Origin of the sequence: Lentibacillus sediminis (assembly GCF_002763455.1) — a bacterium.
GTDB lineage: Bacteria > Bacillota > Bacilli > Bacillales > Amphibacillaceae > Lentibacillus_D > Lentibacillus_D sediminis_A.
In genome coordinates, this window is the sequence record NZ_NIXK01000001.1 from 692,060 (window position 1) to 749,730 (window position 57,671).

Genomic DNA, 57,671 nt, shown 5'->3' on the forward strand with positions numbered 1-57,671 from the left:
GCTGGAAGAAAGCGGTTGAGGCTACGCGTGTGTTTAAATAATTGACTGGAAGGGGAGACCGGCTTTGGATGGAATGAGGCGGGTCTCTCTTTTGATTGTGGTGGATGGTTCGTGCCGGGGGTGGGAACTTCCGCCCGAGAGCGGAGACTTCCGGTCGAGAGGGAAGACTTCCGGCCGAGAACAGAAACTTCAGGCCGAGAGCGAAAACTTCCGGTCGAGAACGGAAACTTCCCGTCGAAAGTGAAAACTTCCGGCCGAGAGAAAAAAACATCACCCAATCAAAACAAGACATCAACCCGAATAAGGAGGAAACCAAATTGAAAAAAATAATCAATAACCCAGACAATACCGTACAGGAGATGGTACAGGGAATCGCCGCAGCTTACCCTGAGCATGTAAAGCAACTGCCTGATACGACAGTAATTACTAGATCCGACGCACCAGTGCAAAATAAAGTAGGAATCGTGAGCGGCGGCGGAAGCGGACACGAGCCGGCGCATGCAGGCTATGTTGGAAAAGGAATGCTTGATGCAGCCGTGGCCGGAGAAGTTTTCACATCGCCCGCACCTGACCAAATCCTGGAAGCAATCAAGGTTGCAGATGGCGGAGCAGGCGTACTTTTGGTCATCAAAAATTATTCAGGGGATGTATTGAATTTTGAAATGGCCGCAGAACTAGCCGAAGCAGAGGGCATCCAGACAGCACAAGTCATCGTCAATGATGATGTGTCTGTCGAAAACGTGCCAGCCAGAAGAGGCATCGCCGGCACCATTTTCGTTCATAAGATTGCCGGTGCAATGGCGGACACGGGAGCGACCCTTGAGGAGGTGCAAACCGCAGCAAAAGAGGTAGTGGAAAATGTCCGCTCTCTTGGTATGGCGCTGACTCCGTGTATTGTTCCGGCTTCCGGCAAACCGAGCTTCGAACTTGGGGAAAACGAAATGGAAATAGGCATTGGAATCCATGGTGAGCCTGGAATTGAACGCAAAGAACTCGCTTCAGCAGATGAGATCGCTCAGGAGCTCATGGAGAAAGTCCTAGCCGATGCTGATTTTCCAAGCGGCAGCTCACTCGCGGTAATGATCAATGGGCTCGGTTCCACACCGGAAATGGAGCTACACCTCGTCAACCGTCGCGTGCAGCAGCTCCTGCGGGAAAAAGAACTCCAGGTTTATAAAACTTTTGTCGGGGAATATATGACTTCCCTGGAAATGGCAGGCTGCTCTGTTACCTTACTGAAACTCAATGATGAACGGAAAAAACTATTGGATGCCCCATCGGAAGCACCGGCATTTCGCCAATAGGAAAGGAGATTAATCATGGAATTAAACGCAGCAGCAATCAAGCAATGGATGCATCATACCAATGAAACCATTCAAGAGAATAAAGAATATCTCACCGACCTTGACCAAAAAATCGGGGACGGCGACCATGGCATCAACATGGCACGCGGATTTCAGGCGGTCGCGGATAAGCTGAACGAACAGGATTATGACACGGTTTCGGATGTGCTTAAAGATACGGCAATGACGCTGATGTCCAAGGTGGGAGGCGCTTCAGGTCCATTATTCGGCACGGCGTTTCTGAGATTTTCCACCGCAGTTAAAGGGCAGGAAACGATCAACGCTACAGATTTCGCAAAAGGCATCCGGGAAGCGGCACAGGGAATCATGGACCGCGGCAAAGTCCAGCCGGAGGAAAAAACATTGGTGGATGTCTGGCTTCCAACCGCACAATACCTGGAAGATGCTTCGGAATTTGATGCAGAAGCGATGAAACAAACCGCAAAAGAAGCAATGGAGAAAACGAAGGATATGGTAGCTGCCAAAGGCCGGGCCGCTTATTTTAAAGAAAAATCAGCCGGGCATATTGATCCGGGAGCTGCCTCCTCCTATTACCTGTTTGCTGCACTTGCGGAAATTTTGGGAGAGGAGGGGTAAAATGTCCTATGTTGGTATTGTGCTGATTTCTCATAGTGCGAAAATCGCTGAGGGACTGCAGGAGCTGATTCAGCAGGTGATGACCGATGTGCCGGTGGAGACAGCCGGCGGAACAGACGATAACGAAATTGGTACGAGCATCGAGAAAATCCAGCAGGCAATGGAGCGAGCCGACAAAGGGAAAGGCGTCCTGCTTTTCTACGACATTGGCAGTGCTAAGATGAATGCAGAGATGGCGATGGAAATGGCAGAATCAACAGAGATTAAACTGATGGAAGCCCCTCTTGTTGAAGCGGCTTATGTTGCTGCTGTGGAATCCGGCATGGGGAAAAGCCTGCAGGAAGTAGCCGATGCTGTGGAAAAGGCATTTTAATAAGGTATTTTTATGGAGACCAGTGCTGCCCTTTGGATGAGTGGCACTGGTTTTTCTATTAAAAAATCGATTGATTAGAAGGAAATCGGCCATGAGTGTAGAATGTATGTAAGAGAACCGATTAGAACAGGGAGGATCTGCTCCCTCAAAAGGAGTGAGAACATGATAAAATTGAACGATATTCAAACAGCACGCGAGCAAATTGCCGATGTCATAAACAAAACCCCCATCCTCAGTTCTGCCACGCTTTCCTCTATCTGTGGCAATCAGATGCTTTTCAAGGGAGAGCATTTCCAGAAAACCGGCTCCTTCAAAATCCGCGGAGCAACCAACAAGGTAAAGCATGCCGTACAGGAAGGGGCGACGTTTATCACGGCCGCGTCCTCGGGGAATCATGGACAGGCTGTTTCTTATATAGCGAACAAACTCAGGACGCCCGCGACCATTGTTGTGCCGGAAGATGCCAACCGAAGCAAGCTGGGCGCGATTCATGCCTATAATGGAGAAATAGAAAAATGCGGCACGACTTCTGCCGAGCGGCTGCCGCGGGCGGAAGAGCTGGCCAGGGAAAATAATGGGATGGTGATTCCACCATATGATGATCCGTATATTATCGCCGGACAGGGCACCGTAGGATTGGAGATCCTCGACCAGGTGCATGATGTCGATTTGGTGGTTGTCCCGGTTGGCGGCGGCGGACTGATTTCCGGCATTTTGACCGCCATAAAAGAAATCAACCCTTCCGTGAAAGTGATCGGAGTCGAGCCGGAGAGCGCCAATGATACGTATTTGTCGCTGGAAAAGGGAAAGATCACTTCGATTCCAGGAACTCGGACCATGGCTGACGGGCTGCGCACAAGCCAACCGGGAGATGTGACTTTTCCTATTGTCCAGAAATACGTGGATGATCTGGTGCTCGTCAGTGAGGACGAAATCCTCCAGGCGCAGGTGTTTGTGCTGGAACGAATGAAACAGCTGATAGAACCGTCCAGCGCAGTAACGGTAGCCGCTGCGATGTTTGATAAATTGGGGGCGAGGGATAAGCGCATCGTCTGCGTGCTCTCAGGCGGCAATGTGGATGTCGGGAATCTCGGGGAAGTTTTGTCTATGTTTGGGGAGTAGGGGTGAATTGTCTGGGGGCCCCCTCAGCAATCCGACTTCAATCGAGCGACTGGCCCCCGATTTTGAGCAGGTGCAACCAGTTCGAGCGATTGGACTGGTAAATCGCGCTCCGTCCAAAGTCGAGCGAGCCGCACCCAAAGTCGAGCGAGCAACACCCGAAGTCGAGCGAGCCACACCTCAATCGCGTGGCGCCATCACCAAATCGCGCATCCACACCGCTAAATTGCGCACTCCGCATACCAAATCGCGCGACTCACATCTGACTAATCCCGCACTGACCTTAAAGCTTATACCCATTCCGACTCTTAAACCGCTTCAAAATCACCGAGCTTTCCACCCGCGTAATCCCTTCCACAGCATAAAGCTCATTATTAATAAACACTTCCAGCATTTGAAAGTCCTCGACCAGCACATGCATATGCAGGGTGCTTGGCCCGGTCATCTGGTAGATGCTTGCGACATTCGGATTGTCGGCCAGATTTTGGGCGACTTCCTGCAGCTGTTTGGGCTCCACATCTACTTCAAAGAACGCGGAAACTTTTTTACCGGCCTTTTCCGAATTGATCACAACGGAAAACTTTTCAATAATGCCTTTTTCTTTCAGGCTCTGGATGCGGTCCTTCACCGCGACACGTGACAAACCGACTTTTTCAGCTAGTTCCACATACGATATTCGCCCATCGTCGGAGAGAACTTCCAGTAATTTTTTATCAATCTCATCATATTTCATTGGTTTAACTCCTACTCTCATTTCCGTCTAGTATAACACAAATTGAAAGCTTATATAAGGAAATCCATGTAAAATGTAAGTAAATATAAAAATAAGCTTTAAAAATGATTGACAAATCGCGGTTTATCTCTTACCATATTATATAATTCGAAAAATTATCTCTCAAGTAAGGAGCGTTTTTCATGAAGGCTTTTGCTAACCCGGCATACCCGTATGCCGTTACCAGAAACGCCGCCTATGCGAAAAATGGCATGGTGGCAACCTCTCAGCCGCTGGCATCCCAGGCTGGTATGGAAATTTTGAAAAAAGGCGGCAATGCGATTGATGCCGCTATTGCAACAGCGGCGTGTCTAACCGTGGTGGAGCCGACGTCGAATGGGATTGGCAGTGACGCATTTGCGCTCGTTTGGACAAAAGGAAAGCTGCACGGACTGAATGGAAGCGGCCGCTCGCCGAAGTCCATTTCGATTGATAAAGTCCGTGAGCAAGGGAATGAAGAGATCCCGACACATGGATGGACACCAGTGACCGTGCCGGGAACACCAGCTGCCTGGGCGGAACTGTCCCGGAAATTTGGCCGGCTGCCGCTCACCGAAGTATTGGAGCCTGCCATCACTTATGCTTCAGAAGGGTTTCCGCTCACCCCAACATTAGCTAAATTTTGGAAAAAGGCATATGCTAACTTCAAGGAAAATTTGACCGATGATGTGTTCAAGCCCTGGTTCGAGACATTTGCACCAAACGGCCGGGCGCCAAAGATCGGTGAAATCTGGTCCTCTCCGGGTCATGCAAAAACACTTAAAGAGATTGCTGAGACCAATGCGGAATCGTTTTACCGAGGAGAGCTGGCAGAAAAAATTGCTGCCTTTTCCAAGGAGAACGGCGGATTTTTAACCGCAGAAGATCTTGCAGAACACCAGGCGGAGTGGGTGGAGCCGATCAAGGCAAACTACCGCGGCTATGATGTCTGGGAAATCCCGCCAAACGGGCAGGGGATTGTTGCGCTGCAGGCGTTGAACATTTTGAAAGGCTTTGATTTTCCGGAAAAAGAATCAGTAGAAACATACCATAAACAGATTGATGCGATTAAATTGGCGTTTGCTGATGCCGCCATGCATGTGACAGAAGATAAACATATGCGCTATACGGCAGAGCAAATTTTGAGTGAAGCCTATGCCGAACAGCGACGTTCGCTGATTGGCGAGGAAGCGCTGGTCCCCGAAGCGGGCGAGCCAACTTCCGGGGGTACCGTTTATTTGGCGGCAGCCGACGGGGAAGGCAATATGGTGTCGTTTATCCAGAGCAATTACATGGGCTTTGGCTCCGGGGTTGTCGTGCCGGGAACGGGAATAGCTCTGCAAAACCGCGGGCATAATTTTTCCATGGATCCGGATCATGTCAATGCACTTGCCGGCGGAAAGCGCACCTATCATACGATCATTCCCGGTTTTATGACAAAAGGCGAGACTCCGGTCGGACCGTTTGGCGTGATGGGCGGATTTATGCAGCCACAGGGCCATGTGCAGGTAGTGATGAACACGGTGGACTTTGGGCTTAATCCGCAGGCCGCACTGGATGCGCCGCGCTGGCAATGGATGAAGGATAAAATCGTGGAAGTGGAAAACCGCTTTCCGCATCATCTCGCCCAGGAACTAGCCGATAAGGGGCATCAGATTAAAATTCAGCTGGAGCCGAACAGCTTTGGCCGCGGCCAGATTATTTGGCGCGACCCCGAGACGGGCGTGCTGATCGGCGGGACGGAATCCCGCACGGACGGGACCGTAGCTGCCTGGTAATTAATTCATAAAGGATTCGTGATGTATGCAGACACAATGGAATATTTTTATTGCGTTTTTTCGCGTCGGAATGCTTGGTTTCGGCGGCGGGCCGGCCTCGATCCCGCTGATTGAAAAAGAAGTTGTCGGTAAATACAAATGGATGAATGGTGAAGAATTGGGTGATCTGATCGCACTTAGCAATGCTTTGCCCGGACCGATTGCCACGAAATTGGCGGGTTATATCGGTTACCGGGTTTCCGGCTGGGTCGGACTGATTAATGCGGTGCTGGCTACAATTGTGCCAACGATCATTTTAATGATTCTGCTGCTCACCTCCATTTCCTCCATCAGTGAATTTGATTGGGTGCAGGGGATGACAGCCGCGGTTGTTCCCGTCGTCGCGATGATGCTGGCAGTGTTGACTTGGCAATTTATCCGGAAAGCGGGCAAAGGATTGGGATGGACACGGGCAGTTGTGCTGGGTGCCGTCATTTTCTTATTTCTCCAGCTGCTGAATGTGCATCCGGGCATCATTATCGGTGTATTGCTGGCGGCCGCACTGCTCATCCGCGATAAAGAGAGGACACCTGTCAAAGAAAGAGAAAGGCACCAGTCATGATATACTGGCAGATTTTCCTCGCTTTCTTCATTCCGGGAATTTTGGGATACGGCGGCGGTCCCGCATCGATTCCGCTGGTTGAGAATGAAGTGGTTAAACGCTATGAATGGATGACAGTACAGGAATTCAGTGAGGTGTTGGCACTGGGAAATTCCCTCCCTGGACCAATCGCCACGAAATTGGCTGGCTACATTGGCTATGAAGTCGGCGGCGTACTCGGCTCGGTGATCGGAATTTTCGCCACAGTGGCCCCGTCCCTGATTCTCATGATCGTATTATTGGGCTTTTTATTAAGATACAAAGATTCGCCGAAAGTGAAACGGCTGACGTTGTTTGTTCAGCCGGTGATTGCCATCCTGCTCGGCCTGATGGCATGGCGCTTTTTCGCTAATTCCCATGCCAGTGTCGGCTTCTGGCACACCGCAATTATTGCCGGAGTCAGCTTCTGGCTGATCGAGCGGCGTAAATTGCATCCCGCGTTTGTGATTTTGGGGGCGTTTGTTTATGGTGGATTGCTGTTGTAGGGGAACATGAGAGAAAAGCTCTCACGTGCAAAACTAGCTGGATGACCGCACGAAATGCATGAGAGAAGGACTCTCTCCATAAAAATGGGCTAAAAGAAGGATACTACAGCAATCTCTTAAATTGGTACAAATTATATTTAAAAAGCTAAGCTCAAGGGCTTAGCTTTTATTTATAGAAGGTCGTGTCTCGCCGAATCAGTTGAAATCCCAGCTATTCCACCAACCCCAACTCCTTCAGCCCCTCATAAATCCCATCCTTTTCCACCGTCGTCGTCTTGCGTTTAGCATAAGCAAATAAATCAGGATGCGCGTTTTCCATCGCAAACCCTTCTCCGACAGCCTGCAGCATTTCCTTGTCGTTCATGCCGTCGCCAAAAGCGATTGCCTGCTTTTTGGGTATGTCAAGCCGCTCGAGCACTTTTTTGACCGCTTCCCCTTTGTTGACACTTTTACGGATAATATCAAACGACTGCTCGACCCCGTCCACATTAACCGCGGAAAGATGGAGGTCGTCTCCCTGCTGTTCATAAAGCGGTGCGTCAGAAGCGGGAATGTTGAGGATCGTGGCACTGATCACTTCATCGATGACATCCTCGGTGAACAGCGCATTCTTCTTCAGCTGGAAAATTTCATTGAAACGCTGGACAAACGGATGCTCCAGGGAGGTGAAATAATTTTTCTCCTTTGTGTATAGTACCATTTCATGCCCGTGTTCTCTGGCAACATCGAGAAATTTGCGGACCAGTGCTGTGGTCATCGGTTCTTCCACAATGGTTTCCTGCTGGTAGGTGGCATAGGAGCCGTTATAACCGATAAACGATTCGACATGGAGTGATTCGGCGAGGTCATCCACTTCATGCAGCGGGCGGCCTGTTGCTATAAAAACCTCCACCCCTTTGCCGTTCAGCTGGGCAATCGCCTGAGCCGTGGATTCGGCATAGGTATGGTCCGGTTTTAAAATGGTTCCGTCAATATCAAGAAAAACTGCTTTGTAGTTCATGGGATTCTCCTTTTCAACAGATGATCTAACCTATTTTAGCACAATAGAATGGAAAAGAAGAAGCAGCCCGCAAATCCTGCGAGCTGCCACTATATTTACAATGTTTGATCATCCACCGAATCAAGATACGCCTCCACCGAACGCACCACGTCATCCATGGTCTGTTCCTCAAAAGGTGACTTGAGATTCGCTGCCGCTACGAGGTTCAGGAAGGATTTTGTACCGCCGAGCTTACAAAGGTTTAAATAATCCTCCCATGCTTCTGCACGGTTTTCCCGCGAACGTTGCCAGAATTGAAACGCACAGAACTGGGCCAGGGTGTAATCAATGTAATAAAACGGAACTTCGTAAATGTGCCCTTGGCGCTGCCAGAAGCCACCTGCCTCTAAATAGGACATCCCGTCATAATCGCGGTGCGGCAGATATGTTTCCTCCAGCTTCCGCCATGCATCTTTGCGTTCAGCCGGTGTCCATTCCGGATGTTCGTACACAAGATGCTGGAATTCATCCACCGCAGCACCGTACGGCAGAAACTGCAGTCCGCCGGCAAGATGAGCATACTTGTATTTTTCCGTATCTTCCTGGAAGAACTTTTCCATCCAAGGCCAGGTGAAAAATTCCATGCTCATCGAGTGGATCTCCGCAGCATCAGAGGTTGGGATCAAGTATTCCGGGACCTCAATATGGCGGCTGGAATAAAACTGAAATGCGTGGCCGGCTTCATGGGTCAGCACATCAATGTCATCGGAGGTACCGTTAAAATTGGAAAAGATGAACGGCGACTGGTAATTCTCGATGAATGTACAATAACCGCCCGCCTCTTTGCCTTTTTTCGCCTCAAGATCCATCAGTTTGCGGTCCAGCATGAAGTGAAAGAATTCATCCGTTTCCGCTGACAGTTCTTCATACATCGTTTTGCCGTTTTCAATAATCCACTCCGGATTCCCTTTTGGCACAGGATTCCCTGTCTGGAATGCAAAGTTCTCATCATAAAATTTAACCGCATCCAGCCCGATGCGTGCAGCCTGCTTTTCATATAATTTGCTGACAAGCGGTACGACTTTTTCGCGGATTTGTTTGCGGAAAGAAGCAACCATTTCGGCATTATAGTCAAACCGCTGCATCCGTAAATACCCCAGTTCGATAAAATTCCGGAAGCCCAGTTTCGTGGCGATCTCATGCCGGACTTTTATCAGCTTGTCGTAAATCTCGTCCAATTCGGAAGCATTTTCTTCAAAAAAGTGAGTGCTTGCTGTGACGGCTTCCTTGCGTGTCTTTCTTTCCGGATCCTGAGTGAACGGCGACAGCTGGGCAAGAGTATAGGTTTTCCCTTGAAATTCCATTTCCGCCGATGCAATCAGCTTGTTATAGCGGGTAGCAAGCCGGTTTTCCTCCTGCAAGAGCCCAATCACTTCCGGTGAAAAGGAACGAATGCTGAAGTCGGCGATATTAAATAACTGCTCACCCAGGTTTTCCTCAAGGTCTTTCCGGTATGGCGACTCGATTAGTGCCTGATAATAGATGGTATCCAACTCCTGCATCTCCGGCTCTGCGTTGTCCATGAATTCTTCTTCTTTCTGGTAGAACGCATCTTTCGTGTTGATCGAGGCGCGGATGTAGACGATATTTTCCATCGTAGAGAAATGATTGCTTAAGGCATTGATTTCCCGGGTGGTCGCCATCGCTTCCTCTGCTGAATCGGCTTGTTTGAACTGCTCGACCAGTTCTTTGAATGCCGCTTTTGTTTCATCGAGATTCGGGCGTTCGTAGGTGTAATCTTCAAATGTTTGCATAGTGCTTCCCCCTTCCCTGTTTTATTCGACATGGGAGGTGAGGAACCCTTTTTTTTATAGAAAAATGAGAGGTGGGGCAAACTTTGCCTGATGGTGCCATCGTTTTATTGACTTTCTCCGCATTCGATTTTATACTGAAGAAAGCGATATATTTCATTTGAGGTGAAGACATGATACATAGCGTAATCACGATTGGAGTTATTTTGACAGCGGTAATTGCTGTACTCAGCTTATTTTTAGCGAAGGCCATGTCCAAGGATTCGCGTATTGGCTATTATCCGAGCCTGTATGTAGGATTTGTCGGTATCTTATTGATCTTGACCGGGTCGATCGTCGGGAAAGTGGATATTATGGGAGCTGGTCTTGGCGGATGGGGCATCGCCTGCATGTTCGCAGCAGCTGTCGGCATGATTATCACGTCGATTTTTGATGCGTATGCCAATTCTGAAGCGTAAAAAAGAGCGAAATTGATCGCTCTTTTTTTATGTAATAAATGAATCAGATATAGGTATCTCTAAAGCTTTGGTGTGAAATTAATCCCGCCTTGTTCCCTTGAACAAGGCGGGCAATAGATTAACTTTTTTCTTCGTTCTCATCAACAACTCTAAACGGCCGCATCATATCATAATCCTCATGCTCGAGGATGTGGCAATGCCAGACATAATCTCCTGTGTATGGAGCAAAATGAGCAATAACACGTGTTATCTGAGCGGAAGGGGCTGTAATGGTGTCCTTCCATCCCCGCTCATTCAAATTGGGTGCTGTCGTGGGGCCAGTAAATATAATACTTCCGTCCTTATTATATTGATCCAGATCAAATGGCTGGCGGTCCAGCACCTGGAATTGCACCAGATGAATGTGGATCGGGTGGGCAAAACCGGTTATATTAGTGAAAGACCAGATTTCCGTTGTTCCTAAACGGGGTTTCTCGGAAACAGGGTCTACCCATTTTTTGTTATCCAGTAAAAGTAATGGACGCCCATATTCGTCTTCAGATCCTGCCAGTTTTAAATTCCGTATTGCATGAATATTGTTCTGCTTTAGAGAAGGTATATGGGACAAATTTTTCGGAAGGGTGCTGCTGTCCTTTTCTGAAGCGTCTGCACTTACCCTGAATTGCATAATCTCATCTGTTTCGTCATCCGGATCCGCATCTGGTCCGAGGTCATTCTTCAGAATCAGATTCTCCCCCGGATGCCCCTGGAAGTCAATGATGACATCCGCCCTTTCTGCCGGTTCCAGTGACAGCTGATTTAATTTTACAGTCTTCCTCAACAATCCACCGTCTGATCCAATCTGGTAAAATGGCTCCTTTGACTCAAGGGATAGCTGATACCCTCTGGTGTTTGATGCATTCAAAATCCGAAAACGGTATTTGCGCGGCTCCACTTCGAAATAGGGCCACACCTTTCCGTTTACAAGAATGGTATCTCCGTTAAAAGCTGGAACAATGGAAGGATGAGGCAGATTATCCCCTGCGTCATCCGGTCCCTGCGGATAAAAAAGGGAACCGTCTTCGTTGAAAGATCTGTCCTGGATCATAAGCGGGACCTCATACTTCCCCTCTGGCAGGTTTCGTCTTTTCTCCTGTTCGTTTCGAATAATATACATACCGGAAAGCCCGGAGTATACATTTAATCTTGTAATCCCCATGGCATGATCATGGTACCAAAGCGTTGCAGGCCGCTGCCTATTGGGGTATTCATATATTTCTTTTTTGAAGACCGGTCCCGTCTCTTTAAAATTCCTGGTGTACCATGCTTCCGGATAGCCATCACTTTCTGGTTTTGTTTCGCTCCCATGTAAATGAACAACTGTCCGTACTTCCGGAAGATGTGCTAAATGATGGAACGATTTATCAACGGGAAGAATATGCTTTTCCGGCAAATGATTCATCCATTTCACCTGTATTTGTTCACCCTGGTTGACATCAAAAGTCGGACCTGGAAATTGGCGGTTATATCCCCACACTCTGGTCGGCCTCAAGTCCCGGTGCAGTTTTTGCCTGAATTCCTCCATCGACACTTCATAATACGATCCATGTATGTCTCTTTCCAATGGTTGCAACGTATTCATTATCGGCAGCTGATCAACAAACTTGTTGAGTTTCATGACATTCATCCTCTGTAATTGAGTTATCATACAATATATGTGGCAGATACCCAAATGGAAAGGGCACTTTAACCAGATTTTTCTACATTCCAATCATCCATGTTTTCTTGTATTGATAATCAAGAACAGAGTAAAATATCTCCAGAACATATTAGTTTTCATATAAAAAACCAGCGGCTGCACAAAGCAATGCCGCTGGTTTTACTCATTTCAAAAAAGTCTGCCCGTCTCGCTGCTCAATCTTTCCTTCCTTCATCAGCCGGCCGAGTGCGCGTTTGAATGCTGCCTTGCTGATCTGAAAGGTGCCGCGGATATCTTCCGGATCGCTCTTGTCATTAAACGGCATTTGTCCGCCGCTTTCCTGCAGGTGCTCCAAGATAGCATCCGCATCCTCGCCCAGACTCTCGTGTTTACGCGGCCTCAAAGATACATTAAGGGTGCCATCTTCCTTCACATCGATGACTCTTCCTGAGACATATTCGCCGAGACGCGGTTCTCTTTTGCGTTCGGTATGGTGGATGAATCCTCGGTACTGATCGTCCGTCAGAATGGCGGCACCTTCCTGGCTCGTGTGATACACCGTTCCGCTGACCGGCTGGTTATGCAGGGATTCAGGTGCAAGTTCCATTTCACGGGCAATTCGTCCTTCTGTTGCCGGAATGGCTAAGAGGCGGCCTTTCCTGTCTGTCCCGAGTGCCACAAACAGCTTATCCTGGATTTGCGGCCACGCAGATTCAAACAGCGGCAGGTCATCAGCAGACACGAGCACTTCTTTGGTCGTGCCGATATCGACGAACGCACCCAACCCTTGGATCACCTCCACCACATTTGCCCAGCTGAATTCATCCCTGGAGATGCTTGGAAGCTGGGTGCTTGCTGTCAGTTTTCCTTTTTTATCGGTATAAAGAAAAACGTCCACGGCATCTCCTTCCTCCAGCGCATTTTCTGTTTCATTGTGGTGCAACAGGGACTGTGTTCCGTCTTTTTCTAATACATATCCTGTTTCAATGGTTCGCAGTACGGTCATGGTCTGTATCGTTCCAACTTGCAATTCGCTCATTTTTTCCCTTCTTTCGAGACTATGTAATGGATTGGAAAAGGGGCACCCTAGATTTAAGGTACCCCTCCTGTTTCAAAGTAACACATAAGTTCAATTTTTTATGTCCCGATTATCTCGGAAGAATTTTTTGTTTACAAAACCGCGGTAAACTTCCACTGAATAATTTAGTCACATTATGGTTTGTGACGATTACTTAAGCAACGTAAGCCCTAACCTGCTCTTACGTCCTTGCGACCCCTTAGTCGCGCCAGTGTGAATAAGCATTTCTCATCATTTGCAGAATGCCAGCATCACTTAGCTGTTACTTATGTTGCAACTTTATAATGATAGCAGGAAAAGATTCCTGTGTCAAGTTCGATTCGATATATTCGCTGACTTCCTTCGTCGGTTGGGGAAAACCTGCTGCCTGTGCTATGATAAAAGCTTAGAAAGACGAAAGGAGTGGCGATAAATTGAGTGAACAATTAAAATTACGAGCTTTTGAAAAAGAAGATCTGGAGTTTATGCATAAGCTGTACAATATTCCGGAAGTGATGCGTTTTTGGTTTGCAGAACCGTATCAAACTATGGCCAAAATAAAGGATTCATTTGAGAAAAACCTGGAAAAGGAGAATTTGCGGTTATTCATTTTGGAAAAAAACAATGAGCGGCTCGGACTGGTGGGCTTGGTCCGGATCGACAATCTGCACAGGAAAGCAGAGTTCGCGATTATGATCGACCCGGACCATCAGGGGCATGGTTATGCTGACAAAGCAACACAGCTCGCGGTAGATTATGCGTTTTCCCACTTAAATTTGCACAAGCTGTTTCTGGTCGTGGATAAACAAAATGAAAAAGCGATATATATTTATCAAAAAGTTGGCTTTCAGCGGGAAGCGGAATTAAAAGAGGAATATTTCGTGGATGGTGCATATCGGGATGTCGTTTATATGTGCATATTTGCTCGGGACTACTGGGCAACTCGACGATAAGATGGGGTTTTTCGCATGAGTCTGTTTCTTCAAGTTATTTTGCCAATCATCGCCGTATTTGCCTCCGGTTATATTTTGCAACGGATACGTGTTTCCGATGTGCGCACACTGTCGACGGTGACGATTTATATTCTGACACCTGCTTTAGTTTTCATCAATTTATCTGAAGCCGATTTTGACAGCAGCTATATGATTATCGTTGTTTTTATGCTTGTTCTGTTTTTTATAATGGTCCTATTCAGTAAACTTCTTGCCCGGATTTTTAAATGGTCTGTGTCTGTAGAAAGTGCGACCATCCTAACTTCCGGGTTCATGAATTCCGGAAATTACGGGCTGCCGGTCGTGCTGTTCACTGTTGGGGAGGCGGCCTTGCCCTATGCGGTATTTATTATGGTCGTGCAATCGATGATGAATAACTTTTTTGGTGTCTATTATGCTTCCCGCAGCACAAGCGGTATCAAGCGGGCTCTCGGGAATATCATGAAAATGCCGGCTACTTATGCTGCTGTTTTGGCATTTATGTATCAGGGATTTTCCTGGCCGCCGTTCCCTGAGTCGATTCATTCTACACTTTCCATGGTAGGGGACGCGGCGATTCCGGTAATGATGGTGATGCTTGGCATGCAACTGGCCTCAATTACTTCATTGAAATTGAACTGGCAGGTGGTTACGTCGGCGGTCGTCCTGAAAATGGTCGCCTCACCGGTGATTGCCTTTATCTTTGTCGCCCTGATTGATGTGGATCCAATGGTGGCAGCGGTGCTGGTGATTATTTCCGCCATGCCGACTGCCGCGACAACGACGATGTATGCCATTGAGTTCGATACCGAGCCGGATCTGGTTTCCGGCATCACCCTTGTCGGCACGTTAATTAGTGTGGGCACCTTGACCATTCTTTTGAATATCATATCTTGAACGCAATGTTTTTATCTCGCCTGCCTGGGGAATGGTAGAGTATGAACAAAATATGAGTGAACTCGAGTCAGGGAGGCTAAAAACATGTTACGTACAATATTAATGATTATTGGTTTAGTTGTGGTGATTGGGTTTATTCTTTCCCTGCTGTAAACAGTAAATTTATCTAGTGACGGAAAAATCCGGGGTCTGCTCTTCTTACTGGAGAGCGGGTCCCGGATTTTTTTGCAGAATCATAAAAGATTAAACACACCAATTGTAATAAGAAGCACAGGCGGCACGAAGGTCATCTTTTTCAGCTTTTTGTTTTTTGATAAAAAAACTCCTGTTCGGATGCCGCTGTAAACAAACAGTCCGCTCATCAGGGCGACAAGCACAGCAGTCAAGGCTGGAGCATAGCCAAGCATAGATGCAGCAATCCCTGCCCCAAACGCATCCAGTGCGAGCGCCACGCCAAGCAGACATGCCTCCATCGGAGAAATTTGCCCTGAATTATCCAGATCGGCTTTATCAGGAGAGGCAAGAACGGTCTTCAACTTATGCTGCTCACCACTCGCAGCTTTCTCCGGCTGGATCAATGAATAAAGAGAGAAGAGACCGAGGGAAATCAAGATGCCGCTGCCGAGCATTTTCGTCATATCAGGGGAGATAAATCCGCTCAGCAAGTGGCCAATTGTCATGGAGGCAAGCACTATCATCCCGGAACAAAGCATTATAATCACCAGAGCGCTGAGTGGCACACGAATCTTTCGCATGCCATAGGTGATTCCGACCCCGAATCCATCCAGACTAACCGCAGTAACTAACAGAATTAATCCCATATATGCAAGCATTCTCATCAAGTCCTTTGTACTGTGTCTGGATTATTGTATGAAGGAGCGGCGGGGGAGTGTGCGGTGGATGAGAGTATCATGGTTCACTCCACCTCCAATTTCCGCTATACTAAAAGAAGCACAACTATAACAAACGAATAGTTTCACAGATAAATGCTTCAAAGAAAGGATTTTTACATGAGTAAAACTGTAGTACTTGCAGAAAAACCTTCCGTCGGCCGGGATATTGCCCGTGTGCTGAATTGCAGCAAAAAGGGCAATGGTTTTATGGAAGGGTCTAAATACATCGTCACCTGGGCACTCGGCCATCTGGTGACACTTGCTGATCCGGAAGTTTATGACGACAAATACAAGACGTGGAAGCTGGATGAACTGCCGATGCTGCCGAATCAGCTTAAATTGGTCGTGATCAAAAAAACCGGGAAGCAGTTTAATACGGTGAAAACCCAGCTGAACCGCGGAGACGTGAAAGAAGTGGTGATTGCGACAGACGCAGGACGTGAAGGAGAACTGGTGGCACGCTGGATTTTGGAAAAAGCTCGCGTGAAAAAGCCGGTGAAACGTCTGTGGATTTCTTCTGTCACCGATAAAGCGATCCGTGATGGGTTTAACCAATTGAAGCCGGGGAGCAAGTATGAGAATTTATATGCTTCTGCGGTGGCACGCTCAGAGGCGGACTGGTATGTCGGGCTCAATGCCACCCGCGCGCTGACAACGAAATTCAATGCCCAGCTGTCAAGCGGCAGGGTGCAGACCCCGACACTGGCGATGATTGCCCATCGCGAGGAGGAAATCAGGAAATTTCAGCCAAAAACCTTTTACGGACTGCAAGCGAAGACCGACAAAGGCTTTACCCTCACGTGGCAGGATGAGAAAAATAACAGCCGGACATTTTCCAAGGAAAAAGCCGAGCAACTGCTTGATCAGCTAAAAGGCAAGCCGGCAAAAGTAGTCGGTGTTGACAAGAAATACAAGAAAAAGTTTGCCCCGCAGCTGTATGATCTGACAGAGCTGCAGCGTGATGCCAACCGGATCTTCGGTTTTTCCGGCAAACAGACCCTGTCCCTGATGCAAAAATTATATGAACAGCATAAGGTGCTGACCTATCCAAGGACCGATTCTCGCGTGCTTTCCTCTGACATTGTGCCGACACTGAAGGACCGGGTGAAAGCGGCTGGGGTGGATCAGTATGCGAAGGCGGCTGGGAAAGTTTTGCGTAAGGAGCTTAAGCTTTCCAAATCCGTGGTGGATAATGCGAAAGTTTCCGACCACCATGCGATTATTCCGACCGAGCAGCATGTAGTTCTGGGAGACCTGCAGGATCAGGAGCGGAAAATTTATGATCTTGTAGTCAAGCGGTTCCTCGCCGTGCTGTCCGATCCGTATGAATTTGAACAAACAACCATCACAGCTGAAATTGCGGGTGAGCGTTTTACCGCCAAAGGGAAAATCGTCAAGAAGCAGGGCTGGAAAGAAATTTATGATAACCGGACAGATGATGAAGACGATGAAGGCGATCAGCAGCTGCCTGCAGTGGAAAAAGGTGATACATTTACCGGGCTGCGCATGAAACAAACCAGCGGGGAAACCAAGCCACCGGAGCGTTTCAATGAAGGAAGCCTCCTGCAGGCGATGGAAAATCCTACTCGCTACATGCGTGCAGATGAAAAACATCTCGCCGGGACCATCAGCAAAACAGGCGGGCTCGGCACGGTGGCGACCCGCGCAGATATTATTGAAAAACTGTTCAATGGAATGTACATGGAAATGAAAGGCAAGCATATCTTCCTTACTTCCAAAGGCCGCCAGCTTCTGGACCTCGTGCCCGAGGATCTGCGATCACCAGCGCTGACTGCCGAATGGGAGAAAAAGCTCACCCTGATTGCGGAAGGAAAACTGAAAAAAGATCAGTTCATCGGGGAGATGAAAGGCTACACAAAAGAAGTCGTGCAGGAAATCAAATCCAGTGAGGAAAAATTCAAGCATGACAACATGACTGGCACCAAATGTCCGGAGTGCGGCAAATTGATGCTGGAGATCAAGAACAAAAAAGGCCGTATGCTTGTCTGTCAGGACCGCTCCTGCGGCAACAAGAAAAATATTGCCAAAGAGACAAACGCCCGCTGCCCGAATTGCCATAAACGCCTGGAGCTTCGAGGTGAAGGGGAAGGGCAAATGTTCATGTGTAAATGCGGGCACCGCGAGAAGCTGTCTGCGTTTAATGCCCGGAAACAAAAGGAGAAAAAGCACAACGTCTCCAAGAAAGAAGTGAACAAGTATTTGAAGAAGCAGGATGACGGGTTTAGTAATAATGCGCTGGCGGAGCAGCTGGCGAAGTTGAAGAAATAAATAGGGTAGGGCGCGCGTAACTATCCAAAAAAACAAAAGCTGAAGCGGGTGTGTTTACCCTGCTTCAGCTTTTGTTTATATTGCGCTTCTCTATTTATTGATGATGGACAGGGTCGTCCTCTACATGATGGTCTGATTCATTTTTATCCGAGGACTTCATCTCACCTTTCAGATCCTGTCCCGCTTCCTTGAAATCTTCCTTGGCATCCTTCGCGGTGGAAGCAATTGTTTTGGTTTCCTTTGCGATATCTTTCGTTTGATCCACGGCGTCCTTGGTGGTTTCTTTTATTTCCTGTCCCTGATTATCAAGGATCTGCTGGATTTTTTGCACCGTGTCTTTGGTGATCGCAGTGGTGCGCTTCACTTTGTCGATGATCGCATTCTTAGTTCCCTGGGGATCCTCTTTCACTGTGGTTGCATAATTGCTAACCTTGTCTTTCATTTGCACGGAGGAATCCTTAATCTTTGTACGTGTGCCGGTGTTCAGTAAAAGCAGCGAAACACCTGCTGCGATGGCGCCGGCACCGACAAGAACTCCGACTTTATTGTTTTTTCTTTCTGCCATGTGAATTTCCCCTTTCTCATGTTGCCAACTATTTACTGGGAATTAATACCGTTTTTCTTCTACTATATTGTGATCTTTATCCAGGATTTCCACTTTGCTTGGGCTGTTTTCCTGGGCCATCTTTGTTGCTGCCGCGATGGCATCGTCTTTCGCAGCATATTCTTCTTCGGGCGCAACATCTTCCAATTTTACAAACCAGCCCGTCACATCGGCATTTGGTGCTACACTATATTTCTTCACTTCTGCAAAACTCCTTTTTCAATTGCTTATACCAGTTCATACCCGGGAGAAACAGAAATCAAACATGAATATTTGATGGTGCCTGTCACTTCCCGAAATTTGTCGAATGTTACCGTATGAAATAATACCACCTCAAATTTATTCATGCGATGCAGTCAATTTTCCAGCCACGATCATATATATGTAGTAACAAAGGATATTTCATGTTGGGGGGGGGGGGGGGCGTATTAATGGCAGTTACAGTAATAAAATGGGTTACTGGTGGGCTGGAGGCACTTTGGGGATTTCCTGTTCTTGGGGGGGGATGCTTGTAATTAGTTTACTTTGGATACCTCTTGTTTTTATGCTGGCATTACACATCGTGGGTCTTGTGTTAGCAAGTAAAAATGGACAGAAAGACGACTGGTCATATTCTTGGAATAATCACTTCTCGTGTTGCTTGGATTCCTATCGTTGGAATGGTAATGCATATATTAACAGCAGTATTCTTAATGACTGAAGCACAGGGAAAAAAGAATAGTAAATAAAAAGGAGATCATACCAATCATTCCAGATCATAAAAAAAGAAGACATACACCATCTACTTCTGGTAATGCCTCCAGCGAAATAATTATTTTTCTATCGTAATACTCCCATTACTTGTTCGCAGTTTTATTTCATGATCCCCATCTCCGGTTACTGTATCCCAGTCAGAATCCCCAAAGACGGTTACTCTTCCATTATCTGTCCGGGCATCAATGACAGCATTTGCCTGTTCTTCTTCCGTTTGGATGGTAATACTTCCATTATCCGTTTCCAGATCCATCGACCGATCCAAATCCGGAGTATCAAAAGAAATCGATCCGTTATTTGTCTTGCCGGTAATCTTCCCTTCCACATCAGCCAGCACGATTTTGCCATTGGCTGTGTTCAAATCTACCGTTTCAGCGGTGATGCTATCCAGCGTGATTTTTCCGTTGTCTGTCAATGCCTGGATTTCCTTCACCGCTAATTCTTCTGCTTGAAAGGTGCCATTGTCCGTGTCCACGATTAAAGAATCATAATCTTTTGGCGGAAGGTACAGATTGAGTGTGGCAGACCCTGTAAAAGTAATAAACTGAAACAGCTTTCTTTCCTTAGCTACTTCAATAATTAATGTATCCCCTTCTGTCTCTACCGAAAAATTTGGCTTATCCCTTTCCGAGACGCTTCCTTCCAGTTCAATTTTTGCCTGACTTGTATCGGTCCGGAAAACATTTACTCGCCCGTTATCCATTCGGATGTTAATGTTTGCTATCTCCGTCATGTCTACATCTCGTTCTGCTGCCACAGATGATTCAACAGAGGGAAAGGTAAAAACACTCCCGAGCACACCCGCGACGATTAACAAAGAAGCGATGACGGCAATTTTACGCATGGTTTAGTCCTCCCTTCACAAGTTTTGTATTAAAGTGCAAATACCGGACGAATCCTTTGGAAATCAGCCTGGTGGCATACAACATACCGATGGCGAGCAGCAACCCAACACCCAGAAGTGCAATGGAAAGAAAGAAATCGAACCATAGAAATAATTCCGGGTAGATGACCGCTTCAATGAGTACCAGCGGCAGGGATGCCATAAATGCTACAGCAGCAACCCACCCGGCAAAGACAACGGAGATCAGCGCAATAAAAGGCCCCAGCACGATAACCAAATTAAAGAAACCCAATCCGACTGTGGCCCATGCTGCCCGGAAAATATTCCCTGCTGAAGAAGATTGATCGGCTTGTTCCAGGTAATAGGCAGCGGTCATTTCTTTGGCAATTTGCTGCGGGGAACCCAGAGCCTCCGCAATTTCTTCCTCGGTTTTTCCTTCTTCCCCGGTTCCAACTTGAAAATGTTCCTCGAAATCCAGCAAAATATCTTTCTGTTCTTTTTCCGGCAGCTTGTTTAGTGCTGCTTGAAGTTTGTGTAAAAATTGCCGTTTATTCATCATGAACGCCCTCCTTGATCAATTGATTCACGCCAGTGGAAAATTGCTGCCATTCATCCAGCAGCTGCTTCAGGTAATTCCTTCCTTGATCTGTCAGACAATAATATTTCCGGGAAGGACCTTCTCTGGATTCCTGAAGATAGGTGGTAAGATATTCTTCCTTTTTCAGGCGCCTGAGTAATGGATAGACAGAGCCTTCCGATATGGCAATCTGTTCGGAGATTTTTTGTACAAGCTCATAACCATAGCGGTCATTTTTCTGCAGCAGCACCAATACACATAGTTCCAGAACACCTTTCTTAAACTGTATATTCATTTAGAGTGCTTCCTTTCATCATTTCACTACTGTTTTATGAACAGTAGTGTTACTTTCATTATACATAAACTATTGTACATTACAAGGTACTTTGTAATATTTTTTTTGAGTTGGAAATTTTGTACAGGTAGATTCACTATACATGGGTTTCATAATTCGATATAATGATAGTCATAAAAATTTCCGAGTTACATAGTGGGGATTAATGAAGGGCTGGCAGTCTGACGCGAAGGGGGATACATATGAAAAAAATTATCGAATCCAATGTGAAACAGATAGAAAACGAGATCATCGAGAACCGCCGGCACCTGCACCGGCATCCGGAATTGAGCAATCAGGAGAAAGAAACATCCGTTTTTATTCAGGAAAAATTAACTGAATACGGTGTAAAATATGAGACTGGATTCGCAAAATACGGTGTGCTCGGCATCATTGAAGGTACCAAACCGGGGAAAACCGTGGCATTAAGGGCGGACATGGATGCCTTGCCGATCCAAGAGCAAAACGACCACGAATTTGTTTCCGAGCAGCCAAATGTCATGCATGCATGCGGCCATGATGCCCATACGTCGATGCTGCTTGGGGCGGGAAAAGTCCTGCAGCAGTTGAAAGAGGAATTGCAAGGGACCGTGCTTTTAGTATTTCAGCCGGCGGAAGAGGACGCTCCCATTGGCGGTGCCGGCGTGATGATGAAGGATGGCGTATTTGACACCTATACACCGGATGTCATTTACGGGCAGCATGTATGGCCGTATATTCCATCAGGCATGGTGGGGATCCATGACAAAGAGATCATGGGAGCATCCGACCGTTTTAAAATTACACTGAAAGGGAGCGGCGGACATGCCAGTATGCCTCAGCAAACCAGGGATCCTGTCGTTGCCGCCGGTCAGCTGATTACGAGTCTGCAGACGATTGTCTCAAGAAATCTCGATCCGCTCGAAGCTTCTGTTGTGACGATCAGCATGCTTGAGGCAGGTAGTACGCCAAATATCATCCCGAGTGAAGTAACGTTGCAGGGCTCGATCCGCACGTACAATCCGGAAATCCGTGAGCGGCTCAAGGAGCGTTTTTTCACGATCACCAATCAGGTGGCTGCCGCTTTTGAGACAGAGGCGGAAATTGACTATTTCGACGGGTATCCCGCGACAATCAATACACCTAAATGGGCCCAAACTGCCAGGGAGTCCGCCCGTAAAGTGCTGGGGGAAGAGGCGACACCTGACTTTAACCCCTCCTTGGCCGGCGAAGATTTTGGCCGCTATTTGCAAAAATACCCTGGTGCTTTCATCTGGCTCGGCACACAAATAGAAGATAAGGAAAACCAGGCACCGCTCCATGACGCAAAATTTAAAATCAATGAGAAGATGTTGGCTAGTGGTGCGACACTGCTCGCTCAGGTGGCTGTCGATGCATTGAATCAACTAGAAGAGGAGGGAGCAGATGAGTGAATTTGTAAAAGAGCTGACTCCCCAGCTGATAAAATGGCGCCGGGAGTTCCATCAGTATCCCGAACTTGGCTTTATGGAATATGTTACTACTTATAAATTAGCAAAAGAATTGCAACAGCTCGGTTTTCAAATTCATATCGGCAGGGAGGCGATGGACGGTGTTTCTCGTCTTGGCATGCCGGATGAGGCCCAGCTGGCAGAGCAGGAGAAAAAAGCACTGGAAGCCGGAGTGCCAGAGGATTGGCTGGCGCATATGCAAGGCGGTTTTACCGGTGTCGTGGCTGAATGGGATACAGGCAAGTCCGGGGATCATTTTGGGTTTCGTTTTGATATCGACGCACTGCCGATTCAGGAAGCAGCGGAGGAAACTCACCTGCCATCCCAGGAGAATTTTTCCTCTGATAATGCCCAGACGATGCACGCTTGCGGGCATGACGGCCATATGACGATCGGGCTCGGGGTCGCTTCCTATATTGCGGCACACCACGAGCAGCTGGAAGGCAAGTTTACCCTCTTGTTTCAGCCTGCAGAGGAAGGAGGACGCGGTGCGAAAGCGATGGTGGAAAAAGGCTGGCTGGATGACGTGGACTATTTCTATTCCGGTCATATTGGCATCAAGCCGCTCCCGGTTGGTCATGTGGCGGCGACGGTGAACGGATTTCTCGCTTCTGCCAAATTCAATGTCTCGTTTCATGGCGCTTCTTCCCATGCCGGTATGCACCCGGAACTCGGGAAAAATGCACTCCTCGCAGCAGCAGCTGCGGCAACCAACCTGTATGCCATTCCCCGCCACAGTGATGGGGTGACTAGGATAAATGTAGGGAAAATGACGGCAGGGAGCGGGCGCAACATTATCCCGGAAGATGCGGTCCTGGAAGTGGAGACGCGCGGTGAAACACAGAAGATCAACAGCTACATGCTGACAGAGGCAAAGCGTGTCGTGCAGGCGGCCGCGCTGATGCATGATGTGGCCTGTGAAATTGACGAGGTTGGTGTTACTGAAGGGATTACCTGTGATCCGGAATTGATTGATAGCATTCAATCGGCTTGCACATCAGCGGGATTTGTGAAAAAAGTGCTGCCGGCAGCAGATGTATCTGGATCCGAGGATGCGAGTTTTATGATCAATCGTGTTCAGCAGCATGGCGGAAAAGCCACTTATATGCTGTTTGGCACGGAACTTGGCCATCCGCATCATCATCCTGCTTTTGATTTTCAGGAAGAAGTGCTGCCTGTGGCGGTGGAAACTTTTATCCGGATCATTGAAGGAGGCGCTTCGATTGAGTGATCGGAAAGCATGGCTGTTGGAAACACTGCATATCCTGAATGGGACAGATACGATGGACGCTTCTGATGGGTTTACACGGCTTAGCTTTACCGAAGCGGAAAAAGCGGTCCATAGGCAATTTGCTGTCACCGCAGAAGAATTGGGCTTGAGTGTACGCAGTGATGAGGCTGGTAATCAATGGGCGCTGTGGGAGGCAGATGCGTCCGCTCCAATGATAACGCTTGGTTCCCATTTAGATACCGTGGACAATGGAGGCGGATATGACGGTGTGGCTGGGGTGCTCACGGCACTGGCTGCTGTTAAACAATTAAAGGATAGCGGATATCAGCCGAAGAAAACGATTGCCGTGATTTGTTTTGTTTTCGAGGAATCGGCCCGTTTTGGCGTTTCCACGATTGGTTCTAAAGCAATCACCGGCAAACTCGATAAGCAAGCGATTGCCGATGTGGAAGACCGTGACGGCGTGACGATCAGAGAAGCTGCAAAGGGTTTTGGTTTAGATTGGGGCGCGATAGATGAAGCAGCAGTCCCGTCAAACCGAATCGAAAGTTTTCTCGAGCTGCATATTGAGCAGGGAACCGTCTTGCCAGATTCCGGTTGCGAAATCGGCATCGTTCATGGCATTGCCTGTCCCGTCAGGCTAAAAGTAACTGCTTCCGGCATGGCCAATCATACGGGAACCACCCCGATGGATAAGCGCCAGGACGCATTTGCCGCTGTTGCTCCTCTGGTGCAAGCTGTACAGCAGGAGGCTTTTAAGCGGAATCAGGAAGCTGATCAGCAACTGGTCGCTACCGTCAGCACCGTTAATCTAAAACCAAATGCGATGAATGTCATTCCAGGGGAAGTCGAGCTGGGGATCGACATTCGCAGTGTCGATGATGCGGCAAAACGGAATTTTGCCGCTTGGGTAAAAGAGCATTGTGCCGAACTAGAGAGCGAAACTGGTGTTAACATCGACGTTTCTACTCTCGTCAACAATGATTCGGTGATGCTCGATGATCCCATCAGGGAGAAGCTGCTGAACGTGAGCCGCGATCTTGGCTACCGAACATTGGAAATGAATAGCGGCGCCGGGCACGACGTTATGAACATGCAGGCAAAATGGCCGTCCGGACTCGTTTTTATTCCGTGCAAGGATGGAATTAGCCATCATCCGGCAGAGTTTGCCTCAATGGAAGATATTGATAGAGGAGTACAGGTGCTGGCAGCATTTTTAAAGAGCGAAGCCGGCGGAGAGAACTAAACACAGCGGGATTTGAACAAGGATCTTTTCGTAACTTTTTTATTTATTTCGTAGTTGATGGAAACTGGGACATAAGTTATCGGTGAGAAAATTTCTGTTACAAAGTGCTCGTTGATTTCCGCTGCGGGCAGTCGCTTTCCGCAGCGATAGCTAAGTTATGTCACAGTTTATAGATATTGTGATATGAAAAAACAGAGAAACATACGAAAAAACATAGGGAGAGGATGTACATATGGCTGCCAAAAAAAGGCCGTCCATGATGAACCGCGCATTGAATGGGATTGAGACAGTCGGAAACCGGCTTCCCGATCCATTTATGCTGTTCGTCATTTTGGCGGGACTCGTTATTGTCTTATCATGGGTTATTTCCTTATTTGACGTGACATTTACCATACCGGGAGAGGAAGAAGAGCTGGCAATCCGCAGCATTGTGTCAGCGGAAGGACTGCAGTTCATTCTCACTTCCATGCTGGAAAACTTTGTCACGTTTACCCCATTGGGTGTCGTCCTGGCAATGATGCTCGGGATAGGACTTGCTGACAAGGTGGGACTCTTGGAAACAGCGATCAAAAGCACGATCCTGAAAGCACCAAAATTCATTGTTACCTATGCGGTTGTTTTTACCGGTATTTTGGGAAACCTGGCATCAGATGCGGCGTTTGTTATTGTGCCACCGCTTGCCGCTATGGTATTTTACAACATCGGCCGCCATCCGCTGGCAGGACTTGCCGCCGGTTTTGCGGGTGTGGGAGCCGGCTTCACAGCGAATATCATGATTACCGGTACCGACGCCCTGCTTTCCGGGATTTCTACAGAAGTTATTCAGACAGTGGATCAAAGTTTGACGGTCACGCCGGTGGATAACTGGTTTTTCATGATTGCTTCTGTGTTTATTTTAACGGCAGTGGGCGGACTGGTCACCGAGAAACTGGTGGAGCCACGTCTGGGCCAATATGAAGGAAATGTAGGGAAGGAGATTACCCAGTCAACCGGGCAAGAAACCAAAGGGCTGCGCAATGCTGCGATTTCGGCACTTATTTATGTAGCTGTAGTTGTCGGTGTTATCCTCCTGCCGAATTCCCCGCTTACCAATGAACAGGGCGGGATTGTTCCATCACCATTCCTGGACGGTATCGTGCCGATTATTTTGTTCGGGTTTATCACGGTTGGTGTGACATATGGAGTGACGGTCAAGAAAATTAAAAGCTCCCGCGACATTGGTTCTTTTATGGGTCAAGCGATGAAGGATATGTCCGGGTTTATCGTATTAGTGTTTGCGGCATCGCAGTTTATCGCTTATTTTGAATGGTCGAATATGGGGTCCTGGATTGCGGTCAGCGGCGCGAATGCTCTGGAGTCAATTGGACTGACTGGAATCGCTGTGATTATCGGCTTTATCCTGTTAACTGCTGTCCTGAACCTGTTTATTTTCAGCGGTTCGGCGCAGTGGGCATTGGAGGCGCCGATTTTCATCCCGCTGTTCTATTATCTGGGCTATCATCCGGCATTCATTCAAGCGGCATTCCGGATTGCCGATTCATCGACCAATATTATTACACCGATGAATCCGTATCTGATTATTGTGCTTGGATTTATGCAGGATTATGATAAGAAAGCAGGGATTGGTACATTGATCGCTCTGATGCTGCCGTACAGTATTTGTTTCTTGCTTACATTTATCACGATCTTTCTGCTGTTCTACTTCCTGGGGATTCCGTATGGACCGGGAATCGATGCGTTTCTGTAAATGAAAGGATGCTGACTAATGGAGATTTTTGGCAAAGAAATTCGCGGTGCTGTGGATAAAGAAACACGGTGTCGGCATTATCAGCAGACAAATGACCGGATCGCTATTAAGTTTTACTGCTGCGGGGAGTATTTTCCCTGTTATCAGTGCCATCAGGAGTATGGCTGCGGCAAGCCAAAGGTGTGGCCGCGCCGGTTGTTCGGTGAGCAGGCGGTGTTATGCGGATCCTGCGGCGAGGAGCTTGCAATCAACAGTTATTTAAACAGCGGCAATCGCTGTCCGGCATGTGAGGCTTCCTTTAATCCCGGCTGCGCTCTACATTATCATCTCTATTTTGCTAAAGAGTAATTTGCTATAGGCTGTTTACTTGCAGAAGAGAAAGCTTTATCATTAAATAGAGAAAGGTAATTTTTAGCGAAATAAGGAGGTTGCCATTCATGGCGTTTGTCATTTTGGATCCATGCAGACAGGAAAAATCGGCCGAATGCGTGAGCGTATGCCCGGTGGACTGCATTGAAGAAGGTCCGGATCAATTCTACATCGACCCAGATGTTTGTATAGATTGTGCTGCATGCAAGGCGGTATGTCCGGTAGATGCGATAGAGGAAGAATATGATTTGGAACCGCAACAAGAAGTGTTCCTGGAAAAGGCAGAAGAATTTTTTGCCAATAGATAACATAGGAGGAAGGCTGTTTTCCCGTGTGGGGAGGCAGTCTTTTTTATTTTTGAAAAATTAACTTGAAGTTGACGTTAACGTTAATGGTAAACTATAAGAAGAGGATGGTCAGAAATTTTAAATTTCTCGACATTCCCACTAGAGGTGATGATGGTGAGCAAAGAAAAAACCTATTCGATTTCGGATCTGGCATTGCAGTTTGATATTTCCACCCGGACGATTCGCTATTATGAGGAAATTGGCCTCTTGGCGCCAAAGCGCAGTAATAATGGCAGGCGAATTTTCACCAGGAAGGAAAAAACCCGGCTGCAGCTGATTTTTCGCGGGAAAAAGTACGGGTTCAATCTGGAGGAAATCCGGGAGATGATTCAGCTGTTTGACCAGGATCCTACAGGTAAGAGACAGCTGGAGAAGACCATCGAATATGGACAGGAGAAAGTAGAGGAGGTGACGCAGCGCATTGACGAACTCGTTTTAATCCGTACCGAGATGGAGCGACTGTTAGATGATTTTCAGGAACAATTAATAACATGGGAGGATGAGGAAGAATGAATCTGCCAAATCTGTTGGCACATCAGTCCAGGAAATTTCCAAATAAGGAGGGAATTGTTACACCAAATGAGCGAATTACTTACTTGGAATGGCATCTTGCTGTCAACCAGCTGGCTGACAGTCTCCGGAGAAGGGGTGTCGGCAAAGGGGATAAAGTGGTGCTGCATTTGCCAAATACAAAGGAATTTCTTTTCACGTATCTGGCGGTGCAGCGGATTGGCGGGCTAAGTGTGCCAATCAATGCCAGGCTCACACAACAGGAAATCTCCTATATCCTGAACCACAGTGATGCGAAGGTATTTGTTACCCATGAAGCGCTGTTTGCTCAAGTGAAGGGGCTGCCCGATGAGTCTGAATGCCTGTGGGTGAAAACCGGAGAGGAAGAGGGAGCGTGGCTTTCACTCGATGCGTTGATTGCAGAAGGATCGACGGAGGAAATTCCATGTGACCTGCTGGAGGATGAGGAAGCATCGATTCTGTATACATCCGGCACCACCGGCACACCAAAAGGGGTTGTGTTCACATACCGGAATATTTTAACCGTGGCAACCATGATTTGCATTGAAATGTCGATGAAACCGGAAAGCCGCGTGCTCCATATGATGCCGCTCAGTCATTCGGCTCCGCTGCATTTGTTTATGGCGGCAGGACTTTATGTCGGTGCTGCGCATGTAACTGTACCAACATTTACCCCGGAGCTTTTGCTGGGAACTGTGCAGAAGGAGAAAATCACCCATTTCTTCGGTGCGCCGGTTGCTTATCTCGGCAGTGCCAGCCATCCGGACATTAGCAATTATGACCTGTCATCTATGGAGTATTGGGTCTACGGAGGTGCGCCGCTTGGGGAGCAGGAAGTGCGGTTGGTGAAGGATAAATTTTCCACTAATCGGCTGATGTGCGTGTATGGGCTGACAGAAGCCGGACCGAGTGGGACGCTGCTTGGATTTGCTGATCACGCGGAAAAAGCGGGAAGCATTGGCAGGCGGGCTGCCTTGAATTGCGAAATTCGCCTGGTGGATGACAGAGGAGAAAACGTCGTCCAGGGTGAAGTCGGCGAAATCGTCCTTAAAGGAGAAGGAAACATGAAGGGCTATTACAAGAATGAAGCTCAAACAAGGGAAACACTGCATGACGGCTGGCTGTACACAGGAGATATGGCCAAGCAGGATGAAGAAGGCTTTTACTGGATCGTCGACCGGAAAAAAGACATCATCATATCCGGCGGGGTGAATATTTTTCCGAAAGAAATCGAGCACGCCCTGATGAGCCATCCAAAAATAGCAGATGCGGCGGTTGTTGGCACACCTAATCCGGATTGGGGCGAAACGGTTAAAGCGTTTGTGGTGGTTGAAGAAGAAATGGAAGATGTTGCAGCTGTCTGCAAAGAGTTTCTGCGTGAAAGATTAGCAAGTTACAAAATACCAAGAGTATATGAAACTTTGGAAGTGCTTCCCAGAAATGCAACAGGCAAGCTGCAGAAAAATCAGCTTCGCGACCGGGTGGAGGAAGGCGGCAAACAATGAGAAATTTTTACCGGGAAGATGTAAATTTACTGGAGTTGCTGAAATCCCGGCTGCCCAAAGATTTTTTCCAATGGGCGGACGGTGAGCTGGAGAAGCTTGGCGCATTCACTGCCGGGACCATGGATGAACGCGCCGTCCACACCGACAGGGAAGGACAGCCGCGCCTGATCCGTTATGACAAAATGGGCAAGGAAGTCTCCCATGTCTGGCTGAATGAGGGCTACAGACAGACGGTGGAAGAAACCTATAACACGGGGATTGTCGGCTATATCCATAAGGAAATCCCAGAGCTCAGGGTTAAAGGAAACTATGTCTATGCATTTGCCCAAGGCTATCTGGTGTCCCATGCCGAGCCTGGCTTTTACTGCCCGATCACGCTCACCAAAGCAACAGCGTATTTGCTGGATCATTATGGCTCGGACGAACTGAAAGAGGCGTTTTTGCCGCATGTCCTGTCCACCGGAGAAACCAAGCTCTATGAAGGGGCAACCTTTTTGACGGAACGGCAGGGAGGCTCCGATGTTGGGGCAAATGAAACAACAGCGGTGAAGGAAGGGGATCATTACCGCATTTCCGGAGAAAAATATTTCGCCAGCAATGCCGGTGCCTGCGGGGTGGCCATGGTTCTTGCCCGAATGGAAAATGCGCCAGAAGGGACGAAAGGGCTTAGTTTGTTTCTGGTGCCATGGGAGGAAAATCGGCTGGAGGGCAGGCTCCGCATCCGCCGGCTGAAGGACAAACTGGGTGTGCGAGCCGTGCCTTCAGCGGAAGTGGAGTTCGAAGGTGCCAAAGCATATCTGGTCGGGGATCCGGCAAAAGGATTTTCCTATATGATGGAGGCGCTGAATCTGTCACGTGTCTCAAATGCTGTTGCTTCTCTTGGCATCATGCGCCGTTCATTTCTCGAAGCGAAAGACTATGCGTCAGAAAGGGAAGCATTTGGCAGCAAGCTAACCAGCTATCCCATGGTCCAATCCACCTTGAGCAGAATGGCGGCAAAGCAGGAAATGGAGCTTAAAGCAATGTTTGAGGTCATCGCCCGGATGGATAAGGTGATGGGCAAAGAAACCAAGCATGCTGTCACGGTTGAAGAAGAGGCTCTGTTTCGTCTGTATGTCGCCATCCTGAAAAAAGAAACGGCAGAGCAGGCGGTTGAATTTACCCATGAGGCGATTGAAATGCATGGAGGCAATGGTTATATTGAAGATTTCGTTACTCCAAGGCTGCTCCGCGACGCGCAAGTGCTGACCGTCTGGGAAGGGACAGCCAACATTCTCGGATTGGAAGTACTAAGGCTGATTGGGAAATATCAAGTGGATGAATTATTCGTACATGAAATGAAAGAGCGGTTGCATGAAGTGAAGGATGAGACCTGGGTGACCGTGATTAAGGAAGAACTGGGAAAACTCAAGGATAAAATCAGCAAGATGAAGACACTTTCTCCGGATCTGCAAACCTATTACAGCAAGACCGTAGCCAAAGATTTTTGTGCTATTTTTGAAAGTGTTGTAGCGGTGGAAAGTTTAGAAGAAGGCAGCAGCAGAGACAGGGCTGTCGCGCTGGCGTATTTGAATAACGTATGGAATAGCGATGAAATTAGTAGTGAACCTGCCGATTTGCAGTTGTTTTCTGAGATGTTTTAAAGGATCTGTAGCACTATTGAGAAGACAAAAAAAATCCCGGCATATGTTGAGCGGCCAATTTAGTGGCGGACATGTACCGGGGTTTGCTATTTCAACAGGTCACTATTTATCTTCTGCCTTTTCAGCAATTTTACTTGCAATCCAGCGTTCGGCGGTCGTTTCGTCAATTTCATAGATTTTTCCTGCCCGCAGCAAATCTCCGTGATAGGCCGTTTGCACATTCATCTTCACTTTTACCATTGGTCTCGCCCCTTTTGATACAAGTATAACATGGAATGATGTTTCGTCGTATGTCCGTGCCCGTAAAAAGGACGCTCCACCCATAGAGCCCCCTTGTTTACTGCTGTCCTTTTATCATCTGCGAAAAGTCGGACTCGGTTCAAGCGGTAACTAAAAACCTATTGAATTTATCGTTTCCATTTGATACCATTTGTAACAGCATTGTAATAATCAGAAAGTTACTGAATTCATTGGTTTCATATCGATAGAAAAGACGATGGCTTAATAGAATAGTTGATATATATTTGGAAAGGGCTGGAAGCAAATGGGTAACTTATTGAAGAATATTGCGATTTGGGGTATTTGGATTATAGTGGGCGTTGGTGCAATTGCTTCGTTAATTTTTGCGTATTTGGTTTTCTCTTCTTGGCAAAGCACAAACGAGGAAGACAAAGCAGAATATACAAGCGAAGTTGAAATGGCGCAATCAGGGCAGGGCGAAGGAGAAAGCGAAGAAAGTGAAGCGGCAGGAAACTACCCTTCTGAAACAGCATTCCGAAACGATTTGCATAAAATGACTCATCAGAAAGTAACTGCTTCGGAAAAATGGGGTCACTTGGAGATTACGGAGGAAAGAATTGATAATATGCTTCAAATCCTGGAAGAGTACGGGGTAGACAATTATTCTTCAGGGCACTTTTTTGAAGAAGTATTGAACGAATGGAAAAATGGCGACTTCAGCAATGCGGTTGAAGTTCATAACACAATATGGAGTGAAGAGAACGGAACGGTCGGAAGGGCAACAGGTCTAATGACCGAAAGCGAAGAACAATCGTATATTGAAAAACATTTCGAATAGACAGGGCTGATTTTTGCAGTAAACAAACCGTGTGAAGATTTACTCCTGACAAGCAAGTGACACGAAGCAAAAACTAAAGCAAGGCTGGTGAGCCTTCACGTAATATCGTGCTACGGGTCCTCACCAGCTTCTTGTTTTTACTGCTATCCCTTTATCATCTGCAGCGCCTGAGAGGTATCTGTGGTCGGCTGCTGACAGGCAAAATTCTCACAAACATAGATGGTTGTTTGTCCTTCGATTTGCTTGTACTCTGAGGTGAATGGCGCCACAGCAACAAGCATCTCAGCAGATTCCCCGGCAAGAATTGCTACTCCTGGCAAATAATCCTGCTGCAGTTGGCTCAGCAACTCCTTCCTCTCCTGATCATCTTCGGCTCCAAGAACAACCACTTCTTTCGTAGGATTTTCCGTAAGCTGCAGGCTTTGCAGGAAGAACGGACTGGCAGCGGCTATTTGTTCGATCTCCTCATAAAAGGTATAGTACATTTCATCGACTTCATCCAAATAGGCAGTTTCCCCAGTAAGGAAGCCGAGACGAGTTAGCATCACGGCAGCGACACTGTTGCCGGATGGGATGGCCCCATCGTAAATCTCTTTGTCTCGTGCAATCAGCTTCTCTCCGTCGGTGCCACTGAAATAAAATCCGCCATTTTGCTCATCCCCAAACAGGCGAATCATCTCATTAGCCAGATGTTTCGCTGTCTGCAAATATTCCGGCGAAAATGTGGCTTCATACAGTTCCAAATAACCCCATAACAGAAAGGCGTAATCGTCAATAAATGCCTTGTTTTTTGTTTCTCCTTCACGGTAGCGCGCCATCAGCCTGCCTTCCTGAAACAAATGCTCCTCAATAAAGACAATAGCCGATTTCGCCATTTCAGTATACTGCGGATTGTCAAAAACCTTCCCAGCCTTGGCAAGCGCTGCAATCATTAGGCCGTTCCACCCTGTCAGGATTTTGTCATCGACATGGGGATAAACCCTTTTTTCCCGCGCCTCCAACAAGCGTTTTCTCGCGTGTTCCAGCCGCTCATCCAGATCAGCCCGAGACAGATCATGCCTCCTTGCCTCCTTATCCAGCACCCTGCCGATCAGGTTTGGGATATTTTTTTCTTCAAAATTTCCCGCGGGGGTGATGTCATAGACCGAGGCATACAACTGACCAAGCTCCTCGCCCAGGACATGGACGACCTCATCGTAATCCCACACATAATATTTACCTTCCACCCCTTCTGAATCGGCGTCAATAGCCGAATAAAAAGCGCCGTCTTTATGGGTCATTTCCCGCTCGATAAAGCGAATGATCTGCTCGCTTACCCGCTGGTAAAATGGATCCCCTGTCACTTGAAAACATTCCGTATAAACCATCAGCAAGAGCGCATTATCATAGAGCATCTTCTCAAAATGGGGAACCAGCCATTCCTTGTCCGTTGAATAGCGCGTAAAACCGAACCCAATCTGGTCGAAAATTCCTCCGTGTGCCATCGATTGCAGTGTGTTCTCGACGATTTTTAATGCTGCCCTCTCGCCGGTGAAATGATAATGTCTGATGAGGAACAGCAGATTCTGCGGCATCGGAAACTTTGGTGCATCGCCAAAACCGCCATACGAAAAGTCGCTGCTTTTAACGAGCTGCTTATAAGCCTGATCAATCGTGTCCTTTGTCAGCCGTTTCTCGCTCTTCTGCGTCTCGGTCCGATTAAGAGCGCTGGTGACACTTTCCGTGACCTCGGCAATATGCTCCGGATCCTTGGTGAATTTGTCATAAAGCTGGGTAAGCGCCTCGATGATACCAGGCAAACCGTATCTGCTTTTTTTCGGAAAATACGTCCCAGCATAAAACGGAATTTTCTCCGGCGTCATAAAAATCGTCAGCGGCCAGCCGCCATGACCGGTCATCATCTGACAGACTTTCATGTAAATCGAGTCAATATCCGGCCGCTCCTCGCGATCAACCTTGATGGAGATGTATTTTTCGTTTAGGATTTTCGCTACTTCCTCGTCTTCAAAGGACTCGTGTGCCATGACGTGGCACCAATGACAAGTGCTGTAGCCGATGGAAAGGAAGATTGGTTTATTTTCTTGTTTTGCTTTTTCGAATGCTTCTTCACCCCATGGAAACCAATCCACTGGATTGTGTGCATGCTGCAGTAAATATGGGGATTTTTCAGCGATTAATTTATTGGATTTATTGTTTGTTGGCATTGGACCACCACCTTATTTTATAATTCCCATTTTTAGTTTTCCCTAAAAGAAATGAAAGAAACGATTTAAAGATGTAAATAGCTTTTCCCGTGCTGAATATTTAGATTCAATGTGATATAAAAATTGAATGATTATAGCCCAATGACAATGAAATATTGTTGAAATATATATCCAGTTATTTGTCTATTATTGTCATCCTTTGTCAAAGGTATTTACATAGAGACTTTTGCCTTATATACTGAATGATGGTTCATGAAAATTAGTGATGAATATGGGGGCTTTTTAAATTGTTATGCAGAAAAATCTACAGCATTCTATTAGCAGAAAAAGACAGAAAATGATTAACTTAGCATTTGAAAAGGGCTTTACAAGCAGGGAGACTGTTGAATGCAGTCAGGAACTTGACCAGTTACTGAATTTATATAGAAGGTCAAATTACACAAAACTACAGGAAAATCTGACAGAAAGGCAGTATTGAGTTGTCTCTATTATAATGCATTACTGCTTTGTTATTTAAGACAGCAGGTTAGAAAATTTGTGAGTACTCATTTGAAGAGAAATTAGGAGCTGGGATATTTAAAAATACAATAACAGTGTAAGGGCTGTATTTAAGGTAGCACTTTTTATTTATATACAGGCCCTGCATAGTAATACTAAATAATACCTTACATTACAGCACTATGATAGTAGTATTTATTATAGTATATCTAGATAATGTTACTGCTGGCACTGCTGATGTCTGACACTATATCCATCCAATAAGACTTCATTCTCGTCGAATTTCTTTAATTTAGGATACGATACATAAGGGAAACTGACTAGAAGAGACTACTTTCTCCATTCTATTAAGACTCCCTCCCTCCAAACAACTAAAATAAAATTTCAACAAAACCCTTGTGCAATAACACAAAATTATATAATGTAGATAGTAACCATTAGAAAACGGGGAGAGGACTGGGTAATGGATTACGTTATCGGAGTGGATGGCGGTGGCACAAAAACGGAAGCTGTGCTTGCGGATGGACTGGGGAACTTAATTGCTCGGGCGGCTTCGGGACCGACCAATCTGAACGGCATGACAAAGGAACATGTACAGGAAGCCTTTACTGCATTGTTTTCCAGTTTAGAGGATCAGGCGCCAGATGCTTATTCACAGGTTGCCAGTATATTCGCAGGGATCGCCGGTGCGGGCAATGAACATAATAAGCAGCTGCTGCATGATCTCATTCAAACTTGTGCGCCCCATGTTGCGAAAATCCAAGTAGAAGCAGATGCAGTAAACGCTCTCTATTCCGGCACTTTTGGCAAGCCCGGAATTGTGCAAATTTCTGGAACGGGTTCGATTACATATGGAGTAAACCGGCAGCAAAGCCAAGATCGCGTCGGAGGCTGGGGCTATTTGTTCGGGGATGAAGGGAGCGGTTATGATCTGGGGCGCCAGGCGATTGCCGGCGTTTTGCGTGCAGAGGACGGAAGAGGTGAAGATACGGCAATGCGTCCGCTGATTTATGCCCATTTCGGCGTCAATCATTCACAGGATTTAATTCAGAAAATCTATGCTGCTCCTTTTCCCAAACAGGAAATTGCTCCGCTCGCCAAAATCGTGTTTGCTGCCTATGCAGAAAACGATCCGCTTGCTGAGAAAATTTTAAAGCGATCTGCGAGGGAAACGGCGCTCAGCATTCAGACACTATATAAACGGCTCTTTTCACCCGATGAACAGGTGGATGTTGTTTTATGTGGCGGGGTATTCAGCAATCAAGACGTGCTGCCCCCGATGATTGGGCAAGAATTGCATGATTGCTCAGAGTGCAGACTGGTGCTACCAAGGCTCTCCCCAGTCGGCGGTTCAGTCATCGGTGCATTAAGTATGCAAAATCATCAGCCGGATCAGCGTATCATTGTTAACTTGATCCAGGCAATGGAATGACAGAAAGGGTGAGGACATGTCCCATTCAAAAGGCGGACTGGTTATTTTACGGGAAATGGTAAATAGTTTGGCCCCGTCCGAGAAAAAAATAGCGGAATATATATTAAGGAACCCAGAGGCCTCGATTCATTTGACGGCTCTTAAACTCGGTGAAGTAAGCGATACAAGCAGCGCAGCGGTCATTCGTCTCTGCAAGTCGCTCGGCTTTAGCGGATTCCAGGAGCTGAAAATCCGTGTCGCTGGTGACTTGCGGGAAGAAGAAGTCACTGATTACCGGGACATTGAGCCAAATGAAGGTTTGGAAGCCATCATCGACAAGGTGACAACAAACACAACACAGACATTGAAAGAGACGGCAGATATGATGAGTATTGCCAATCTGGAAAAAGCAGTGGAAGCTCTCTCCCGAGCTAAATCGGTTATTTTTGTCGGCTTTGGCGCGTCGTATATCGCCGCAAAAGATGCTGAGCAGAAATTCTTAAGGATTAATAAAGACGTCCAAGCTATTTCCGATGTACATATGGCGGCCACATCCATCGCCAATAAAGGGCCGGAGGATGTCGTGGTGGGGATTTCTTTTTCCGGAAACACACCGGAAGCGGTAAAATTGCTGGAGCTTGCCAAAAAGAGAAAGGTCAAGACGTTGAGCATCACCAAATACGGCAGCACACTGATCAGCCCATTTTCCGACATTCAGCTGCACACATCGGCAGCAAAAGAAGCGACATTCCGAAGCGGAGCAACTTCCTCCCGAATTGCTCAGCTGCATGTGATTGATATTTTATTCATTAGTCTCGCATCAAGGGAATATGATGATACCATCAAGCGCTTGGACGAAACGAGAGAGGCTATTGCATTTTTGAAGGAGAAAAAGTGAGTGTAGGCTTGCTTTTTTTCTGGGATCAGTGAAATATTATAACGTTAATTAAAAAATAATGTTGACAAAATAATTCATTGTGCCTATAATGTTGGTAACCGCCCACAATACAAGTTTGTAAGCGCTTTATAAGATTCATATCATAAAATGAAGGAGAGCGGCATGCGAATGGAATTATCCCAACTGACGACCGAGCAGCGGAATCCGAATAGCAAGAATCTGGATCAGATGGCTGTGACGGAAATTTTGCGAACGATCAATGAGGAAGATAAAAAAGTCGCCCATGCCGTGGAGGAAGTATTGCCGCAGGTGGCTCAGGCAATTGAGGAAGTTTATCAGAGACTTAAGAGCGGCGGGAGACTCTTGTATGTCGGCGCGGGGACGAGCGGCAGACTTGGTGTGCTTGATGCATCGGAATGCCCGCCAACCTTTATGACGCCGCCGAGTCTGGTGCAATCGGTGATGGCCGGGGGAAATGAAGCTTTTTTTCAGGCGGTGGAAGGTTCGGAGGATGATGAGACAAGAGGGGCAGCGGATCTGAAGGCCAGAAAGCTTACCGAGAAAGATGCGGTGATTGGGATTACCGCGAGCGGCCGGACTCCTTATCCGATTGGCGCTCTAAAATACGCCAGGGAAGTTGGGGCATACACCATTTCGCTTTCCTGCAACGAACATTCGCTGATCAGCAGTGTGGCAGCGTGCGGGATTGATGTAGTAGTTGGGCCTGAGGTGTTAACAGGATCCACAAGAATGAAAGCTGGTACTGCGCATAAAATGATAGTGAATATGATCAGCACCGCAACGATGGTGAAACTGGGAAAAGTTTATGAAAATCTGATGGTGGATGTGCATGCAAGCAATTATAAATTGGTAGAGCGGGCCAAGCGCACAGTGATGGAAGTCACGAATGCTACATATGTCGAGGCAGAAACCGCATTAAACGAAACGAAGCATCAAGTGAAACCGGCGATTGTCATGATTGAAGCCGGTGTTAGCTATCAGGAAGCAAGCGATGCAATTAAAGAAAGCAATGGCTATGTAAGAGAAGCCATCCATTATTTATCGCAGCGTTAACCTACTGGAAGCGTCATTAATAGTTTCTATCTATTAATGTGTTTCATAGATTTTCATTACAAACAAAGGGGGATTATCAGTTGAAGAAACTGGCAAAAGGACGTTTATGGTTTCTATTGGCTGCTGTTTTGATGCTATTGTTCGCAGCGGCGTGCTCTTCCGGTGAAGAAGAGGCGAGCGGAACAGAGGATACATCAGGAGGAGATTCTTCCGGGGAAGCATCCGGCGGAGAAGAAGGAGGAATTTCCGGGGATCTGGAAATTCAGTACTTTGTCGGAGGATATGGGGATTCCTGGTGGAAAGAAGTAATTGCCGATTTTAAAGAGGAATATCCGGAAGTGAATGTGATTGAGCATGCCGGACCGAACATCAATGAAGAAATGCGCTCCCGCTGGGTTTCCGGGGATCCGCCAGATGTCGTTTATATTGACGGGGCAGGATCAAGTGAGACACAGATGGTGGAAGACGGGCAATTGATGAATTTGACGGAATGGGCCCAGGAGATTGAACTGGAAAACGGTGATAAGTTGGTAGACAACTTTATTGTGCCGCCATCTGATTATGAGGGGGAAATCTATTCCTTGCCGCTTGTCTTTGATGCTTGGGGCACATGGTATGACAGAGCATGGTTTGAAGAAGCAGGTTATGAAGTGCCGACAGACTTTGAAAGCTTTATGAGCTCCATGCAGGAAATTAAAGAAGCAGAAGGTATTGAGCCATTTGTAACAAGCGGACAGCACCCGTATTACTTCCTGCGCGGCATGCTGTATCCGGCATTTGGTGCAGCTGGCGGGGATGAACTCCTGGCTAGTCTGATTACAGGTGAAGAAGGCGCCTGGTCCAGCGATGTTGTACTGGAAACGATGCAAAAGGTAGAGCAAATGGCAAGTGAAGGGATGATCGACTCCGGGCTTGGTTCGCTTAACCACACCCAGTCACAAATGAACTTCCTGCTTCATGATAATGCCTTTATCCCGGTAGGTTTCTGGCTGCCGAACGAGATGGAAGCCGATGTGCCTGAAAGTTTCGGGGAATATGGATTTATTCCATCGCCAATGCAGGATGCCGGCGAGCCGTACGCGGTCGTTCCTGATATGCGTCCGCTGGCGATTGCGGAAAATGCGGAAAACCCGGAAGCAGCTAAGGCGTTTGTAGACTTTGTGTTTACTAGAGATTACGCGATGTTGTTCTCTGAGCACACTGGCGCGATTATGAACGTAAGCGGTGTTGACCTGACGCAAAACGAGAATGTTCCTGCTTATTTGACCGAAGCGAATGCGATGATCAATGATCCGGAACAGGTGCAGCTCTATCACAAACCGCATCCAATGAGCGCCGATCTGGAAACACCTATCGGAAATGCGCTATTATCCCTGATGCTGGGGAATATGACTGCGGAGGAATTCGTGGAAGAGGCTGAAGCTGCAGCGGCGCAGTATCGCGGTAATTAAGACAGATTTTTGAGGGAATGGAATGCGGGGCGTGATCCCGCATTCCATCCTGTTTATTATCTGCCTGATGGCGGCATCAAGTTTTTCTATAGAAAAGAGTGGTGAAATGGTACAGTCGAAAAAACAAAAATATCTTTTTCTGGCCTTCTGTTTGGTTCCTACTTTTATTATGTTTTCGATTTTTACTCTTTATCCTTTGTTCAGCGGATTGTACTATTCGTTTTTCGAAATGTCTGGTTCATCTTCCAACAAAGAATTTATCGGATTTGATAATTACATAAGATTGTTTAATGATGACATTATTCTGGATACGATTATCCATGATTATTTTCTGGTTGTAACAAAAGTTATTGGCATTATGATTATGGCGATGTTTTTTGCGGTCGCGCTTACGCAATTGAAGATTAAAGAGGCGCCCTTTTACCGGATTGTTTTTTTCTTCCCGAACATTATGTCCGTTGTGGTCATCGGGATTTTGTGGATGTTTATTTATAACCCGGATTTGGGATTGGTGAACTCGGGGCTGGCATTTTTGGGGCTGGAAAATCTGCAGCGTCCCTGGCTCGGAAGTGAGACATGGGCATTGCCAAGTCTGGTGCTGCCGTCGATCTGGGCAGGGATCGGCCTGTTTATGCTGATGCTCATGGGGGGAATTGCCAATATTTCCAAAAGCTATTATGAGGCAGCTGAGATTGATGGGGCAACACAATGGCAACAGTTTTGGCGCGTGACCGTGCCCCTCGTTTGGCCGCAAATAAAAATTTCCATTTTGTATATTGTTATCACTACCTTGAATGGTTCCTTTATTATCGTGCAGGTAATGACTGGCGGCGGACCGAATAATGCGACCCATGTGATGGGGTCTTATCTGTATCAGCAAGCATTTGTTCAGTTTAACTTCGGATACGGAGCGACGATCGGGGTTATGATTCTGGTGCTTTCCTTAATCACGGTGATGATTTTGCAATTCCTGTTGCGCCGGGAGAAAGTAGATTATTAGCTGCTGAAATTTCGGTCTGATTCCAAACAGGCAATGTAAACATAGATAGACGAGGGGGATAATTGTGAAACGCAGTATAGGTGAAATTCTTGGAAAAGGTGCCATTCGGATTCCGCTGATTTTATGGTCACTGGCGGTATTGTACCCGATCTTTTGGATGTTTCTTGGTTCATTTAAATCCAATGCGGAGATTTACAGGAACCCGTGGGGGATTCCGGAAACGTTTAATTGGCAAAATTTTGCCGATGCCTGGACAAATTACAATATCGATACGAGTGTGTTTAATAGTTTAATTGTTACGTTTGTTGGAGCGGTGTTAACTCTGGTGCTGGCGATCCCAACCGCTTATGCGATTGAACGGCTGAAATTCCGGGGAAGCCATTTTCTGTTTACTTTGTATGTATCGGCAATGATGATTCCGATGGTACTTGGCTGGATTCCCTTATTTTTCCTGCTCGCACAATTCAATATGCTGGATAATATTTATGGGCTGGCAATTGTCTATGCGGTCAGTCAGCTGCCGTTTACGATATTTGTGCTGACCAGTTTTATGACGACGATACCGAAATCATTGGAGGAGGCTGCTTCGATTGACGGGATGTCACCGTACGGGATTTTGCTGAAGGTGATCACCCCGCTCAGCATGTCGGGAATTATTACGGTGACGATCATGAACGCGATCCAATTCTGGAATGAGTATTTTATGGCACTGATTTTCCTGCAGTCCAATGAGAATTACACTCTGGCGCTGGCGATTGACTTTATCAGCAGTGAAGCACAGTATACCAATGCCTGGGGGACATTGTTTGCGAGTCTGGTAATCGCGATCGTGCCGGTGATCATTTTGTATGCCATCTTCCAGCAGAGGATTGCGAAGGGGATGACAGAAGGGGCGATAAAAGGATAAGAAAGACAAAACAGTACTGTGACAGGTACTGTTTTTTTTGTCAGAATCGTGCGCGGTTGTTGGGAAACTGCGACTTAACTCGCCGCCTACAGTTGCGGAAATACCTGCGACAGAGTGCTCGTTGATTTCCGCTCCAGGCAGCCGCTTTCCGCGGGCACGGCTTCAGCCTCGGGCTAACAGGATGTTAGTCATGAAGGCGTTGCGACAGGACGTCGCGGTTTTAGCCTTCCATCCTTTGACACTTCCTGCTCAGGTCTAGACTCGTGCTTTCCCGCAGGAGTCGGCTGCCCTCCGCTCCAATCAACCATCAACAAAGTAGTGTAGTAGCTGTCGTTTGAATTTAAAAGCACAATACTAGCGGAGGAAATACCCCGAGACTCCTGCGGGATGGTAAGCATCGGTGAGACCCCGCAGTGCGACAGCACGAGGAGGCTCACCAGCGCCCGCGGAAAGCGAGGGGTATTTCCGCAGCGGCGATCATAAATCCCACTTAGTTATGTCACAGTCTATAGATTCTGTGATAAGCAGAGAGCTATTGCACTAAGGCATTCTTTTCCGATAAAATGAAATCTTCCGCTTTTTGTGCTACGATAAGTATGGGGAATATGAGAAGATAACGAGGAGGGGTTTTATGTTTGGATTGGATTTTTGGACTTTTTTCTGGTTTGCAATACCGATGCCGCTGTTGGTAGTCTGGGCCATCATCACCTTTTTTACGGATAGGGAGCGTGATGACTCATGAATCCGACAATGATAACGTTTGCTCTATACTTAGTTGTCATGCTGACGATTGGAATCGTCACCTACCGCATGACCAACACATTATCCGATTATGTTCTTGGCGGCCGCAAGCTAAACAGCTGGGTAACGGCATTTTCGGCATCGGCGAGTGATTTCAGCGGCTGGCTGCTGCTTGGACTGCCGGGTGCTGCGTATGCAACCGGGCTTGGTGCTAACAGTTTATGGCTGGCATTAGGGCTGGCGGTCGGTGCAATGATTAATTGGAAATATGTGGCGAAACGGTTGCGGGTTTACACTGAATACGCAGGTGATTCGATCACGATGCCGCAGTTTTTTGAAAACCGCTTCCGGGATAAATCGCATTTGCTTCGCGTAGTTTCGGCTGTATTTATTTTGTCGTTTTTCCTTTTTTATACGGCATCCGGTCTGGTTGCCGGGGCTAAATTATTTCAGGGAACCTTTGACATTGATTATCATTTCGCTTTAATTCTTGGGGCAGCCATCATCGTTGTCTACACTTTCTTGGGTGGCTTCCTTGCTGTTAGTTACACGGACTTGATTCAAGGGGTGCTGATGTCAGCAGCATTGGCTTTTACTGCTATTTATGGATTAATTCAAATCGGCGGGTTTGGCGAATTATTCAGCCAGCTGTCTGCTGTCAACCCGAACATGATCGATGCGTTCGCTGCAACGGACTATGATCAAGCGGGAGACGTGCTCTGGGAATCTGCCGGGACTATTGGCGCAGTAGGGATAATATCCGCGCTTGCCTGGGGGCTTGGTTATTTTGGCCAGCCGCATATTCTGGCAAGGTTTATGGCCATCCGCTCTCATAAAAAGGTTCCGAAAGCACGTCTGATCAGTGTCGGGCTCGGCCTGGTCATCCCCTTGTATGCAGCACTGATCGTCGGGATGCTTGGGGTCTTGACCTTTGACCAGCCGCTTGCCGATCAGGAGCAGGTATTTATTCAGCTCGTCCAGTTCATTTATAACCCATGGATTGCCGGAATTTTGCTTGCCGCGGTGCTTGCAGCGATTATGAGTACGGTGGATTCACAGCTGCTTGTGTCTTCCAGTGCCCTGACGGAAGATTTTTACCGGAGATATTTCCGAAAAAATGCGAGCGACAAAGAACTCGTGTGGACTGGACGTATTGCTGTATTGGTGATCGCATTGATTGCATTACTGCTTGCATGGAATGAAACCAGTTCGGTGCTTTCTTTGGTGTCCTATGCCTGGGCAGGATTTGGTGCCACATTTGGCCCGACGCTCTTGTTCTCGATTTTCTGGAGAAGGATGACCCGCAACGGTGCCGTAGCAGGAATTATTGTCGGCGGACTGACGGTATTTCTATGGCCGCTGACGGGTTCGGCGTTATATGAGATGGTGCCAGGGTTCCTGTTATCCAGCATTGCGATTATCGTGTTCAGCCTTACAGGTAAAGGTCCAACAGAGGAAATGAAGAAAGAGTATGATAAAGTTTCAGGGGTATGATAAACAAAAAGGGGGAGGACGTCGTGCATGCACGATGTTTCTCCCTGTTTTTATGTTAAGATAGAGCAGAAGGAGTGATACATCATGACAGAAAGAATATATGGCAATACACCTTGCTTTTTAGGCGGCAAGAAGGTCAGCCTGAAAGATCAGAGCACAAATGACAGGGATGTCCTCATTTATGGTGTGCCTTGGGAAGGTGCAGTGACCTGGGGCGATTACACAGGTGCTGAGCTTGGCCCTAAAGTCATTCGCCTGAATTCCGCCCGCTATTCCGGTTATCTGCCGGAATTAGGAGACATCGATGTACTGGAAAACTACACGTTTGGCGATTTGGGAGATGTTGATGTCGTTCCGGCAGACTCGGAAGAAACGATGAACCGCATTGGAAAATTCGCGGGTGGCGTTTGGAAAACAGGGAAATTTCCGGTCGCATTTGGCGGGGATCATGGGATTACCTATCCGATTGTCAAGGCGTTAAGTGAAGAAATAGAAGGAAAAGTAGGCATTATTCATCTGGATGCCCATTACGATAACCATCCGGACTATGAAGGGGACCTGTATGCCCGAAGCACCCCATTTCATCGGATTTATGAAAGTGAAAGCGTTAGGAACGAAAGCATTGTGCATATGGGAATTCACGGTCCGCGCAACAAGCCGGAAACCGGAAAATATGCCAAGGAAGCAGGCGCTTCAACTATTTCAGTGAGGGAGATTCGCAAAGCAGGGAATGCCAATGATCTTCCCGCCCTTGCGAAAAAGGCCTATGACATTGCCAGTGAGGGCACCGAAGCTGTTTATTTGAGCATCTGCAGTGATGTACTGGACTTTGCGTATAACCCGGGCGGCCCGGTTGATGGCAATGGCGTGACGTCGTTTGAGCTGCTGGAACTGGTGCATGAATTCGCCAAACTTGGCATCCGCGGCATGGATTACGTGGAGGTTTATCCGCAGCAGGACACAAACGATAACTCCTCGCATTTTGTTACGTATGCTGTGCTGTATGCATTGGCTGGGAATATTTTGCGGGAGCAGGCGTAGAACGAGGAATCGCTAATCGAGTTCCCGCCACCCGCAGGAATTTACAATAAACCCGCTTTCAAACAAGGAAGCGGGTTTCTAACATGTGGAAACTGAAAAATATTAAAAAAGTTGAAATTGGATTTAGTTGCTTGTTTGGGGGCGGGTTTTTATATTTTCATCCAGACGAAAAGAGCATTTTGCAGGAAGAATTCTGTCGTAATTTAGAAATTCACTGGTTTGTGGACTTCCAGATTTCGTGCTAAACTACTATTACAAGAGTAGCGAAGGAGAAGTGTACATGGAAGAGGTCAAGCTGGAAGATGTGCTGGTGGCGGTGCAGGAGCTGTCTGCTCAGGTGATGGATGTGCAAACTGAATTAAAAGAGGTAAATACCAGAGTAGGCAGCCTGGAGACAGAGACGAGAGAGATAAAAACCAGAGTAGGCAGCCTGGAGACAGAGACGAGAGAGATAAAAACCAGAATGGGCAGCCTGGAGACAGAGACGAGAGAGATAAAAACCAGAATGGACAGCCTGGAGACAGAGATGATAGAAGTAAAAACAGAGATGAGAGATATGAAATTTGAATTGAAAAAAGACATCCGCAAATTAGATCTGAAATTTTCCACCCTGGCAAACGATATGATGGGTTTGAGAACCGACGTTTCCATGCTAGAACGTGAAGTCTACTAAGGCGTGCCTCCTGGCAGGCTTATTTTTTTTGCATAAAATTTCCTCTGAATTCCGAGTATTTAGTCCTACTTTTGAACCCGAAAATAATTCCAAATACCCTTGTTATAAAAAGTAAGCGGGTGTACACTAACTATGTTAATAAAGAAAAGGAGGGCAACAGTGACAAAGGACATCATGGAGGATTTGCTTGACGGATGCATCAAGATGACAGAGGATCTTCAGGATTTACAGGCGAACGGCATTTATATTAATGAACTTATTCGAAGCACAGAGGGGCGAATGGACGACATTGGCACCACATTAAATGGACTCGAGCAAAATCTGCAGCAGCTGGATCAGAAATTTCTCGTCGTGGAATCTTGGATGCGCACCACTTTTAAAAGAGAGATAATCGGATATATCAATTAATTACAAGCGTGCATAGCAGGCTTATTTTTTTTGAGCACCGTGACTCGGTTTTCAAAAGAATAAATGGTACGGTTCTAATGCTCATCTTTTTCGGCGTATTAGTCACAGCATACAGAAAAATAACCCAGTTTGCATGCTTCACATTAAAAAATTCCGACATTTCCTCTTGCCTTGATAATAGAATTCCATTATAATAAATTCACCCGCAAAGCCAATAAGGAGACAGCCCCATGTCCCCGGAAGAAAGAATTCTCCAAGAAATTGAGAACTTACAAGAGAAAAGTAAAGAACGATTATTATGTGAGCTCCAGTAAAAGTATTTTACAAAAGATGCGTCTGTTGTGGGGGGAACTATGACTTCTGGCTGGATGAGAAAGATGAAGAGTATGAATCAGACATATAAACTGACCTAAGCATACTTCATCCTGTACAATTTCTCCGTGAATACAACCCCATCACTGATCGCAGCGCTACCATTATCCACAATACGTGCTATCTCGAAAACATTTCCCTAAAACACTTAACTTTCCCAACCATAAACCGATATTAGCATTAGAAGAAAATAACCTGAGATCTTTTGTAGGTTTTTGGCGAAATTTGTAGAATTCTATTCACTTAATAAACAACATCGCCCGCTCCTGCCTGGAGATAGGGTTATTAAAAAGCTGATGCTCCACTACCTATTGGCTTTTCGGAATATCTCTTCCTAATTAAACGTAACAGAATGGAGCGTCTATCAATGAGCCTATCAACTAGAGAAACGAGCAAACACATTACCATTCTATTAAATGGGACACTTACCTCACTGAAATCTGTAATACCGATTGGCCATGAGATTGAACGGCCGAGACTGCTGCAAACTCCTCTGAAGCTGGAATACGGGGTTCTGATCGGAATTACCGGTGACGTGAAAGGGAAATTAATTCTAAGCGGGAAACCGTCAACGTTTGGAACGATCGGAACATCCATGTTCGGTATGGAGCTGGAGGGCGACATGCTTGAGTCATTCAGCGGCGAGCTGGGGAACATGATTGCCGGCAAGCTCGCCACTAGTATTTATGAAGAACAGGTGGAAATTGATATCACTTATCCTACGGTTTTGCAAGGAAAGACAATGGTTTCAGGCTATAACAAAGCTATTCTTGTTTCTGCTTGGTTTGCGGACTGCGGGGAGATGGAGATTTACGTATTGCTGGACTAATGATTGGTGGAAAGGAAGTAGGTCATGGAAATGAATCAGTATACCGCGGTTTTTCTTGATGAAAGCCGCGAACATTTACAAGCGGTCAATGACCATATCCTCAAGCTGGAAAAAGAGCCGCATGAGCTTGCGCTGATTGAAGAAATTTTCCGCTCGGCTCATACCTTAAAAGGCATGGCTGCCACGATGGAATTTGCCGATATTGCTTCTTTAACCCACCAGATGGAAAATGTCCTGGACAGCATTCGCCGCGGGCAACTTGCCGTCTCCACCGAGATCATTGACAGTTTGTTTCTTGCAACAGAAGCGCTGGAGGAAATGGTGGAAGCGATTGGGGCAGGACAGGACGGGAAAAAGGATGTGACTGCACTTGTGGGACGTCTTGAGCAGCTGGAAGCAGGAGAAGACGGTCCGGGAGCATCGCAATCAGACGGCGAGCAGGAGCAGCCAGCATTAGATGAACTCCAGACCGCTATGGCAGCTGAGGCGGAAAAAGAAGGATTTTTCCCATATCAAATCACCGTGACATTGTCCGACGACTGTGTCATGAAACCGGTCCGTGCCTATATGGTTTCACAGGCTGCAGGGGAGCTGGGGGAGCTGATTAAAACAGTGCCTGCAGCGGAGGAGTTGGAAGCTGGAACGTTTGATGCGTCTTTTATCCTTTTCTTGCTGTCACAGGCTACGGTTGAAGAAATTCATGACGCCGTGAGCGGAGTGTCGGAGGTTATGCAAGTGGAGGTTATTCCGCTCAAGCTTACGGATAAGGCAGCAAACGAGGAAAACAGCCAGGAAGAAACAGCTGCCACCCAAGTAGAGGAAGAAGCCCCGGCTGGCCAATCAGCAACAAGGAAATCGAAAACCATCCGTGTCAGCCTGGAGCGGATTGATGACCTCATGAATTTATTTGAAGAGTTGGTAATTGACCGGAGCCGTTTGGAAGAATTGGCGCGGCTTTCCGGAAACAATGATTTGGAAGAGACAGTGGAACATGTTTCCCGGGTGTCATCCGAAATGCAGGAGATCATTTTGCAAATGAGGATGATGCCGGTGGAGCAGGTGTTCAACCGGTTCCCGCGCATGGTGCGCGGTCTGGCTAGGGAGCTGGAAAAAGAGATCGAGCTCGACATCGCAGGAGCGGAGACGGAAATGGACCGGACTGTCATCGAGGAAGTCGGTGATCCGCTTGTCCATTTAATCCGCAATTCGGTTGACCATGGGATCGAAGCCCCAGCCGAGCGCCTTCAAGCAGGAAAGCCGGAGAAAGGAAAGCTTTCTTTGCGTGCGTACCACAGTGGCAATCATGTCATGATCGAGATTGAGGATGATGGCGCCGGAATCAACCGCAATAAAGTAGAAAGCAAGGCGGTGGAAAATGGTCTCATCACCACGGAACAGGCTCAAGACTTGGCAGATGAAGACGTCTATAAATTGCTGTTTTCGGCAGGTTTCAGTACCGCGGATGAAGTTTCCGATATTTCCGGCCGCGGGGTGGGGCTTGATGTGGTCCGAAACAAGATCGAATCCCTGGGTGGGATAATTTCCGTAGCCTCAGCACCGGGGAAGGGAAGCAAATTTTCCATCCAATTGCCGCTGACACTTTCTATTTTGTCGGCATTATTGGTGAAGGTGCGGGACGAAACCTATGCTGTCCCACTTACATCCATTGTGGAGACGATCCTCTTGGAAGAAGCGAGCATCATGGACGTCCACGGCCGGAAGATGATGGATTACCGTGATACCGTGATTCCGCTTGTGGCTTTGCGCGAAGTATTTGACGTGCCTGGCAGCAGTCCGGAGCAAAAATCTCAGCCGGTAGTCGTTGTCCAAAAAGGTGAAAAAAGGACAGGCCTGGTGGTGGATAGTTTCATTGGCCAGCAGGAAGTGGTGTTAAAATCGCTGGGCAGCTATCTGGGAGATGTGTTTGCGATTTCCGGAGCAACGATTTTAGGGGACGGTCAGGTGGCGTTGATTATTGATGCGAATGCTTTAATGAATTAGATGGGAGCGAGGGTAATGGAAGGCATCTCAAAATATATTGTGTTTCAGATGAACCACCAGACTTATGGGGCGGATGTCCGGCAAATCCTTTCCATAGAAAAAGTTCAGGAGATAACGGAGGTGCCGCGGACAGCTGGCTTTATCAAGGGTGTGATTAACCTTCGCGGCGATACGACTCCGATCATCGACTTGAAAGAGCGATTCCGACTCGGGAAACTTGAGCAAACGGAAGCTACGCGTATTTTAATTGTACATATAGCAGATATCCGGGTAGGTTTGATGGTCGATTCTGCAACCGATGTGATTGATGTGGACGCGGAGCTTATCGAACAGGCACCTGAGATTATCGGCGGGATCCGCGATACGTTTATCAAAGGGGTGGCCAAACAGGAAGACGGCCTGCTCATTTTGCTGAACCTGGAAGCAGTACTGGATCTAAACGAGACAAATGAATTGCGGAAGTTTACAAAAGAGCAACAAACAGGGGGACAAGACAGTGGCAACGATATTGGTAACCGATGATGCAGCGTTCATGCGCATGCAGTTAAAAGATATTTTAACAAAACTGGGACATGAGATTGTTGGAGAAGCAGAAAATGGCAGACTTGCCGTGGAAAAAAGCGCAGAGCTAAATCCGGATCTCATCACGATGGATATTACCATGCCGGAAATGGGCGGAGTGGAAGCCGTCCGTGAAATTAAAAAGCACAACCCGGATGCCAAGATTATCATGTGTTCCGCGATGGGGCAGCAGGGCATGGTGCTGGAAGCGATTCAGGCAGGGGCGAAGGATTTTATTGTGAAGCCGTTCACTGCGGAGCGGATTGAGGAAGCGGTGACGAAGGTTTTGTAAGATCCAGAAAAAAAGAAGCCAGAAGGGAGAGAGGGACAGTGTTTATCAATCAGTTGGATGTTTATCATGTGGTGCAGCCGATTATGAATCTGAAGGAGAATCGCGTCCATGGATATGAGGCGCTTATTCGTTCCCGCAAGCGGCATAGTCCGGATGTTCTGTTTCAATCCGCCAAAGAGGATAACCGGCTGTTTGATCTGGATATTGGCTCGATTTTTAAAGCCTGCAAAACATGGAGCCGTTCCGCGACCTTTCTTGACAAGCCTAATTTATACTTGAATGTTTTTCAATCTACATTAGTTGATCCTGATTTCAACAGGAAGCTGCACTCCTTGCTCAGGCAGGTTGATATTAAGCCAAGTTCCATCGTGCTGGAAATCAATGAACACGAAGATGCCGTGGACCTGGGAAAACTGAAACAAGTGATACGCGATCTGAAAAGCCAGGGGTTTAAGATCGCGCTGGATGATATTGGGCAAGGGGTATCCACCATTCGTGCGATTGTGGAAATCGAGCCGGATATTGCCAAAATTGACCGCTTTTTTGCCAAGGACCTGGCGACCTCCCCCAAAAAGAAAAAGCTCGTTTCGCTGATGCAGCAGTTTTTTACAGAGGAAGGTATGATGATTTTGGAGGGACTGGAGAACGAGGCGGATCTGCAAGCGGCAAAAGACTTGGGCGTTTCTTATGCCCAGGGTTTCCATCTGGGAAGACCGGAACCTGTCGCACATTATTTAGCGGGAGCGAAAGCATAATGTTTTCCTGATCTTGCTCCGTTTCAGGAAGGGATGCGGGAGGCTGTGGAATTTTCTCGAACAAATGTTCTTTTTTCCTGTTTAATTTGCCTACTGCTATGATATACTATTATTAGGATATCGTTTTTCGAGGGGTGACTCATGGCAGGAAAGAGGGTGCAGATACTTTCTTCCTGTATTAATGCAGCAAAGGCTGGCAGGGGGTGGGGCATGTGAGCGTGTACGAAGTCTTGATGGTGCTATTTACCTTTGGAACCTTTCTGATTGCGCTGCTCGCTCTTGTTTGGAAAATGATTCATAAAAAATAGACCTCCTAAGCTTAAGATGAGGTCTATTCTCCGTTTCGGAACACCGATTCCCTGAAAAATCGATATCCAAGGGCCGCAGTTGCAGCTGCGGTCTTTCTATATATTTTATGCGCCAATGTACCTATAGTATACCATATTTTGAGACAATGGAAAGGAAAAAGTTTTCTGCCACCAAAAGCCGGATTCCTTTCGATTATATAAGTAAGAAGAGAGTTTTCTTGGCTCGATGGTCCGGTGCGAGTGCTCGAAATTTCTTGATGAATTGTGCTATGATTTGATTATACAATTGGCAAGAGGTGGTTGGATGACCTTTACATTGCAGGCGGTGGGTGATTCGGCAGTGAAGCTGGATTTCCCTGGTAACGTATCGCCGGAAATGAATGCACGCATACGGGATTTTTGCGGGAAGCTGGCTGAGAACAGGATTGATGGAGTTAGTGAGTGGGTGCCGGCATATCGGTCGATCATGATTTACTATGATCCGACAAGATGGAAGTACCGGGAGATTGCTGAAAAGCTGCAGCTGCTGCAGGAGTATGACCACCATGAGGCTAAAACTGTTTCGCGCCTCGTTCACGTACCTGTCTGGTATGGCGGTGACGCCGGGCCGGATTTGCAGCGGGTTGCCGCGTATCATAATTTAGATGAGGAAGATGTGATTGAACTGCATCAGGAGCCGGAATATCTGGTCTACATGCAGGGGTTCCTGCCTGGCTTTCCCTATCTTGGGGGTTTGAATAAACGGATTGCCACACCCAGACTCGAGGAGCCGCGGGCAAAAACATTTGCAGGCGCGGTGGGCATCGCGCATGAGCAAACAGGAATCTATCCGGTCGAGTCTCCGGGAGGATGGAATATTATTGGAAAAACTCCTGTGCGGTTATTTGATCCGGAGCGAGGGGAGAACGGGTTTCTATTCCGCGCTGGGGATTTGATTCGATTCTACGAGGTGACGGCGGAGGAGTTTGCTGAAATAGAAGTACTTGTGGAGCGTGGAGAATTTGAGATTCAGATAGAAAGGGGTGATGAAAATGGAGAGAACCATTGATCTAAACAGTGATATGGGGGAAAGCTTCGGTGCATACACCTTTGGAGCGGATGAATCATTGATGGAATATATTACTTCTGCCAATATTGCCTGTGGAGCCCATGCAGGAGATCCAAATGTGATGGATAAAACGGTTCGGATGGCAAAGGAGAAAGATGTCGCGATTGGAGCACACCCCGGCTTTCCGGATGTTGCCGGGTTTGGCAGGCGAATGATAGCATTTTCCCCAGAGGAAATTTACCGCATGACCATCCAGCAAATTGGCGGACTGCAGGCTTTTTGTCAGGTTCATGGGGTGGCGATGCAGCATGTGAAGCCACATGGCGCTTTATATAATTTGGCATCACGGGATGCGGAAGTGGCACGCGCTATCGCCAGTGCCGTGTGCGGTCTGGATCGCTCGCTAATTTTATTTGGACTGGCAGGGAGCAAGCTGGTTGATGCTGGCCGGGAAGCAGGTCTTCGCGTTGCGTCCGAGGTGTTTGCCGACCGGACATATCAGCCGGATGGCAGCTTAACTCCGAGAACGGAAGCGAATGCGATGATAGAGAGTGCCGAGGCGGCTGTTCAGCAAGTGCGGCAGATGGTGGAAGATGGTAAGATAAAAGCGGTGAGTGGCGAACTTGTGGAAATGGAGGCAGATACCGTTTGTGTGCATGGGGATGGGCCGCATGCGGTGACGTTTGTGAGGCAGTTGCGGGAGATGATGGAAGAGGCAGGGATTACGGTAAGAAGGTTGAAGTAGCTGCTTGTTCTTGGGATGATGAGTGGTGTAAGTGAATGTGAGTGTGCGGATGTATGAGTCGCGGGCGCGCATCCCGACGAATCGAGCGAACTTAGCCTTAGAGCGGGCGAGCACGAGTCCAGATCGAGCAACCACCCCGCCCACATCGGGCGAGGACGGACCAAATCGGGCGAGCACGGGCTAAATCGAGCGACTATCCCGCCAAATCGGGCGAACCACCTCGCCACAATCAACCGACCACCCCACTCTGAAAGGAGAAATACCAATGCAGAGCAAACAAATTTTCAAGGTACACAAACCCGGGGTGCTTACCACATTTCAAGATATGGGCCGCAGTGGCTTCCAACGGTTTGGTGTGCCGGTCTCGGGGGCGATGGACCGGTTTGCCCTGCAGGTGGCGAATATCCTTGCTGGCAATCCGCGGGACTATGCCTGTCTGGAGGTAACGCTCGTGGGGCCAAAACTGGAGGCTGTCCAACCTATAACAATCGCGATTACCGGGGCGGCGCTCAACCCGAAGATAAACCAGCAGCCTGCTGCCATGTGGAAAACAATCCGCATGGAAAAAGGGGACAGGCTGACATTCGGCGGCCATCAAACCGGAGTGCGTGCCTATATTGCGGTAGCAGGCGGGTTTGCGGCTCGCGAGGTTTTCGGAAGCATGTCCGCCGATTTAAAAAGCGGATTCGGCAGCCAGCTGGAAAAGGAAGACTGTATTTATGGGTACCCAAAAGACTCGCCTGCTGGCATTGGTCTCGAGCCTTCGCAGATTCCCCGTTACAGTAAACACATTCGGGCTGCGGTTATCGAGGGTCCGCATTCTAATGTTTTTACAGCAGCGGGAAGAGAGCACTTTTTTACTTCCCCCCACGTGGTGGATGCCAGTTCCAATCGAATGGGGTACCGGCTGCAATCGGAGAAGATCACATTAAAGAAGCATGCGGAAATCTGGTCAGAGGCGGTTCCCTTTGGAGGTATTCAGGTACCGCACAATGGTCAGCCGATTATTCTGATGGCGGACAGGCAGACAACGGGAGGCTACCCGCGAATCGGCACGGTTATCTCATACGATTTGCCGAAGATTGCCCAGCTTATCCCCAAAGGAGAGATCACCTTTTACCCCATCTCGGTTGAAGAGGCTCAAGAGAAGGCGGTCGCCATGGAAAAATTTCTGCGAGAGCTCAAGCTGTTTCGAAATCATTTATATTGAGGTGTTACTGTTGAAAAAACTGCTGTTAACCGGTTTTGAACCTTTTTTGGAATTTCCGATCAATCCAACCACGGAAATTGCGGACACATTAAACGGAACAGAACTACATAATTATCAGATTGTCGGTGAAGTACTGAGCGTCGATTTTCAGAAATCCGGCGCCCAGCTTGTGGAATTTTTGAAAAAACATAATCCGGATGCCGTTGTCTCGCTTGGCCTTGCTGGAGGAAGGAATTGCATTACTCCGGAGCGGATTGCGATCAATTGCAATGACGGGCCAGTGGATAACCAGGGGCACCAGCCGAATGGCGAAAAGATTTTTCCGGAGGGGCCGGACGGTTATTTTTCCAAGCTGCCGATCAAGCAGATGGTGGAAAAGCTGAAAGAGGCAGGATTTCCGGCGAAAATATCGAATACGGCGGGAGCGTATTTATGCAATAATGTGATGTACCATGGACTGCACTATATGGCGGAGCATAAGCTGGACCGTCCGGCGGGTTTCATCCATATTCCGGCATCGCATGCGCTTGCACTGGAGAAAAACATGCCAAGCTGGTCACAGGAGGATTTGCTGGAGACGGTCAAGCTGACGATTGAGTGTCTGTAACGAGGGGGAGGGCAATGAAAAAACAGCCGGATATTGAGGTGCCTGCAAGCGTGCTGGAAAAGTTTTTGCACATAACGGCGTTTGCTGTGATCATCGGGATGTTTGTCTATGCAGCTGTGATGGTCGGGCGTCTGCCGGATGAGATTCCGATTCATTTTAATGCTGCGGGGGAAGCGGATAATTGGGGAGGCAAAGGAGCAATTTTTATGCTTCCATTGATTTCCCTGCCGATGTCGCTGATCTTGTTTTTTCTGGGGAGGGCACCACATATCCATAACTATCCGTTTAAAGTGACAGAGGAAAATGCTTCGAAGTTGTACCGGGAATCTCGGCTGATGATGGCGGCGATGCATCTGATGGTAACGGGAATTTTTGCCTTGATCACATGGCAAATGGTTGAATCAGCACAAGGAAATGCATGGCTTGGTCTGTGGCTGACGGTAATTATTACCGCAGCACCGCTTGCATTAATCGGCTATTTCTTAATCCGGATGTTCCGTCTGAAAAACTAATTTACCTGGACGGTAGCCCACAATTATAATGTGGTATGATAGCAAATTAATCGAGAAAACTAAGACAAGAGTTACATAAAGGAGCGATCTTATGACAGAAAAAGCCATTCGACTCATAGCATTGGATATGGACGGGACCCTGCTGAACCATGATCACGAGGTATCTGAAGCGAATAAACAGGCGATTGCGAAGGCGCTGGAGCAGGATATTCATGTGGTGTTAAGTACAGGGCGCGGCTGGGACACCTGCCATCCCTATGCTAAAATTTTGAAGCTGACCTCTTATTTGGTGACCGTAAATGGCGGACAAATTTGGAATATGAATGGGGAGCTGCTCAAACAGCAGTTGCTCGATCCGGAGAAAATGGAGGCTATGTTTCAGTTGGCGAATGATTCCGAACTGGAATTTTGGATGATGTCCACGACACGTGTTTTCCGTGAGCGGCCGGATGACTTTCGCAATTATGAGTGGCTGAAATTCGGCTGCAACTCATTAGATAAGGAAAAACTCGATCAGCTGGTGGAGGATCTTTCTTATATGGAAGGGCTGGAGTTGACGAACTCCCTGCCAACCAATGTAGAAGTTAATCCGGAGGGTGTCAGCAAAGCCGATTCCCTCCAATTTGTCTGCAGGGAAATTGGCATCACGATGGACGAGATCATGGCGGTGGGCGATAGTCTCAACGATATTAAAATGATTCAGGAAGCCGGTGTCGGTGTTGCGATGGGGAATGCCCAGGAAGCGATCAAAAATGTCGCGAATCATGTGACAGAAACGAATGAAAACGATGGAGTCGCTAAGGCGATTGAGCGGTTTGCTTTAAGAACGCACGCTTAGGACTCGGCGATAAGCCAAAAAACAGCTCCTGCTCGAGGTTCGGGCGGGAGCTGTTTATTTTCATGGCTCTTTTCGTAAGTTTTGCTGCTTCGTTATTTCGTAGTGGCGACTTAACCTGCCGCTGCAGAAATACCCTTCGCTAATAGTGTGCTTCGTTACTTTATTGCTTGCTAAATTTAAAAGAACAATACCCACTTTAATGGTTGTTTTCCGCTGTGGGCAGTCGCGCATCTTAAGGTACGGCTTCAGTCTTCTCGCGGAAAACCGTCGTTGCTCATCTAGATTCGTGCTATTCCCACTGGAGTAAGTTGTCTTTTACTCCAAACAACCATCAACAATGTAGGCTTCTGTTAATTAATTTAAAAAATAACCCCACCAGCGAAGGAAATACATGGAGACTCCTGCGGGAAGAAAAGCCTAGGTGAGACCCCGAAGTGCGCTTCTCACAAGGGGGCTCATCAGCTTCCCGCGGAAAGCGGAATGTATTTTCGTAGCGGCAGGAGTTATGGCACAGTCTATAGAGGATGTAATGAAAACAACTTTCTTTTCGTAAACAGCCTTTTTAGACAACCGCAAGCCAAAACATCAACCCTGACAGAAGCACAGAGGTGATAAGCATTGCAGCGAGCGGGCGCAGTGCTTTATTTTTTACATCGTTCAGACTGACATTCAGCCCGAGACCAACCATCGCAGAAGCAAGAATAAAGGTGGTGATGGCGTCGGTTGCCTGCATAAAACCTTGGGACACCGGGATGACAGAGCCGAGCACATAGCTGCCGAAGAGACTCATCGCAATGAACCCAAGCAGAAACCAGGGAAAAGTAACCGTTGCCTGGCCGGATGCATCTGTGTCTTTCCGGTGTCTTACCCAATAGATCAGCACAAAGCAGAGCGGCACGAGCAGAAATACACGTCCCAACTTAGCCAGCAGCGCGATCGCCAGCGCATCTTCTCCAGCTGGCTCGGCAGCAAGCGCCACATGGGCGAGTTCATGCAGACTTAAGCCCACCCAGGTCCCGTACTGTGTGTCTGTCAGTGGCAGGATGGGCTGCAGTACCGCGTAGATAATCGAAAAAATCGTCCCGACAAGCGCGATGATGCCCACACCAATTGCAGTGTCCTCATCTTTTGCCTTGATAATTGGCGATACCGCAGCAATCGCCGCAGCCCCGCAAACCCCTGTGCCAACACCGAGCAGCATGGCAAGCTGTCCATTGGCACGGAATTTTTTTGCCAAATAGACAGTCAGCAGGATGGAAAAAACGATGGCCACCGCGCCTTTTGCGAGAAGGCCCAGACCGTCATTTACGATTACATCAATATTTAATTTCAATCCGTATAATATAATAGCAAACCGCAGCAGGTATTTGGAGGAAAATTGGATTCCCGTTCTTAG

The 57,671-nt window shown here is 47.5% G+C and carries 59 protein-coding genes and 1 pseudogene (2 of these 60 running past the window's edge); 46 read left to right on the forward strand and 14 right to left on the reverse strand.

Annotated features, from left to right (window positions below):
- The 5 genes from glpK to CEG13_RS03235 form a co-directional block, all read left to right on the forward strand.
- Positions 1-41, forward strand: partial view of a glycerol kinase GlpK gene (gene glpK, locus CEG13_RS03215; RefSeq protein WP_100010312.1) — the end only. The gene continues 1,453 nt to the left of window position 1, outside the view; 41 of the gene's 1,494 nt are visible here — the last part of the coding sequence; its start codon lies beyond the left edge, outside the window; it ends in the stop codon at positions 39-41.
- Positions 42-317: 276 nt separating this feature from the next.
- A complete protein-coding gene (dhaK, locus tag CEG13_RS03220; RefSeq protein WP_100010562.1) occupies positions 318-1,304 on the forward strand; it encodes a dihydroxyacetone kinase subunit DhaK in 987 nt (328 codons plus the stop codon).
- Between the two features lie 15 nt (positions 1,305-1,319).
- Positions 1,320-1,940 carry a dihydroxyacetone kinase subunit DhaL gene (gene dhaL, locus CEG13_RS03225; protein ID WP_100010313.1) on the forward strand — a complete coding sequence of 207 codons (621 nt, stop codon included), beginning with the start codon at positions 1,320-1,322 and terminating at the stop codon, positions 1,938-1,940.
- Between the two features lies 1 nt (position 1,941).
- Positions 1,942-2,313, forward strand: a complete 372-nt coding sequence (dhaM, locus tag CEG13_RS03230) for a dihydroxyacetone kinase phosphoryl donor subunit DhaM (RefSeq protein ID WP_100010314.1) — start codon at positions 1,942-1,944, stop codon at positions 2,311-2,313.
- A gap of 162 nt (positions 2,314-2,475) precedes the next feature.
- Positions 2,476-3,435 carry a threonine ammonia-lyase gene (locus CEG13_RS03235; RefSeq protein ID WP_100010315.1) on the forward strand — a complete coding sequence of 320 codons (960 nt, stop codon included), beginning with the start codon at positions 2,476-2,478 and terminating at the stop codon, positions 3,433-3,435.
- A gap of 280 nt (positions 3,436-3,715) precedes the next feature.
- Here CEG13_RS03235 and CEG13_RS03240 read toward each other — a convergent pair whose 3' ends face one another.
- The gene (locus CEG13_RS03240) at positions 3,716-4,165 is read right to left on the reverse strand and encodes an Lrp/AsnC family transcriptional regulator (protein ID WP_100010316.1); all 450 of its coding nucleotides are present in this window, start codon (positions 4,163-4,165) and stop codon (positions 3,716-3,718) included.
- 182 nt (positions 4,166-4,347) lie between these two features.
- Between CEG13_RS03240 and ggt the strand changes: the two genes are divergently transcribed.
- Genes ggt through CEG13_RS03255 form a run of 3 tightly spaced genes read left to right on the forward strand, consistent with a single transcriptional unit; the run spans position 4,348 to position 7,086 of the window.
- Positions 4,348-5,961, forward strand: a complete 1,614-nt coding sequence (gene ggt / locus CEG13_RS03245) for a gamma-glutamyltransferase (RefSeq protein ID WP_100010317.1) — start codon at positions 4,348-4,350, stop codon at positions 5,959-5,961.
- Positions 5,962-5,986: 25 nt separating this feature from the next.
- Complete coding sequence (locus CEG13_RS03250) at positions 5,987-6,562, forward strand: chromate transporter (protein WP_100010318.1); 576 nt, start codon at positions 5,987-5,989, stop codon at positions 6,560-6,562.
- Positions 6,559-7,086, forward strand: a complete 528-nt coding sequence (locus CEG13_RS03255; protein ID WP_100010319.1) for a chromate transporter — start codon at positions 6,559-6,561, stop codon at positions 7,084-7,086. Before CEG13_RS03250 ends, CEG13_RS03255 begins: the two co-directional genes overlap by 4 nt.
- Positions 7,087-7,297: 211 nt before the next feature.
- Here the strand turns inward: CEG13_RS03255 and CEG13_RS03260 are convergent, their stop codons facing one another.
- The gene (locus CEG13_RS03260; protein WP_100010320.1) at positions 7,298-8,086 is read right to left on the reverse strand and encodes a Cof-type HAD-IIB family hydrolase; all 789 of its coding nucleotides are present in this window, start codon (positions 8,084-8,086) and stop codon (positions 7,298-7,300) included.
- Positions 8,087-8,181: 95 nt separating this feature from the next.
- Positions 8,182-9,879, reverse strand: coding sequence for a M3 family oligoendopeptidase (locus CEG13_RS03265; RefSeq protein ID WP_100010321.1), 1,698 nt, complete (start codon positions 9,877-9,879; stop codon positions 8,182-8,184).
- A gap of 170 nt (positions 9,880-10,049) precedes the next feature.
- Here CEG13_RS03265 and CEG13_RS03270 point away from each other — a divergent pair, with 170 nt between their 5' ends.
- Positions 10,050-10,334, forward strand: a complete 285-nt coding sequence (locus CEG13_RS03270; protein ID WP_100010322.1) for a hypothetical protein — start codon at positions 10,050-10,052, stop codon at positions 10,332-10,334.
- Between the two features lie 118 nt (positions 10,335-10,452).
- On the opposite strand, the gene CEG13_RS03275 is transcribed toward CEG13_RS03270, so the two are convergent.
- Positions 10,453-11,991 (reverse strand): multicopper oxidase family protein, encoded by a 1,539-nt coding sequence (locus CEG13_RS03275; protein WP_100010323.1) that lies wholly within the window; start codon positions 11,989-11,991, stop codon positions 10,453-10,455.
- A gap of 205 nt (positions 11,992-12,196) precedes the next feature.
- Positions 12,197-13,051 (reverse strand): CvfB family protein, encoded by an 855-nt coding sequence (locus CEG13_RS03280; protein ID WP_100010324.1) that lies wholly within the window; start codon positions 13,049-13,051, stop codon positions 12,197-12,199.
- Positions 13,052-13,503: 452 nt separating this feature from the next.
- Between CEG13_RS03280 and CEG13_RS03285 the strand changes: the two genes are divergently transcribed.
- Positions 13,504-14,022 carry a GNAT family N-acetyltransferase gene (locus CEG13_RS03285; protein WP_100010325.1) on the forward strand — a complete coding sequence of 173 codons (519 nt, stop codon included), beginning with the start codon at positions 13,504-13,506 and terminating at the stop codon, positions 14,020-14,022.
- A 15-nt stretch (positions 14,023-14,037) separates the two neighbouring features.
- On the forward strand, positions 14,038-14,937 hold the full coding sequence (locus CEG13_RS03290) for an AEC family transporter (protein ID WP_100010326.1): 900 nt from the start codon (positions 14,038-14,040) through the stop codon (positions 14,935-14,937).
- Between the two features lie 233 nt (positions 14,938-15,170).
- Here the strand turns inward: CEG13_RS03290 and ytaF are convergent, their stop codons facing one another.
- The gene (gene ytaF / locus CEG13_RS03295; protein WP_100010327.1) at positions 15,171-15,770 is read right to left on the reverse strand and encodes a sporulation membrane protein YtaF; all 600 of its coding nucleotides are present in this window, start codon (positions 15,768-15,770) and stop codon (positions 15,171-15,173) included.
- A 177-nt stretch (positions 15,771-15,947) separates the two neighbouring features.
- Here ytaF and CEG13_RS03300 point away from each other — a divergent pair, with 177 nt between their 5' ends.
- Entirely contained in the window at positions 15,948-18,119 is a 2,172-nt protein-coding gene (locus CEG13_RS03300; RefSeq protein WP_100010328.1) for a DNA topoisomerase III, read from the forward strand.
- Between the two features lie 94 nt (positions 18,120-18,213).
- Here CEG13_RS03300 and CEG13_RS03305 read toward each other — a convergent pair whose 3' ends face one another.
- Both CEG13_RS03305 and CEG13_RS03310 read right to left on the reverse strand, forming a co-directional pair.
- A complete protein-coding gene (locus CEG13_RS03305) occupies positions 18,214-18,684 on the reverse strand; it encodes a hypothetical protein (protein ID WP_100010329.1) in 471 nt (156 codons plus the stop codon).
- A 42-nt stretch (positions 18,685-18,726) separates the two neighbouring features.
- Positions 18,727-18,924 (reverse strand): DUF2188 domain-containing protein, encoded by a 198-nt coding sequence (locus tag CEG13_RS03310; protein ID WP_100010330.1) that lies wholly within the window; start codon positions 18,922-18,924, stop codon positions 18,727-18,729.
- Between the two features lie 230 nt (positions 18,925-19,154).
- On the opposite strand from CEG13_RS03310, the pseudogene CEG13_RS19045 reads away from it, so the two are divergent.
- Positions 19,155-19,451 (forward strand): annotated as a pseudogene (locus tag CEG13_RS19045) (hypothetical protein).
- Positions 19,452-19,534: 83 nt separating this feature from the next.
- Here the strand turns inward: CEG13_RS19045 and CEG13_RS03320 are convergent.
- From CEG13_RS03320 to CEG13_RS03330, 3 genes are read right to left on the reverse strand one after another with little or no spacing between them, the layout of a single operon-like run.
- Positions 19,535-20,320 carry a DUF4097 family beta strand repeat-containing protein gene (locus CEG13_RS03320; RefSeq protein ID WP_100010331.1) on the reverse strand — a complete coding sequence of 262 codons (786 nt, stop codon included), beginning with the start codon at positions 20,318-20,320 and terminating at the stop codon, positions 19,535-19,537.
- Positions 20,313-20,876 (reverse strand): HAAS signaling domain-containing protein, encoded by a 564-nt coding sequence (locus tag CEG13_RS03325; protein WP_100010563.1) that lies wholly within the window; start codon positions 20,874-20,876, stop codon positions 20,313-20,315. The genes CEG13_RS03320 and CEG13_RS03325 overlap by 8 nt, the downstream gene beginning before the upstream one ends.
- Positions 20,869-21,192: a PadR family transcriptional regulator gene (locus CEG13_RS03330; RefSeq protein ID WP_100010332.1), complete on the reverse strand. Its 324-nt coding sequence runs from the start codon at positions 21,190-21,192 to the stop codon at positions 20,869-20,871. Before CEG13_RS03330 ends, CEG13_RS03325 begins: the two co-directional genes overlap by 8 nt.
- Before the next feature lie 242 nt (positions 21,193-21,434).
- Between CEG13_RS03330 and CEG13_RS03335 the strand changes: the two genes are divergently transcribed.
- From CEG13_RS03335 to CEG13_RS03375, 9 genes are all read left to right on the forward strand, one after another.
- Complete coding sequence (locus CEG13_RS03335; RefSeq protein ID WP_100010333.1) at positions 21,435-22,643, forward strand: M20 metallopeptidase family protein; 1,209 nt, start codon at positions 21,435-21,437, stop codon at positions 22,641-22,643.
- The gene (locus CEG13_RS03340; protein WP_100010334.1) at positions 22,636-23,931 is read left to right on the forward strand and encodes an amidohydrolase; all 1,296 of its coding nucleotides are present in this window, start codon (positions 22,636-22,638) and stop codon (positions 23,929-23,931) included. The genes CEG13_RS03335 and CEG13_RS03340 overlap by 8 nt, the downstream gene beginning before the upstream one ends.
- Entirely contained in the window at positions 23,924-25,177 is a 1,254-nt protein-coding gene (locus CEG13_RS03345; RefSeq protein ID WP_239984549.1) for a M20 family metallo-hydrolase, read from the forward strand. Before CEG13_RS03340 ends, CEG13_RS03345 begins: the two co-directional genes overlap by 8 nt.
- A 232-nt stretch (positions 25,178-25,409) precedes the next feature.
- Positions 25,410-26,924, forward strand: a complete 1,515-nt coding sequence (locus CEG13_RS03350) for an AbgT family transporter (RefSeq protein ID WP_100010335.1) — start codon at positions 25,410-25,412, stop codon at positions 26,922-26,924.
- Positions 26,925-26,942: 18 nt separating this feature from the next.
- Positions 26,943-27,272 carry a CHY zinc finger protein gene (locus CEG13_RS03355; protein WP_100010336.1) on the forward strand — a complete coding sequence of 110 codons (330 nt, stop codon included), beginning with the start codon at positions 26,943-26,945 and terminating at the stop codon, positions 27,270-27,272.
- A gap of 89 nt (positions 27,273-27,361) precedes the next feature.
- Positions 27,362-27,601 (forward strand): indolepyruvate ferredoxin oxidoreductase subunit alpha, encoded by a 240-nt coding sequence (locus tag CEG13_RS03360; RefSeq protein WP_100010337.1) that lies wholly within the window; start codon positions 27,362-27,364, stop codon positions 27,599-27,601.
- A gap of 153 nt (positions 27,602-27,754) precedes the next feature.
- The gene (locus CEG13_RS03365; protein WP_239984550.1) at positions 27,755-28,153 is read left to right on the forward strand and encodes a MerR family transcriptional regulator; all 399 of its coding nucleotides are present in this window, start codon (positions 27,755-27,757) and stop codon (positions 28,151-28,153) included.
- Positions 28,150-29,676 (forward strand): class I adenylate-forming enzyme family protein, encoded by a 1,527-nt coding sequence (locus tag CEG13_RS03370; RefSeq protein ID WP_100010339.1) that lies wholly within the window; start codon positions 28,150-28,152, stop codon positions 29,674-29,676. Before CEG13_RS03365 ends, CEG13_RS03370 begins: the two co-directional genes overlap by 4 nt.
- Positions 29,673-31,319: an acyl-CoA dehydrogenase family protein gene (locus CEG13_RS03375; protein WP_100010340.1), complete on the forward strand. Its 1,647-nt coding sequence runs from the start codon at positions 29,673-29,675 to the stop codon at positions 31,317-31,319. Before CEG13_RS03370 ends, CEG13_RS03375 begins: the two co-directional genes overlap by 4 nt.
- A 102-nt stretch (positions 31,320-31,421) precedes the next feature.
- Here the strand turns inward: CEG13_RS03375 and CEG13_RS18865 are convergent, their stop codons facing one another.
- The gene (locus CEG13_RS18865; RefSeq protein WP_192869508.1) at positions 31,422-31,559 is read right to left on the reverse strand and encodes a hypothetical protein; all 138 of its coding nucleotides are present in this window, start codon (positions 31,557-31,559) and stop codon (positions 31,422-31,424) included.
- Between the two features lie 304 nt (positions 31,560-31,863).
- Here CEG13_RS18865 and CEG13_RS03380 point away from each other — a divergent pair, with 304 nt between their 5' ends.
- On the forward strand, positions 31,864-32,397 hold the full coding sequence (locus CEG13_RS03380) for a DUF6241 domain-containing protein (RefSeq protein WP_100010341.1): 534 nt from the start codon (positions 31,864-31,866) through the stop codon (positions 32,395-32,397).
- 143 nt (positions 32,398-32,540) lie between these two features.
- Here the strand turns inward: CEG13_RS03380 and CEG13_RS03385 are convergent, their stop codons facing one another.
- Positions 32,541-34,601 (reverse strand): thioredoxin domain-containing protein, encoded by a 2,061-nt coding sequence (locus tag CEG13_RS03385; protein ID WP_100010342.1) that lies wholly within the window; start codon positions 34,599-34,601, stop codon positions 32,541-32,543.
- Between the two features lie 292 nt (positions 34,602-34,893).
- Between CEG13_RS03385 and CEG13_RS03390 the strand changes: the two genes are divergently transcribed.
- The 23 genes from CEG13_RS03390 to CEG13_RS03500 all read left to right on the forward strand — a co-directional run bounded on the left by CEG13_RS03390 (position 34,894) and on the right by CEG13_RS03500 (position 56,275).
- Positions 34,894-35,079, forward strand: coding sequence for an aspartyl-phosphate phosphatase Spo0E family protein (locus CEG13_RS03390; protein WP_100010343.1), 186 nt, complete (start codon positions 34,894-34,896; stop codon positions 35,077-35,079).
- A gap of 483 nt (positions 35,080-35,562) precedes the next feature.
- Complete coding sequence (locus CEG13_RS03395; RefSeq protein ID WP_100010344.1) at positions 35,563-36,531, forward strand: N-acetylglucosamine kinase; 969 nt, start codon at positions 35,563-35,565, stop codon at positions 36,529-36,531.
- Positions 36,532-36,547: 16 nt separating this feature from the next.
- Entirely contained in the window at positions 36,548-37,408 is an 861-nt protein-coding gene (locus CEG13_RS03400) for a MurR/RpiR family transcriptional regulator (protein WP_100010345.1), read from the forward strand.
- A gap of 162 nt (positions 37,409-37,570) precedes the next feature.
- Positions 37,571-38,482 (forward strand): N-acetylmuramic acid 6-phosphate etherase, encoded by a 912-nt coding sequence (murQ, locus tag CEG13_RS03405; protein ID WP_100010346.1) that lies wholly within the window; start codon positions 37,571-37,573, stop codon positions 38,480-38,482.
- A 131-nt stretch (positions 38,483-38,613) separates the two neighbouring features.
- The gene (locus tag CEG13_RS03410; protein WP_100010565.1) at positions 38,614-39,933 is read left to right on the forward strand and encodes an ABC transporter substrate-binding protein; all 1,320 of its coding nucleotides are present in this window, start codon (positions 38,614-38,616) and stop codon (positions 39,931-39,933) included.
- A gap of 106 nt (positions 39,934-40,039) precedes the next feature.
- Positions 40,040-40,933: a carbohydrate ABC transporter permease gene (locus CEG13_RS03415; RefSeq protein ID WP_100010566.1), complete on the forward strand. Its 894-nt coding sequence runs from the start codon at positions 40,040-40,042 to the stop codon at positions 40,931-40,933.
- 64 nt (positions 40,934-40,997) lie between these two features.
- Complete coding sequence (locus tag CEG13_RS03420; RefSeq protein ID WP_100010347.1) at positions 40,998-41,840, forward strand: carbohydrate ABC transporter permease; 843 nt, start codon at positions 40,998-41,000, stop codon at positions 41,838-41,840.
- A 738-nt stretch (positions 41,841-42,578) separates the two neighbouring features.
- Positions 42,579-44,075, forward strand: coding sequence for a sodium/proline symporter PutP (gene putP, locus CEG13_RS03425; protein WP_100010349.1), 1,497 nt, complete (start codon positions 42,579-42,581; stop codon positions 44,073-44,075).
- Between the two features lie 84 nt (positions 44,076-44,159).
- Entirely contained in the window at positions 44,160-45,116 is a 957-nt protein-coding gene (locus tag CEG13_RS03430) for an agmatinase family protein (RefSeq protein ID WP_100010350.1), read from the forward strand.
- A gap of 280 nt (positions 45,117-45,396) precedes the next feature.
- Positions 45,397-45,789, forward strand: coding sequence for a hypothetical protein (locus CEG13_RS03435; protein WP_100010352.1), 393 nt, complete (start codon positions 45,397-45,399; stop codon positions 45,787-45,789).
- A gap of 159 nt (positions 45,790-45,948) precedes the next feature.
- On the forward strand, positions 45,949-46,197 hold the full coding sequence (locus tag CEG13_RS03440; RefSeq protein WP_100010353.1) for a hypothetical protein: 249 nt from the start codon (positions 45,949-45,951) through the stop codon (positions 46,195-46,197).
- Between the two features lie 739 nt (positions 46,198-46,936).
- Entirely contained in the window at positions 46,937-47,398 is a 462-nt protein-coding gene (locus tag CEG13_RS03445; RefSeq protein ID WP_100010355.1) for a chemotaxis protein CheX, read from the forward strand.
- 24 nt (positions 47,399-47,422) lie between these two features.
- Positions 47,423-49,399 (forward strand): chemotaxis protein CheW, encoded by a 1,977-nt coding sequence (locus CEG13_RS03450; protein ID WP_100010356.1) that lies wholly within the window; start codon positions 47,423-47,425, stop codon positions 49,397-49,399.
- A 15-nt stretch (positions 49,400-49,414) separates the two neighbouring features.
- Entirely contained in the window at positions 49,415-49,921 is a 507-nt protein-coding gene (locus tag CEG13_RS03455; protein WP_100010358.1) for a chemotaxis protein CheW, read from the forward strand.
- On the forward strand, positions 49,848-50,252 hold the full coding sequence (locus CEG13_RS03460) for a response regulator (protein WP_100010359.1): 405 nt from the start codon (positions 49,848-49,850) through the stop codon (positions 50,250-50,252). Before CEG13_RS03455 ends, CEG13_RS03460 begins: the two co-directional genes overlap by 74 nt.
- A gap of 38 nt (positions 50,253-50,290) precedes the next feature.
- Positions 50,291-51,007: an EAL domain-containing protein gene (locus CEG13_RS03465; protein ID WP_100010360.1), complete on the forward strand. Its 717-nt coding sequence runs from the start codon at positions 50,291-50,293 to the stop codon at positions 51,005-51,007.
- Positions 51,008-51,219: 212 nt separating this feature from the next.
- Positions 51,220-51,315: a putative holin-like toxin gene (locus CEG13_RS03470; protein WP_100010362.1), complete on the forward strand. Its 96-nt coding sequence runs from the start codon at positions 51,220-51,222 to the stop codon at positions 51,313-51,315.
- A gap of 304 nt (positions 51,316-51,619) precedes the next feature.
- Positions 51,620-52,363, forward strand: a complete 744-nt coding sequence (pxpB, locus tag CEG13_RS03475) for a 5-oxoprolinase subunit PxpB (protein WP_100010364.1) — start codon at positions 51,620-51,622, stop codon at positions 52,361-52,363.
- A complete protein-coding gene (locus CEG13_RS03480) occupies positions 52,347-53,108 on the forward strand; it encodes a LamB/YcsF family protein (RefSeq protein ID WP_100010365.1) in 762 nt (253 codons plus the stop codon). Before pxpB ends, CEG13_RS03480 begins: the two co-directional genes overlap by 17 nt.
- Before the next feature lie 265 nt (positions 53,109-53,373).
- On the forward strand, positions 53,374-54,318 hold the full coding sequence (locus CEG13_RS03485) for a 5-oxoprolinase subunit C family protein (protein ID WP_100010366.1): 945 nt from the start codon (positions 53,374-53,376) through the stop codon (positions 54,316-54,318).
- A 10-nt stretch (positions 54,319-54,328) separates the two neighbouring features.
- On the forward strand, positions 54,329-54,925 hold the full coding sequence (locus CEG13_RS03490; protein WP_100010368.1) for a pyroglutamyl-peptidase I: 597 nt from the start codon (positions 54,329-54,331) through the stop codon (positions 54,923-54,925).
- A 14-nt stretch (positions 54,926-54,939) separates the two neighbouring features.
- Positions 54,940-55,437: a DUF1648 domain-containing protein gene (locus CEG13_RS03495; RefSeq protein ID WP_100010370.1), complete on the forward strand. Its 498-nt coding sequence runs from the start codon at positions 54,940-54,942 to the stop codon at positions 55,435-55,437.
- A gap of 91 nt (positions 55,438-55,528) precedes the next feature.
- Positions 55,529-56,275 (forward strand): Cof-type HAD-IIB family hydrolase, encoded by a 747-nt coding sequence (locus CEG13_RS03500; RefSeq protein ID WP_100010371.1) that lies wholly within the window; start codon positions 55,529-55,531, stop codon positions 56,273-56,275.
- Positions 56,276-56,837: 562 nt separating this feature from the next.
- Here the strand turns inward: CEG13_RS03500 and CEG13_RS03505 are convergent.
- Positions 56,838-57,671 carry the 3' portion of a YeiH family protein gene (locus tag CEG13_RS03505; protein WP_100010372.1) on the reverse strand. Its footprint extends 219 nt past the window's final position, so the window shows 834 of its 1,053 coding nt (coding positions 220-1,053); its start codon lies beyond the right edge, outside the window; its stop codon occupies positions 56,838-56,840.

Bases quoted from the DNA above. Each gene is read 5' to 3' on its own strand.
- CEG13_RS03385 (WP_100010342.1), bottom strand. From the start codon at position 34,601: ATGCCAACAAACAATAAATCCAATAAATTAATCGCTGAAAAATCCCCA.
- CEG13_RS03370 (WP_100010339.1), top strand. From the start codon at position 28,150: ATGAATCTGCCAAATCTGTTGGCACATCAGTCCAGGAAATTTCCAAAT.
- CEG13_RS03235 (WP_100010315.1), top strand. From the start codon at position 2,476: ATGATAAAATTGAACGATATTCAAACAGCACGCGAGCAAATTGCCGAT.
- CEG13_RS03495 (WP_100010370.1), top strand. From the start codon at position 54,940: ATGAAAAAACAGCCGGATATTGAGGTGCCTGCAAGCGTGCTGGAAAAG.
- CEG13_RS03395 (WP_100010344.1), top strand. From the start codon at position 35,563: ATGGATTACGTTATCGGAGTGGATGGCGGTGGCACAAAAACGGAAGCT.
- CEG13_RS03340 (WP_100010334.1), top strand. From the start codon at position 22,636: ATGAGTGAATTTGTAAAAGAGCTGACTCCCCAGCTGATAAAATGGCGC.
- CEG13_RS03455 (WP_100010358.1), top strand. From the start codon at position 49,415: ATGGAAGGCATCTCAAAATATATTGTGTTTCAGATGAACCACCAGACT.
- CEG13_RS03430 (WP_100010350.1), top strand. From the start codon at position 44,160: ATGACAGAAAGAATATATGGCAATACACCTTGCTTTTTAGGCGGCAAG.
- CEG13_RS03265 (WP_100010321.1), bottom strand. From the start codon at position 9,879: ATGCAAACATTTGAAGATTACACCTACGAACGCCCGAATCTCGATGAA.
- putP (WP_100010349.1), top strand. From the start codon at position 42,579: ATGAATCCGACAATGATAACGTTTGCTCTATACTTAGTTGTCATGCTG.
- CEG13_RS03380 (WP_100010341.1), top strand. From the start codon at position 31,864: ATGGGTAACTTATTGAAGAATATTGCGATTTGGGGTATTTGGATTATA.
- CEG13_RS03410 (WP_100010565.1), top strand. From the start codon at position 38,614: ATGCTATTGTTCGCAGCGGCGTGCTCTTCCGGTGAAGAAGAGGCGAGC.
- CEG13_RS03435 (WP_100010352.1), top strand. From the start codon at position 45,397: ATGGAAGAGGTCAAGCTGGAAGATGTGCTGGTGGCGGTGCAGGAGCTG.
- ggt (WP_100010317.1), top strand. From the start codon at position 4,348: ATGAAGGCTTTTGCTAACCCGGCATACCCGTATGCCGTTACCAGAAAC.
- CEG13_RS03300 (WP_100010328.1), top strand. From the start codon at position 15,948: ATGAGTAAAACTGTAGTACTTGCAGAAAAACCTTCCGTCGGCCGGGAT.
- CEG13_RS03460 (WP_100010359.1), top strand. From the start codon at position 49,848: ATGAATTGCGGAAGTTTACAAAAGAGCAACAAACAGGGGGACAAGACA.
- dhaL (WP_100010313.1), top strand. From the start codon at position 1,320: ATGGAATTAAACGCAGCAGCAATCAAGCAATGGATGCATCATACCAAT.
- dhaM (WP_100010314.1), top strand. From the start codon at position 1,942: ATGTCCTATGTTGGTATTGTGCTGATTTCTCATAGTGCGAAAATCGCT.
- CEG13_RS03375 (WP_100010340.1), top strand. From the start codon at position 29,673: ATGAGAAATTTTTACCGGGAAGATGTAAATTTACTGGAGTTGCTGAAA.
- CEG13_RS03485 (WP_100010366.1), top strand. From the start codon at position 53,374: ATGCAGAGCAAACAAATTTTCAAGGTACACAAACCCGGGGTGCTTACC.
- CEG13_RS03290 (WP_100010326.1), top strand. From the start codon at position 14,038: ATGAGTCTGTTTCTTCAAGTTATTTTGCCAATCATCGCCGTATTTGCC.
- CEG13_RS03360 (WP_100010337.1), top strand. From the start codon at position 27,362: ATGGCGTTTGTCATTTTGGATCCATGCAGACAGGAAAAATCGGCCGAA.
- CEG13_RS03330 (WP_100010332.1), bottom strand. From the start codon at position 21,192: ATGAATATACAGTTTAAGAAAGGTGTTCTGGAACTATGTGTATTGGTG.
- CEG13_RS03480 (WP_100010365.1), top strand. From the start codon at position 52,347: ATGGAGAGAACCATTGATCTAAACAGTGATATGGGGGAAAGCTTCGGT.
- CEG13_RS03275 (WP_100010323.1), bottom strand. From the start codon at position 11,991: ATGAAACTCAACAAGTTTGTTGATCAGCTGCCGATAATGAATACGTTG.
- CEG13_RS03255 (WP_100010319.1), top strand. From the start codon at position 6,559: ATGATATACTGGCAGATTTTCCTCGCTTTCTTCATTCCGGGAATTTTG.
- CEG13_RS03450 (WP_100010356.1), top strand. From the start codon at position 47,423: ATGGAAATGAATCAGTATACCGCGGTTTTTCTTGATGAAAGCCGCGAA.
- CEG13_RS03400 (WP_100010345.1), top strand. From the start codon at position 36,548: ATGTCCCATTCAAAAGGCGGACTGGTTATTTTACGGGAAATGGTAAAT.
- CEG13_RS03240 (WP_100010316.1), bottom strand. From the start codon at position 4,165: ATGAAATATGATGAGATTGATAAAAAATTACTGGAAGTTCTCTCCGAC.
- CEG13_RS03445 (WP_100010355.1), top strand. From the start codon at position 46,937: ATGAGCCTATCAACTAGAGAAACGAGCAAACACATTACCATTCTATTA.
- CEG13_RS03500 (WP_100010371.1), top strand. From the start codon at position 55,529: ATGACAGAAAAAGCCATTCGACTCATAGCATTGGATATGGACGGGACC.
- ytaF (WP_100010327.1), bottom strand. From the start codon at position 15,770: ATGCTTGCATATATGGGATTAATTCTGTTAGTTACTGCGGTTAGTCTG.
- CEG13_RS03355 (WP_100010336.1), top strand. From the start codon at position 26,943: ATGGAGATTTTTGGCAAAGAAATTCGCGGTGCTGTGGATAAAGAAACA.
- CEG13_RS03305 (WP_100010329.1), bottom strand. From the start codon at position 18,684: ATGGCAGAAAGAAAAAACAATAAAGTCGGAGTTCTTGTCGGTGCCGGC.
- murQ (WP_100010346.1), top strand. From the start codon at position 37,571: ATGCGAATGGAATTATCCCAACTGACGACCGAGCAGCGGAATCCGAAT.
- CEG13_RS03280 (WP_100010324.1), bottom strand. From the start codon at position 13,051: ATGAGCGAATTGCAAGTTGGAACGATACAGACCATGACCGTACTGCGA.
- pxpB (WP_100010364.1), top strand. From the start codon at position 51,620: ATGACCTTTACATTGCAGGCGGTGGGTGATTCGGCAGTGAAGCTGGAT.
- CEG13_RS03320 (WP_100010331.1), bottom strand. From the start codon at position 20,320: ATGCGTAAAATTGCCGTCATCGCTTCTTTGTTAATCGTCGCGGGTGTG.
- CEG13_RS03325 (WP_100010563.1), bottom strand. From the start codon at position 20,876: ATGAATAAACGGCAATTTTTACACAAACTTCAAGCAGCACTAAACAAG.
- CEG13_RS03260 (WP_100010320.1), bottom strand. From the start codon at position 8,086: ATGAACTACAAAGCAGTTTTTCTTGATATTGACGGAACCATTTTAAAA.
- CEG13_RS03350 (WP_100010335.1), top strand. From the start codon at position 25,410: ATGGCTGCCAAAAAAAGGCCGTCCATGATGAACCGCGCATTGAATGGG.
- CEG13_RS18865 (WP_192869508.1), bottom strand. From the start codon at position 31,559: ATGGTAAAAGTGAAGATGAATGTGCAAACGGCCTATCACGGAGATTTG.
- CEG13_RS03415 (WP_100010566.1), top strand. From the start codon at position 40,040: ATGGTACAGTCGAAAAAACAAAAATATCTTTTTCTGGCCTTCTGTTTG.
- CEG13_RS03390 (WP_100010343.1), top strand. From the start codon at position 34,894: ATGCAGAAAAATCTACAGCATTCTATTAGCAGAAAAAGACAGAAAATG.
- CEG13_RS03335 (WP_100010333.1), top strand. From the start codon at position 21,435: ATGAAAAAAATTATCGAATCCAATGTGAAACAGATAGAAAACGAGATC.
- CEG13_RS03270 (WP_100010322.1), top strand. From the start codon at position 10,050: ATGATACATAGCGTAATCACGATTGGAGTTATTTTGACAGCGGTAATT.
- CEG13_RS03250 (WP_100010318.1), top strand. From the start codon at position 5,987: ATGCAGACACAATGGAATATTTTTATTGCGTTTTTTCGCGTCGGAATG.